Below are 49,601 nucleotides of genomic sequence, written 5' to 3' on the forward strand. Positions count from 1 at the left end.
ATATTCACTTAATGACAGCAGTTTTCTCAATGACTCAAGACGATCTTCCGGTGCCAGACATTCAATCCGCTCCTGAAAAAGGTTTACTCTTTGCTAAAAAGAACAAGGTATCGGTGTGGGCTTCACAACATCCTTATGCCGATATTCCTGATGAGTATTTTGAAGAGATCTTTTTCAAAAATAATACCCGGGCCAAAAATCGCTGGTCAGAAAATTACCTTATCCGCTATTTTGTGCCGGATAATATGGAAACCAATGGTGCCCACGAAGGCACGATTGATATCCAAACGGCGGCGGGCCAGTGTTCTTGTTCAAGCTCGTTTATGGTCAATCTGCTGAGTAAAGCGAAAAAAAATAACATGCAGCAAGTGAGCTGGGTTATTTTACTTTTTGAATACGAATACAGTGCTAAATTGAGTGGTGTCGCGCAAGATGAATACACCACTTTTCTGGGGGCCTTTAACTACGATGCCGACAGTGACAGTTTGTTGGGGGAAGCAGAGTAACTTATATCAATTCCATTAAATAAATTCTCACTGAGTGCACATTTATTTAGTGGAGTTGGTATTAATTAAGCTTGGGTATATCTTAGGCAAAATCTTAATTAACTAACTCAAAATCAGATTTTGACGCCGAACAGTCTGGGCATGTCCAGTCGTCTGGGATATCTGCAAAACGAGTTCCTGCGGGTATGCCTTCATCCGGAAAACCAAGGGCTTCATCGTAAATTAAGCCACAAGTAATACAGCAATATTGGTGATAGCTTGGTTCTGGCATGGTTTGCTTCTCACTTATCATCGGCTATTGCAATAAAATCGGGTTTTTCTGTGACAAAACAATCGGGACACGGAAAGTCCTCAGGGATCTTTGCCCACAAGGTGCCCGCAGGATAACCTTCGTGGGCTGCACCTTTATTTTCGTCATAAATATAAGCGCAGTCAGGGCACTCAAATTTTGCCATCTTTGTTCTCCATTAATCCCAGTCAATTGCACTGCGCCCTGCCTTTTATTGCGCTATACGATGATAACGTCTGAATCTGTCGTCTTTTGCTTGTGGATCCATATTGACTTTATGCATATCACCTTGCGCCCAGTCGGCTATTTTAGGATCCATGATGGAAAACCAGATGTTGGGAAATAAGGCTAAAATATACATCCATGGATAACCCGCATGTAGCTTGGGCACATTATTGTAATCACGCAGCACTTGATAGGCGCGAGTAGGGTGGGCGTGATGATCCGAATGGCGTTGTAAATGCAAGAGGAAAAGGTTGGATACCTTATGATTACTGTTCCACGAGTGCTGCGGTTTGCAGCGTTCATAACGACCACTCGCCTCTTTTTGGCGTAACAAACCATAGTGCTCAATATAGTTTGCAGAGCTTAAAGCCCAATAACCGTACGCTGCCACAATTGCCAAAAATGGGATCATCAGGGGGCCAAAAAAGGCTATCAATAAAACATAGGCGGTGAGGGTAATTAATGCAGTTTGAATAATTTCATTGTGCACTGACCATGGAGATTTACCAAGGCGTTGTAACCGTGCTGCTTCCAGTGCTCGAGCGCGACGAAAAGCACCTGGTATTTCACGTTGCGCAAATTTGTAGATGGATTCACCCATGCGTGATGACGCGGGATCCTCTGGCGTTGCTACGTCTTTATGATGGCCTTTGTTATGTTCAATCACAAAGTGGCCATAACCACTTAAGGCAAGGGCTAGTTGTGCGGCCAATTGCTGAGCGTTGTCATTTACCTTATGACCCAACTCATGGCCAAGGTTTACCCCCGTTGCTGCCATAATTCCCGCGCTTAAGGCCGCGCCTAAAAAACTAAACCACGACCACTCATAATGAGTAATTACATAGGCTAAAACGATGACGGATAGCCACAACAGTGGCACCGCGATGAACAATATAATTTTGTAATAGGCCTGATTTTTAATCTCTTCAACCATGGCTTCACTGGGATTGGACTCATCATCACCAAAAACCTTGTCGAGCAGGGTAATACCGGCATAGATAAAAATAAAAGGTAACCACAACCATAAGCCCTGGTTGTTTGTTACGGCAAAATAGGCTGACAACAAAGGCAAAAGAAGCACAACCAGTGAGAGTGCATAACAGTATTTTTTGCTGGTAAGCCAGGTTGAATTATCTGCTGGGCTATTAGCGCGGGCGGTGGCCAGCATATTGGGTTCAAACTTATTTGCCATAATGTTTCTTTGCTCACCAACAGATTGTGGTTATTGAATGAGCGCAAATCATATCCACTTTGCCATGCCAACAACATGGCCTTTAGTGCCAAGCTTTGGTCAATTAGTGTCATGCTTAAAAAGAGTTTATAAGGTGTTATTTGTGTAGGAGATTATTGTTGGTGCTGTTCGCGGTAAACACCTGGAGAGCATGTAAACCAGCGTTTGAAGGTACGGCTAAAATTGGATACATCTTCATATCCCAACTGTAAGGCAATAACCTCAATTTTTTGATTGGTTTGGATTAATAAACGACAGGCGTCACGTTTTTTTAATGCTTCGATAATATTTTTGAACGACGTGTTTTCTTGCCGCAGTTTTCGAATGAGGGTGCTTTTTGAAAGCTTGAGTTTGTGGGCAGCTTCCTCAATCGTGAGTTGGTAGCAGCGAGAGCTCTCGACCAGATGAATAATCTTCTCCTCGTTTGTATGTTGTTGAGCTAATCGCAGTAGCTCAACTTCACATTGTTCTTGTGCCATGTTCACGGAATGCGGATCTCCTGCTAAACACTTAATCGCCAGCCACGCTACTGGCAGGCGTATTCTCGCTACTGGCGCAGAAAATTGAATATTCGGCCCTAAAAATAGTGGGTATTTATCTCGCCAAGCCGGTGCTTCGTAGGGCAACTCAATTAAACACTCATTAACCAAATTGCCAATGGCAAAACGAATAAAGTTATGCAGCATCTTGATGACTCCTTCATACAAGACAACTTCTACCGGCGACCAATCACCCGAGGGAGTAATCGAAAGATAAATATAGTCACCTTGACTGCTGAGGCTAAAATCTACAATTTGTGAACGGGTGGGGTAAAACTTAACGACAAAATCGAGGCATTGCTTAAAATCTTGGGCATGAGAAAGTCCAAAACCCAAGTGCCCATGGCTAGATACCGAAATACTATCAGCCACTTCTAAACCTAAGCACCGCGGCATGCCTTGTTCAAGCATAAGAGCAATAAGTGATTTGACGTCTGCTAAAGGAATGTAATGCTCAGGCGCATCCAGTTTGGAATGGGGGCGAACGTGCTGCAAGTTTACATTGTGCTCCTGCGCATAACGTAAAAAATGGTTCCAATAGGTCACTGAAATTAAGTGTTCCGAGGGCATCAAACACTCTACTCTTTGGTTTTTTATATGGATAGCCAATCTTAATGGCCAGCTGTTTTATTAGCAATCACGCATCAATGGCAAGCGCGCTCTAGCGACAACTCATGTTTCAGGTAATGACGAATTGACAGCGTTAAGCTGTATAATTTTAATATTCAAAAACGCAAATATCAGCGCGATAAGCGGATTCATGAGGTTAAAAAAACAATAAGGTAAATACGCGACAGTTGTCACAGCAAGAGTGCCGGCCATATACACACCGCAGGCGTTCCAGGGGATCAAAGGCGAAGAGAGTGTGCCGGCATCTTCTAGGGTGCGCGACAAATTAACATTGGCGAGTTGGCGTTTGTTGTATTCTGACTTCCACATATGCCCAGGTAAGACCAAAGACATATACTGATCGCCAGTCACAATATTCACACCTAAACAAGTGGCCATGGTGGAGGCAATAAGCGAGCCGGTAGAGTGCACAGCCTTGAGCATAAGGCGCATCAGAACAGCGATGTAACCAATTTTTTCTAGCACACCTGTCATCATCATCGAGGCAATCACTAACCACACCATGGATACCATAGAGGCCATGCCGCCCCGTGATAACAAGAGGTCAACGTCGGCATTTTGAGTGCTGATGTTAAAACCATCAAATAGCACTAACCAAAACGCTTTGATGACATGACTCACTTTGCTATCACCGGCAAAGGTAAGCAAAGCGTCGTATTGAAATATCAGACTAAATACACAAGCCAACAGCGATACCCCCATGATAGCGACAAAAGCCGGCACTCTTTTAAGCGCTAGCCACAACAGTAAGGCCATAGGGATTAAATTGATGGGCGAAATTACAAAATGTTGATCTAAGGTTTGCACAAAAGCCACTATGCCAGCTTGGCTGCCAGCGCTGATGGGGGCGTTTAAGCCAATGATTAAAAAGCCCATTACGGCGAGTATAAAACTGGGGATAGAAACCCAGGCCATATGGCGGATATGCTCAAATAATTCACTACCGGCAATCGCTGGCGCTAAGTTGGTGGTTTCGGACAGTGGCGACATTTTATCGCCAAAATACGCACCCGAAATAATCGCCCCTGCAGTGATTTCGGGTGATAGATTAAAGCCATAAGATACACCAATTAAGGCCACGCCAATGGTGGCTGCGGTAGTCCACGAGCTGCCGATGCAGGTTGCCACCAAAGCACAAATTAAGCAGGTTAGGGGGTAAAAATAAGTGGGTGATAAGATGTTAAGACCATAATACAGCAGACTAGGTACAGCACCGGACAACATAAAACTGCCAATTAAGGCACCGATAGATAAAAATATCAGGATGGGACCAACGATTTTAGTTGATGAGTGGATAATGCTTTGTTCTATCTGAGCCCAGCTCAGGCCATTTTTAAGGCCCACTAAAGCGGCAAGAAAACCAATCATCATCATGGCAACTTGGGTGGCCCCCATCAGCGCATCACTGCCAAATATGCCTATCACAACACCCATTAAACTGAGCAAAATTACGCTGACCAGTATGGCATCAAAACGGCTTAGGGGCTGACTGGCGGTGCTGGCATTAACTGGCTCGATACGCTTCCCCTTTACTTTTTATAGCTTAGTTATCCTTGATGATTTCTCGCGCTGCATTATGCCCCGGAGCGCCGGTTACACCGCCACCGGGATGGGTGCCAGCACCACACATATACAATCCTTTGATGGGCGACCGATAGTTGCCATGGCCTAACATGGGCCGTGTACTAAACATCTGATCCAAGCTGATATTGCCATGCATAATGTCACCTTTAGTAAGCCCGAATACCCGTTCGAGATCAAGGGGGCTTAATACCTGGCGGCCAAGCACAGACTGTTTAAAGCCTGGTGCAAATTTATCAACCGTGTCGATGATTAAGTCGGCTGCGGTTTCGCGGTGAAGATCCCAGTCGGTATCGGCATCAAACTGCTGGCAGAATAAACTGGCGACATGCTGACCGACTGGCGCTAAGGTGTCGTCAAGGGTAGAAGGAATAAGCATTTCGACAATAGGCGCTTTAGACCAACCGTGCTCTCGTGAATCTCGATAACTTTGATCAAGGTAGGCACAAGTGGCACCCACAATAATACCGCCGGTGAGATGCGCTTGTGTGGCACGCTCTTGTGTGGCTAAACAAGTAAATTTAGGCAGTTCACTTAAAGCGACATTCATCCGAAAAGTGCCTGAGCCATTTTTATAATGTTTGATACGCCGGGCAAAATCCTGTGGCAGATCGCTATTATCGACTAAGTGATTAAACAACAGACTGGGGTTAAGATTAGAGGCGATGATCTTGGCTTCAAGGGTTTCGCCATTTTCCAGCTGTACACCATAAGCGCGGTTATCTTTAACTAATACTTTTTTGACCGCCGCATTGGTTTGGATTTCAACTCCTTTAGCCTCAGCCGATCTGGCCATGGCTTGAGTAATTGCGCCCATACCGCCAATGGCATGACCCCACACACCTTTTTCACCATTCACTTCACCAAAGGCATGGTGCATTAATACATAGGCCGAGCCCGGGGTGCGAGTATCTGCGTAGTTACCGACAATACCATCAAAGGCAAAGGCACCTTTGACGTAGGGATTTTCGAAATACAGGTCTAAAAAGTCCGAGACACTTTTGGTAAAAATATCTAATACAATGCGCTCATCTTCGATGCTTAGTTTGCGTAGGCGATTGCCAAATTTAGCGGCTTTGAAGAGGTCTTTTATACCACCACCCACGTTAGGTGGAGTCTCAAGTAAAAAATCACGAATAAGTTCCGCTACCATGCCCGTGTCGCGAAAGTAGCGTGCTAAATTATTTGCATCACTTTGTGAAAAACGCGCGATCTCGGCTTTTAGATTATCCGAACCCACGACAAATGCTAAAAAATCATCGTTATCGTGGGGCCATAAATTGTTGACCTTGCGATGCACAATGTTCAAACCATAGTCATGGAGTTTTAAGTCTTTGATGACTTTAGGGTTAAGTAAACTGACGGTGTAAGAGGCTACTGAATTACGAAAGCCGGGGTGAAATTCTTCGGTAACCGCTGCGCCACCCACCACATTACGACGCTCTAGTACCCGTACTTTTTTACCTGCCATGGCAAGATAATTGGCACAGACTAAACCATTGTGCCCGCCGCCGATGATGATCGCGTCTAACATCAATACTCCTACTTAACCCAGGTGAAGATTGACAGTATTGAACAGCCGTTCAATACTGTCAACACTCCATCTTTAGCTGGAAAATCTGAACACATGGCGCGTTTAACCTCCGATAAAATAAGGCAATTAATCAAAGCGCAGCAGGCTGGATATTCCCTTGCACAAGTCTTTTATAAAGACCCTGATATTTATCAGGCAGAGATCAATCAGATATTTTTACAACATTGGCTGTATGCCGGGCATGTATCACAAATCCCCAAAACTGGCGACTATTTTACCTTTGAGTTTGATACTGAGTCGCTGATCGTTGTGCGTACAACCAGTGGCGAAGTTAAAGCCCACATGAATGTTTGTCGTCATCGAGGTTCGCGCATTTGCCTTGAACAAACGGGTTCACAAAAACATCTGACTTGTCCCTATCATGCGTGGAACTACAACCTCGACGGTGAATTGATAGCAGCGCGTAATATGCCTGCCGATTTTGACATGTCTGAAAATGGTCTGCATAAAGTTAATGTTGCCCTGCTTGGGGGACTGATTTTTGTGTGTTTAAGTGATAATCCGCCAAGCCTAGACCACCTTAAAAATGATCTTACAGAGGTAAAGGCGTTGTTTGGTTTTGAGCGTATGAAGCTGGCAGAAAAGAAGTCTTATCGCATACCTGCCAATTGGAAATTGGCGGTTGAAAATTATCAAGAATGTTATCATTGCGCCCCTTCGCACCCAGAGTTTGCCCAGGTTCATGCCATGGCAAAACCGCCCAAGGTATTTAAAACTGCCAAGGCTGAGTTTGCCAATGCCAATCATGGCAATCCCAAGTTTAAGCAACTTAATCACTATTTTGACTTAGCCGCAGTTGGGCAAGAAGGTTATCAATACGACCGTAACCCTTTGGTACGTGGTGCGCTAAGTGGCAGCTTAGGCGGCAAAGCTGTTGCGCCCTTACTTGGCGAAGTAAGCGACTATGATGGCGGAGCATCGGAGCTGATGATTGGCCCCTTGAGTTACTTTTTGATTTATGACGATCACATGCTTTGTTATCGCTTTTTACCCGTCTCGATAGACGAATGTATCTGCGAAGTATCTTGGCTGGTGAATGATTCTGCAATTGATGGCCAGGATTATCAACTCGCCCAACTCACTTGGTTATGGGACATCACTACGCAAGCAGATAAAAAGATCATCATGAATAATCAAAAAGGTGTGGATTCACGATTTTATCAAGCTGGGCGTTTGTCGGACATGGAGTATTTTCAGCAAAGCTTTTTGAATTGGTATTTACTCACCCTAAGTAAATAAAGCCCTGCGTAGTTCGCTAAGCAGCAAATAATTGGTATTGGAATATTCTCAATCTTCATCGGGTTTAAGACTGGCCGGTAAATCCAGTATGAGTTCAAGGGCATCTTTGCTGCTTTGTGGGGGATGTTCTCAAAAGCCTGGGATTAGCCGCGATAATGCGTAGGATCCAAACAGCAGGTCGTTTTTTATGTACAGGTGGTGAGCGCTTTTAGTCCCATAAAACTCAATGTGGCATAAAAAACGGTGTGTTATTGGCGCAGTGTTATCGGCATTTGCTCAAGGAAATGATATTTTTCATAGATAGGACGTAGCTGATCTTTTTCTATCAATCGGGTCATACCTTGATCAAAGATATCTTTTAATTTTTGCCCTCGTGCATTGTCACTAAATATCATGAATAGATTTAAATGATTAATATCCACAAGCTGATATTCAGCAGCCTTGGCGTCTTGTCCGAGAGATTCTAACCAAGCTTGATGTAATGCTTTGGTATCGACAAAATAATCTGCCCGCCCAGACACTAATAATTTATAAGAGGTTTCACGATCAAGTACGGAAAAGCCTTTAATATAGGCTCTATCTGCTGTAAGGACCAATTCATCTTCATAGGGGCTAGCCCATACGGCGACATAGTTTTGTAGTGAGCTTAGGCCGGTATAAGTCATGTTCTTTTTATTAAACAAAATACTAATGGGGGCGGCCAAAATAGCATCGCGAGGAGTGAGGTAACCATCAACAGCAGTGGTTGCGCCGCTCATGTCGGCTGTGCCGTTTTTTACTTCCAGAAGTGCACGTTTCCAAGGCATATAGATTATGTCTACCTGATGCTCCGCAAACACCGCTTTTACAATGTCATTGTATAAGCCACTGCCGTCTTTGTTGGTATAATTTTGCCATGATTCCGTCACCCAACGAATGGTATCTGCATTCGCCACACGTGTACTCAACAAACACACACTTAAACACAAAGTGAGAACAGTGAGCTTCATCGCCTGATAGTTATTCATCGTTGAATAATCTGTGAGTGATTTTTACATTAATCAATTAAGTATCTACTTGGCGCCATCTATTCCCTCATTGGCTTTTTAAATATAACAATCCTGTTTAAATCTATGCGTCACGATAAACGTCATTTTATGTAATTACTAGTCTTGTTTATCCCATGCTATTTGTCTGGTGGGGATATATTTTTGCCAAAATTTGAGGTGAAATTTTTAGCTATGCATTTGTTTTTTAATATTTTTCGGTTTCTATCTGGTTGAAATTATTCTCTCTTTTATTCTTAACGATTTACGTGTTTCTCGCCGCTGTTTTTTACTCCTAACGCTAATGATTACACGCCCCATCTACCCATTGCTCACACAATAAGATGGCTTCAGTGGCATTAAATTCACTTGAATTAAACGAATCGCTGGATAAACACCATTCTAACCACAAACCATCGATGATGGCGGTGAGGCCAATGGCTGCTAGTCGGGGACAGGGTTTGACTGGCTGTAGATTATTTAACGCCATAAAACTCTGCTCTAAAAATACTCTGAATGCTTGATTAGAAATATCATGGGCAATTTTGATTTGCGGAGCTCTGTCAATCATGCTCCAGAATACCACCCAGGCACGTAAGATTTTGCGTTGTAGCACGGCATCACCAAAGGTTTCGTGGATAAAAAACGATAGTTGTTGCCGTGGGAGTTCAGTTTTGTGGGATTTTTTAATGGCTTGATCCATTAAGGTATAAGCCAAATCGAGATAGGCGGCTGCCAGTAGGTCGTTGAGTGTGCCAAAGTGATAATTGATGAGGCCAACAGCTGTGCCTGCTCGCTCACAAATTTTACGTACCGAGCAACCATCAATGCCTTCTTGCATTAATGAATCTAGGGTCGCTTGAATAAGCTTAGCTTGTGCTTTGTTATACACAGGGCGTTGGGTGTTTGAATGATTTTCTGCTGTCATAGGGCAAGCCTAAAGTAGCTGTTGATAAATGTCATCTCAAACTCCTTCTTTTGCCACTGCAGTAAATCGGGTAAATGATGGTCAACAGAAATTGTCACCAACATTCCCCGCTTTACGATTGCCATTAGACTTATTTTACTAAGGGGCTAGCCCACTCAACAATATCTTTACTTAAATCCTTTAGGCACTTTTTAGTTGCACTACAAATAGAGTAGTTAACACCCAAGTCTAATATATTGCTCGAAGGTGTTAATTCATTCAATACAGCGATGGCACAGGTATGTTTAGCGGTTTGTAGATCTTCTCCTCTGAGAATGGCCGCCGTCACCTGCACTTTAGGTAAGTTATCTTCAGTTTTAGTACCGAAGCTGAAATCTTTACCCAGCGCAAGTTGTTCAATATCAATGAGTAATACTGGAATAGTGCCATTGTTGACTTTTTCGGTGGTGTTAACCGGCTCCATCGTTAGACCTGATTTCGCACTATCTTTAACCAACAATTCAACTAAGTTTTTATCAATCTCACAAGGTAGTTCGGCCTGAGCATAGTTATAACCTGGCACATTAAAACCAAAGTTCTGATTGACATAAACTAGCGAGTTTTGTTCGCTGGCAATTAAAACGGGGGTAAATGCACTTAAGCATATTAGGGTCAGAGGCAATAGTTTATTCATAATATATTCCAATAGGTTGATGTTTGGGTTGATACTGTTGGATATTTTATAGCAGCTTTACAAAATCGTACTGAACACCACCTGACTAATGACTTACCTTTGCCTTACCTTTAAAAACCTATTTAAAAACAAGTATTTATGTAAGAGTTAAATGTTGTGTAAAGTTGTAATCTTAGTCTGTTTTACGGCAAAATAATGCCTACCCATCGAGTGTATATATTACACATTTGAACTTGAGTTGATAATTTTGATGACCTCAGAAAATAGCGACAACATTATGTTAGGTGATATTCAAATCTCGCCGCAACACAATACGATGACAAAAGGGGAGTTAGTCTGTCGCTTACAACCTAAGGTCATGGCGTTGTTGTGTTATTTGCATCAACATAATGACAGGGTGGTGGCTAATGATGAATTGCTTGAGCAAGTATGGGAAGGCAGGGTAGTTACCCATAATTCTATTCAAAAAAGTATTAATGCGTTACGTGCCGCTTTTGCTGAATTGGATACCAGCACTGAATATGTGGTGCATTTTTCTAAGCGTGGTTACCAGTTAGTTATTGCTCAGCATATTCAACAAGCAGGGCAAACACACTTTGTTGCTAAGTTTTGGGGTAAACCGCTGATTTTTCTTAGTTTGGTCGCCCTAACGATAAGCGCTTTGTTTCTGACTTTTGTTGTTCCTTCGCTGTTTCCGCCTAAAGCCACCATTGCCTCGCTACATTCTAGCCAGTTTAGCCAAGTTAAACCTTATGTATCGAATACCGGGCGCGAACGTATTATTGAGCCTTTTACCAGCAGCGACCGTGTGGCATTTATTCGCGACGAGCCAGACATAAAAGGAGACATGCAGAGTCGCCTTTATATCCAAGGAGCCAGTGGCCAAGAATGGCAAATGTCGGTGGCACGAGGTGATTTTGTTGATCTTGCATGGTCGGCCAGTGGTCGCAATTTGGTGGCGGTAGATGCCCATACATCGACAGAAGAGCTGCAAAATACTAGTGATGCACCGTATTATACTTTTCACATTTTCACTTTAGATTTTAAGGGTGAAAAACTAATTGAAAAAAACTTGTTAAGCCATTGGTTGGGCAAGGTGAGCAGTGTGTCGTGGTGGGATGAAGGCACTTTAGAGTTTGTCGCAGCACAGGGGGCGGCGACTAAATTTGCGCGTTATCGTTACAATATCGCCAATCAAAACCTGATTGAGCTGGAGTCACAACAAGAGCGTGGTCAACTGCTCGCAACACAACTTTTAGATAAATCATTGGCAGAGTTGCGCCAATTGGATTCAGGCATGCAAATTCAGTTATTTAATTCACAACAAAGCTTAGTCGCGCAAAGTGTTTTCCCTTTGCCGGTTGTGTCGATGAGTTGGCTGGTGGATGGCAGTGGATTACTCATCTTGTTTGATAATGGAAATTTATCCGTCCTTGAAGTTAGCGGACGTTTATTTCAGCTTAACTATGCGCCAAAACTAGGTGGTCGCATAACAAGAGCAAGATCAACTGACAATAACAAAAGCTTAGTATTAACAGTGGATGCTTCGTTGCTTGTACCACAAACAGTGTCCTTTAAAACACAAACCAATTTGCATGGTGACGTGTCTGCAATAAGCTTTTTGGCAAAGAGTGGTGGTTTTATTTACACAGCTACGACTAATTAGTCGCGCCCCAGTTATTGCCAAAGTAACAGCTCTTTCTGACTAAGAAATTTGACCATAAAATTAAAAAGAGTAAGTTAACATTCTATTAACCTTATGTGTTGATGACATGCTCATCTTAGCAAGTTGAATTAATGTAGCCATGCCCTATCGTATAAAGTGCAGGCTGATTTTTAAGCGATTATTTTGAACTGGACATTTGGAACTGAATATTTGGAAAGTAGAATTAATTACCTTTGTTATTTTGCGGTGCTAGCGCTAAATTTTGCAGGTTTTTTTAGTCATGCTGCTAAATTTGAAAATATTGTTATAGCCACTCATATTGAACCCCCACTTGTTGATCTAATCGATGGGAAATTTGTCGGTCAAAATGTTGATGTTGCGCTTGCTCTAGCACATTCGTTAAATATGCAAGTCAGTTTTATTCAATGTCCATTTGCAAGGTGCCTAGCCATAACTCAAGAAGGCAATGCAGATATGATGGTATCTATTCGTAAAACGCCGGAAAGGGAAGAATATCTTCATTTTTTGAGTAGACCATTTTCTAGTAACAATCTGCCAGTGCGTTTTTATCAACTTAAAACTAATCGCCATGTTATTAATGCTTATGAAGACATTAGCTCGTTAGATATTGGGGTGCTGCGTGGTGCAACGTATTTCGAACGTTTTGATCACGATTTGGCTTTACATAAAATCCCCTTAACTAATCACAATCAGTTGATTGAAATGTTATTAAAAGGGCGAATTGACACTTTTCTTGGCAGAGAAGTATCAATACAGGCGCTCACAGATAAAACCACGTATGAACAACAGATGAAAATGGCACCTTATATCTACATTAAAAGATTTGATGCTTATATTGCAGTATCTAAACGATCTCCTTTAGCACCGCGAGTGAATGAATTATCTAAGGCCTTGTCTGAATTGTTAGATAGTGGAGAGTTAGATAAATTATTGATTAAGCAGGATTAAATGTATTTTTGATATACAGCTTATCGTGTGTCAGATATATGAGGGCTAGTCTATGTCACTCGAGTTGTCAGTGACCGGACGTTAAGGTTTGGTTTTAAGGTAACTGGGTGGTGTCATTAACAGGGTCGAGGTCATGCCACAATTATTGCTCTAATTGTTGCTCTGTTTTACCTTAAATATCATGACTCATTTTTTATCTCCACTGTTTAAGCTCAGTCACCTTCTTAGTTTTGTACTGTCGAGCAATTCGCTACACTTAGCGTACAGCTTCATATTAGACTGGCCATAATATTGTTCAACACACTGCTAACCAAACACTAAGGAAAGATGCATGAAACTTTATGTCGATTCAAATTATTTATCACCTTATGCCATGTCGGTGTTTGTTGGCTTAAGAGAAAAAGGCCTTAGTTTTGACACCATTTTGATTAACCTTGATAAAGCCGAAAATTATGCCCCCCAATATACAGGATTTTCAACCTCTCTTAGGGTGCCGGCAATAAACGATAAAGGGTTTAGTTTGTGTGAGTCGTCGGCGATATGTGAGTATCTTGAAGATTGTTACTCTGGAGTGGCGCTCTATCCACAAAACCCTGCTGACAAAGCAAAAGCGCGGGAAATTCAAGCTTGGTTGCGCAGTGATTTAATGCCCATTCGCGAAGAGCGTACAACAGATTATGTATTTCGTAAGCCTAGGGTATTGGCATTGTCTGCTAAGGCAAAAGTGGCAGCTGATAAATTGTTTCTCGCCGCAGAACAACTAATTCCACTTGGTTCTAACTCTCTTTTTACACAATGGTCTATCGCTGATACCGATTTAGCCTTGATGTTAAATCGCCTGATCTTTGCTGGTGATCCTGTGCCTGCAAGATTAGTCGAGTTTGCTACGTTTCAGTGGCAGCGCCCAAGTGTGCAAGAGTGGGTTAAGCTCGCCAGTAAATATTGAGGCATTAATCTTTAAAGCCATGGATTCGCAATATTCACTGTATTTTGGAGTAAGGTGCACAGTTAAAAAATAGCCTTACGATAGGTATCGACTTGCCCCAAATTACTCTAGTATCTTTTTACATTGAGCAATCAAAAATTAAGTTTATTAATGCAAAGTAATGACAACGCAATAACAGAATTTAAGCTGGCCAACCAAAAATTGTTTTGGTTACCTTTTGGTATCTTAGTCGTCGGACTTATTGTTGCCACCATTCTAGATAATCGCAAAGCGGCGGAAAACCAGCAGCATATCCATACTATGTTGAATACAAGGCTGGCACAGATTTCTGACGCGGTAATTGAATCGGTAACCCTTTATCAGTATGGTTTAAGAGGCTTGCGCGGCGCAGTTGTGACGGCCGGCATTAATCAATTTAACTACGCCAATATGCAGGCCTATAGCGCCTCGCGCGACATCGATGTTGAGTTTCCTGGTGCTCGAGGATTTGGCATCATCCGTTATCTGTTGCCAGAGCAAGTGAGTGATTTTGTTGAGCAAGCTCGGCAAGATAGACCAGATCAAAAATTTAATATTCGCCAGTTAACAAAGCACAGTGAAAGCCAGTTTATTATTCAATACATCGAACCAGAAAACAAAAACTCTGAAGCACTGGGTTTGGATATAGGTTCTGAATCTATGCGTCGTCGCGCTGCCTTAGATGCCGCGAGATTCAACGAGGTTAGATTAACGGGGCCTATTACCCTAGTGCAAGAAAGTAAGTTGGTAAGGCATGGTTTTTTAATTTTACTGCCAATTTATAGCACTGATCCTAGCCTATTGAGCCCTGAGCAAAGACTTGAAAAAATAACGGCCTGGAGTTATGCGCCCTTACTGGTTGATGAAGTATTAGACACCATTAACGAACTACAAAACGATGTACTGTTAAGTATTAAAGATATTGACGAGGATAGGTCCACGACGTTCTATCAATATGGTCAAAACGATACAAACGTAACCACCTACAAAACCCAAACAACTGGAGTGCTGTATGGTCGTCATTGGGAGTTGGAGTTAACGGCGAAACCCGCATTTATCGACGCCTTATCTTTACCCAATAACCATCAGGTTTTTTTCATTACTTTAGGGTTAACGACTTTTTTTATGTTAGTTGTTTTTAGCATTCAACTGACTATGGCTAGACGGATGCAGGCATCCGCACACAAAATGGAATTGTCTCATGTTAAAGAGAGCGCCCTTAAACAAGCCAATATGAAACTTGAACGTGAGGTGTCGAAGAGAATAAAAGAAATATCACAGGTGAGTGCCTTACAACGCAATATTCTGGAAGGGGCTGGTTACGCCATCATTGCGACTGACGAACAAGGTCTTGTCAGCGTTTTTAACCCTGCATCTGAGAAATTGCTAGGATATTCTGCTGCAGAAATTATTAATAAACAAACTCCCGCCCTATTTCATGTCATCGATGAAGTAGTTGCTAGAGCGCAAGTTCTTTCTGCAGAACTTGGTCATAATATTGAACCTGGATTTGAAGTTTTTGTAGCTAAAGCGCGCTTAGGTGAGCCTGATATCAATCGTTGGACTTATGTGCATAAAAATGGCAAACATATTCCGGTGCGTTTAAATGTCAGTGGTTTATTAGATGATGATAATAAACTTTTTGGTTTTTTAGGTATTGCTTTTGATCAGACCGAACTATTAGAGCATGAGCGCGCATTGGCTCAAGCCAATATTTTACAGCGTAGTATTCTTGAAAGTGCTGGTTACGCCATCATAGCTACAGATGAAGTAGGTATAGTGACGACATTTAATCCAGCTGCCGAGCAACTTCTTGGTTATTCTGCCGAAGAATTAATGGGTAAAATGATCCCGGCAAAATTTCATGTTAAGGAAGAAATCATTGCCAGAGCAGACCAATTGTCGAGAGAATTAGGCTACCAAATAGAACTTGGATTTGAAGTGATAGTGGCAAAAGCCCGCTTTGGTAAACCCGATATTATCCACCTAACTTATGTGCATAAGAGTGGCCGCCATATCCCCGTACTTTTAAACGTCAGCAGCTTGTTGGACGTTCAACAAAACTTAGTGGGTTTTTTAGGTATTGCCTACGATCAGACGGAGCAGTTGAAACATGAAAGTGTCTTGGCTCAAGCGAGGGATCAAGCTGAGCAAGCCAACGCCGCTAAATCGATGTTTTTAGCTAATATGAGCCATGAAATCCGCACCCCACTTAATGGTATTTATGGCACCTTACAAATACTCGAAAAAGAAGTGAAATCAAAGCAGAGCCGAGAACTGCTGGATAAAGCGATTTATTCCACTAAGAACTTAAATGTCATCATTAACGATATTCTTGATTTTTCTAAAATAGAAGCCAACAAATTAACTTTAGAAAAGGCGGTATTTAATCTCGCTGAGTTACTTGAACATTTACGTTCAGATTTGTCGGTGATGGCGAGTCGTAAAAATATCACTTTTGATTTACTCAATCAGGTTGAGCACAATTACTGGCAAGGCGATCCTACTAGGGTACGGCAGATCCTGCTTAATATAGCCTCGAATGCCGTTAAGTTTACTGAGGTTGGCAGTGTAAGTTTTACCGTTAGTCATCAGACGTCACAAGGACTGCTCGTTTTTGTCATCAAGGATAGCGGCATTGGGATGGATAAAGAGCAGCAACGTCGTTTGTTTCAACGTTTTGAGCAAGCCGATAGCTCTACCACGCGGAAATTTGGCGGCACGGGTTTGGGTTTGTCTATTACTTATTCCTTGGTATCACTAATGGAAGGGCGCATTTCAGTAGAAAGTGAGATGGGCGAGGGTAGCACCTTCATCGTCAATTTACCCTTGCAACAGGCGGAAGCGCCGCTTGCTAAACGCACTGAATTTAGCGCTGAAGAGATTAATCTGAGCGGAAAAGTCATCCTTATTGCCGAAGACAATGAAATAAATCAGGTGATTGTGGGTGCCATGCTCGAACCAACTCAAGCGTCAGTGAAGTTTGTGTGGAACGGGCAAGAAGCTATTGATGCGTTACAGTCCACTATACCAGATTTAATTCTGATGGATATTCAGATGCCGGTGATGGATGGGATTGAAGCGTGCCGCAAAATTAAACGTTCTCATCCTCATATCCCGATTGTTGCTTTAACGGCTAATGCGATGAAAGAAGACATCGAATTATATCAACGTGAAGGTTTTGACGGACATTTGTCTAAGCCAGTTGAAATGACCATATTGTTCGAAAAGTTGCAGCAAATCTTATTAAGCTAGGACTGGGTTGCCTGTGGTTTGGGTTTATATCCAAACCACCTGAATCCTGTATCTTCACGTGGTTTGAGTTTAACTATGCTATCATGCGCGCCCTTCGAACAACGTTATCTTCTCAGGTAGTACTATGATCCCTTGGACGCATTTAGGCAGCGCACAAATCCCCAATAATGGCGGTGAATTAAAATTCTCCCAACGCGGTGATGAGTTTTCTATACGGTTGTCGGGTATTCGAGGTGAGTTGATGAATAGCCGTGTATATAATTCAGAAAAAGTCTTGTCTGAGTTAGGTTGTGCTCATGTGAAGTCAGTAGATAATGCGCAAGTATTAGTCGGTGGTTTGGGCATGGGGTATACCTTAGCTGCGGCACTTAAAGCGGTTAATAGCACCTCAACGGTGACAGTGGCTGAACTCCTTCCTGAAGTCGTGACCTGGAATCAAGGTGACTTAGGAAAATGTGCCGGCAACCCATTACAAGATAGTCGTACTAAAGTGCATGTTGGTGATGTTGCGGTATTGCTGAGTACTCAGGAGCCTACCTTTGATGCCATTTTATTGGATGTGGATAATGGCCCAGAAGGTTTAACCAAGTCAGACAATAATTGGATTTATTCCGAAGCGGGACTTAAGAGCATTTATCACACCCTTAAACCGCAAGGCATGTTGGCCATTTGGTCGGCTGGCCCAGATTATTTATTTGAAGTACGTTTGAAAAAAGTCGGTTATAAAGTCGATACACGTATTGTGCGCGCTAGGCCAGGCAAGGGTAGTAAACACACTATTTTTCTGGCTAAAAAATCTTAGCCAGATTTGTTAATCTAACTATGTGTATTGTGCAAGGCGATTAAAGTGGGGGGGAATAATCGGTTGCTTGCATAAACACCACATCAATACTTTTCACCAGTTTCCCGTCTTTAATCGAAGCTTGATAAGCTTCTACCCACTGTGGATCCTTAATAAAAGTCTGCCATTTTTGTTTGGCATCTTCTTCGCTATCATGTTCGATGATATAGATTAGCGTATTACTTGCGTTTGGCTCTTGAGTGGGAGTCCAGTAAGCAATCACTTTCATGCCTAAGCGAGTAAAAATAGCGTGAGTATGCTCGCGAAAGCGAGTTTGCAGCGCGGGTAACTTACCTTCATTAGTATGATAGGTGCGCAGTTCATAAACTTTATTCTTAATTTCATCGGCCTGAACATTAGATAGTAAAGTTAAGCTTAAACACAGCAGCGAAGTTTTTATTAGTTGGCGCATGGGCATTGTAGTTTCCTGTGATAATTAATTGTTTAATAAACTCAGATTGATTTTAGCCACTTGGTGACCTTGGGCTGTCGCTTGGCGGTAGAGGATTTTAGCCTTGGTGAGATCTTGGCTTACACCCTGACCGTTTTCATACAGTTTACCTAAATTATTTTGTGCATCTGCATCGCCTTGTTCGGCTGCTTTTTGATACCAATAGGCGGCTTGTTGATAATCCCGTCGCGTCACGTGGCCCTGAGCATAAAGATAAGCCAGGTTGTACTGTGCAAGACTCACACCTTGTTCGGCAGCTTGTTGATACCAATAGAGGGCCTGGGCATTATCCTGCTTGATGCCTAAAGCTTTAGAATAGCGATAAGCCAGTTCAAACTGCGCTTGAGCATGACCTTGCTCGGCAGCTTGTTGATACCACTTTGTGGCAAGCCGTTGATCTTGTTTTATGCCCTGCGCTAGGGCGTAAATCTGGCCAAGTTGATATTGGGCTAAAGCATCGTTCATTTGAGCCGCTTGCTCGTAATAATAACGGGCTTCACGATAGTTTTTTTGTTGGTAATAATTATCCTCAGCGAGCTTGAGCAGTTCAGTGAGTTTTTGAGTTTGCTGAGAATCTTTAAATAACAGAGTGAGTTTTTGTAAGGCACGCTGCCTAAAATCACCTGCGGGTTGTTGGTCAAGATAGTCTTGATAGGCCTCAACCGTTGCCAGCTTTATGGCGGTTTGCCAAGCTGTTTCATCATCGATTTTTACTTTAAGGGCCGCACTGGCTTGGATTAGGTATTGTCCATCTGGCCAGCGATTAAGGTAAATCTGATAGCTTTGCAAAGTATTGATTTTACTGGCTTGCTGCCAGTCGTTGTCGTCTTGTTGCTGTTTGAGAACTTGCTCGGCGACTTGTTTTTGTTCTGGCGTTTGCTCTGGTTCTAATTCTGACTCTGACTCAGGCTGGTGGTTGTTCGAGTCGGGTGACACAGCGCCATTAAAGTCATCGTAAAAACGCCAATAAATGCCAGCCATTAAGATTAAACATAAAACAACTAACCACAATAATGAGCTATTACGGCCTTGTGTGGGTTCGCTTTGTTGCGGTTTTTTTCGATAAAACAGATAAAAAACCATTAGCAGAAAAATTACAGTAAAGGCTATATAGCGGTTTAAATAGGGCATGCCACTGCGACTTAAAACAAACAATCCCTGACTTTGCTCATAGGTGATCTCGACCTGCATGCCTTGTTCATCTAAAAAATGCGCCAACATACTGCCAAGCTCAGCGCTGGATAATTCACTAATATATTGATAGTCGCGGCTGGCGATATGGTGTAACCATTGTTGTTGGGGGGCGTATTCTCGCACCAGTGTGCTGGCCACATGAGTATCTAGTGCCTGTAAATAGTCGGCCGTATGTTGCAGTTCTTGCTGAGTAAAATTAAGCAACTGGACATCGTAGTGTTGACGGCGTGGCAGGGCTTGGAGTTTTTCGCTTAATACCGCGCCAAGTTCCTGACTTAAAAAGTGCAGTGTTTGATTGAGCCAAGCATTTTTACATTCGGCAATGCAATTTTGCTTAATATCATCGACTCGTTTAGTCACTTCAAACGCATCAAGTTGCATACCACTGGCTAAATCAAGCACTCGGCCTGCCAAACTAAATTGCCAGATGGCCTCATTGTTTTGACGCAGTTTAAAGGCCTTAAATTGATAACGCAGCGCAAGATTGATGGTTTTACCGGCCCGTTGCACCGCTTGGCGCAGGTTTTGTGGATCTATAGAAACACAATTATTGAGTTTACAATCTGTTAGACCAAGCTCTTGCACACTATGTATATCAAAGTCTGCGGCACTTAATATCAAGGTTAAACCTTGAGTAATGCTGTGGTTGATATCGGGATAGAGGCTGAATTCGCTGGGCAACTCGCTGGTTTTATCGGCCAGGATCACGATTTGCCAACGCTCTGCACCAAAGCTTGTTGGTAAACCTAGCAATAACAAACTTACACACAGGCTAAAGCTTGTTAATGTTTTGCATAAACAATGTGTCATTTTAGACATAATGCCCTTAGGAAATAAATAAAGCTTACCATCCATAGTTATCAGTTTGCTGTGGCTCTCTAGCTCTGAAAGTTATGCGTTTTATCGTAAAGTTATTACCTGCAAAGTTGACGAGGGCGCGTTTATTTAGCTCTTCTAGCATCTTTTTTAAGTTGCGGTTTAACTTAGCTGTGCTGCTGCTTGAGCGATATAACAGCTCGCTACGAGTATAATGTTGTTCGGTAGGCCGTAACGAATCATAGCCAGAAAAAATCACTAAGTATTCTTCAATCTCCAGCATATCGGCGGCACTGAAACCATCGAAAGTTAGATAGTAGTCACTTAACATTGGATTGTTAGTTGAGTGTTGTGACTGAGTATTTTCCTGCTTGGTATGTGTCATCCACGCGAGTTTTTCAGCTAATACCGCACCCAAATCATTGGCCATAACACTGGCTTTATCGTTAAGAGTAGCTGCGAGACATTCACGACTACATTGCGCTGGCGCATTCCATGGTTTGCCACTATCGAGGTTAAATTCACCTAAAAATTTGCCACTCAGGGCATTTAACATCCGTCCATCAATGCGCGCCGAAATTTTAGTGCCGGTATCGAGTTGCAAGGAGCTAGCATAGATACGAAATACCAGCACAACATCGATGGGCGGGCGTTTAATCGAACGAGCTAGATCCAGCAGTTCGTTATCACTGCGCTGTTTATCATCAAAATTATCCAGCGTAATAATGCTTCTGTCATAGACATTAAAACCTCTGTCGTGCATTTGATTTTGCAAAGCACTCACTACACTTTTACTCACTCGGCTACTGTGAGGCACTGTGCCTTCACTGACATCTTCTGCCATCACCAGAATATTCGGTTTATCCGCAGAATGGGCAGTAACTATGTGGCTAAGGCTTAGTAGCAATACCAGAGTCTTAATGATTAGGTGCATGGAATTTCCTTGCTTCTTTGGGGATCAAAGGCTTCTATCATGACTATGCAAACATTTGGGCATTTATTGGCACATGTTGGATTAGTTATTGTATTAAGCAGATGGCTTGCCAGATTGACAAAAAAGGATGGAGATTACAAATAAATCAATAAGGTATGTCGTTGTAAAAACGAGCTGGAAGAAGTGGATCATCTGTTTAATGCAGATGATCCAAGTCAAAACAAAAGGTTGAAGCAGAGCTAGCTAATTACCTTGTTGAGTGACAGCCTATAATCTGCCTGCCGCTTGTTCTTTTAGCGCGTAATCCACAGCTCTTGCGGTAAATGCCATAAAACTTAAGCTTGGGTTTTGTGGTGCCGTGGAGCAAAAGCTGGCACCGTCGGTAACAAACAGGTTAGGAATATTATGACTTTGGTTAAAACTATTAAGCACTGAGGTTTTAGGATCGCGCCCCATACGTGCAGTGCCTACTTCATGAATCGCCAATCCGGGTGGTTTATCGCTAGTTTTAGCGCTGATATTGGTCACACCTACCGCCTCTAACATGACAGTCATTTGCTCTTTGGCGTCTTCCATCATCAGTTTTTCATTTTCTGAATACTCACAATGAATGTCGAGTTGTGGCATGCCCCATTTGTCTTTGAGGGTGGGATGTAAAGCCACGTGGTTTTCAAAACGCGGTAACATTTCACCCATGGCATACAGACCAAACTTCCACTTACCTGCTTGCTTAAGTTTGTTTTTAAAATCCACCCCTATGCCATCTTGATATTGGCTACTTTGCCAGTTTTCACGATAAGCACTGCCACCCAACATGTAACCTCTTAAAAATTTACGTTTAGCATCGGGTTGATAATAAAAGTTGGGGACTAAAATACCGGTTGGGCGGCGACCTCTATCAATTTCGTCTTCAAAACCTTCCACATCACCACCGGCATTGGCATTGTAATTGTGATCCATCAAATAATGGCCCAGTACACCACTGCTGTTGGCTAAACCCTTAGGTTGAGTTTTAGTTGCGCTATTTAAGAGAATTTGTGTTGAGCCAAGAGTTGAAGCACATAAAAACACCACTTTGGCAAAATATTCACGTTGGCTTAAGTCATTGTTATCAATCACTCGTACACCAACCACCCGATTTTTTTGCTCATCATAGATCAAGCTATGCACCACACTATCAGGCGCAATATGTAATAAACCGGTTTTTGCAGCCGCGGGTAGGGTAGAGCTTTGAGTCGAGAAGTAGGCGCCAAAAGAGCAACCAGCCTGACATTCATTACGCGCCTGACATTGCACTCGTCCTTGGGAATAATGTAATTCTGTGGGTTTAGTTAAATGGGCAGCACGGCCCATGATCAGATTACGCTTGGGAAACAAGGCTTCTAATTTAGCCTTAATCGCCTTTTCAGGTGAATTCATTTCAAAGGGCGGTAAAAAATCACTGTTAGGCAGCTGTGGCAAATTGTCCGCGTTGCCACTTATGCCGGCATGTTTTTCAACATAAGAATACCAATCAGCAATATCTTGATAGCGCACGGGCCAATCATTGCCATAACCATCAAGTGAATTGGCTGCAAAATCATAATCACTAAAACGATAAGATTGACGATGCCACAGTAAGGATTTGCCACCCAATTGGTTAGCGCGGATCCAACTAAAGGGTTTATCTTTTGGGGTGTTGTAAGGCAGATCACGATCATTGCCAAAAAAGTGTTTAGTGGCGTCTTTAAAGGCATAACATTGTTGCTGGATTTTATACTGTTGCTCAAGCAAGAGGTTATCAACACGAGTGCGGTATTCTTGCTGCCACGGCGCTTTGTTTTCACCGATATAGTCTTTTCGATGCTCAACAATGCGACCGCGTTCGATCATGAGAGTTTTTTGGCCTTTTTCGCACAGCTCTTTGGCCGCCCAGCCGCCTGCAACCCCTGAACCCACGACGATGGCGTCGTAAATTTCTTGGCTTTCTTTTATATACATCTGTTCATTTTGCATGTTTGATTTCTTCACTTTTATAAATTTCAGACAAGTTTGATTTAGTAATACAAACCCATCGAGCCCCAATCCGCATCGCTCTTTTTATAAGGTATTGAGCCCTTATAACCGCCAGGCACTGCCAAGTATCTTAATTCTTGCGAGGCGCCTACTTCAGAGGTGTAATAACCAAAACAGATGAGGCTTTTAAGAAATTTAAAATCACCGCGATATTGTTGTTTAAAACTCTGGCCACCCATTTCTATTTGGGTGAGTAGCTCAACTTGTTGCGTAGCAGTTAAGGCTGCAAATTGATGCTGATATTGTGCATTGGATTCTTTGTCTATATTGCTCAGCAGAGTCACAACCTTTTGTTGCTCTGCCGTTGTATGACAATGAAATAATTGATTATCGATAAAGCCATGCACATCCACTTCGGCTGCACCCAGCGTTTCGGTTTTAGGTATGACCTGAGCACAAATTGCTTTTAACTGAATTAACTGAGCTTGCGACAATAATTTGCCTGCTTTACTGGTGCTATCTTGTTGTGGTGTATAGGCCATCGCCACTGAAATCGCATTGCCGCCTAATAACGAAGTAGCAGTACCAACCCCAACCAGTAGGCCAATTTTGTTGAGAAAGTCTCGACGGGATTTATTGTGAGTTTGAGGAGATTTATCCCCTTGATTATGCGACATATTATTCACTCTACGATTTACTTAACTATTAACTAACTACTAAAAATAGGGCATCGAAAACTAATAAACATAAAACGCTTTCATCGATGACACTACAACCTGGCAATCATTTTTTTTAGACTCGGTTTAGCCAAAACCTCTATTTTCAAGGGGATTAGGCCTTGGTCAGTTTTATTGTTTTTAATTACTACCCATTAGTTACCACGATACGCAATTTTACTTTTAAGTAAAGCGCGCCTGTATTGGCTGTATTGACCTAACATGGTCAGGGTAGGGACTGTCTGGATGCCGGTGTTGTTTAGCTCCTCTGGTTTTGCAGCATTGCTAATACGTTCTTCCAATAGCAAAAATAATTTGAGATGAACCATAAAATGCAATATCGAAAAAAGATCCGCCATCTTGCCTATCTGTTTAGCCTGCTAGCCTTTGCACCTTGTGTATTCGCGGCTCCTAAATCTGCAAACGTGAGCTTTGTATAGGATACAAAATCAAAGTATTGAAGGCAGCTGCCGCTTAGAGTTTCAGGTAATAGATGAGAGACTTTAGGACTTTTTTATGATGTCTGATACTTACCACTGGTTGTTTAAAAAGAAATAATTAAATCAGAGACGATTAATTATCCTTTTTACCAAAAAAAATAATCCATGTGAGGTTTAGAATTGGTAGTTAAAACCTAGTGTTATGCGTTTATCTGTAATGTCTCCAACTTCAGATTGGCGGTCGAGATATCGAAATGCTAGATCTAATTTAGCGTTTTCACTTAGGGCTCTATTAGCTGAAAAATTGGCCGATATTGTATCAATATAATCTATTGATTCATTGGCTTCTTTGCGTAAAAAGTTAAATCCGATCCCTAAATTTGTTCTTTTACTTAACTGATAATTACTCGACAGGCTGGCACTTTTAGCTATTTGCGATCTGTCTGTTTCTAGATAGTCGGTTTCACGATAACTTAAGCCAAGTGAGATTTTTAATTTTCGTTTGCTATAACCTAAAGCATAACGTGCGGATTTTGACAGAATGACTTCATTCGTAATATCGACAGATATATCGTTATAACTTCTAAACTCTTCGCCGGGTTGTAATACATAGTCCAAGCCCTCAGGCTGAAAACAATCTATTAAATCAGTGGAGCCTATAATACAAACAAAAATACCTAGGGATTCTGTTTCAAAATTCAAACGTGAAAAAGTAGTAACATCTTCAGAGTAAGATAAGCTGCTTTTGAAATTTTTTAAGTTATGTTTGGCATTGAGTGAATAAGCGTCACCATAGAAACGTTTACCGTAATTTAAACTTATTGATGTTCTTTGACTGAAAGCCCAATTTAAATCTACACCAACATAATTTGTTGTATTATTTTCTTCTTTGAGGCGGTTATATGTAATTTGAACTCTTCGATTGTCTGAATTCGAAAGCTCAATACCCGCTCCGTAACTCTGAGTGTCTATATCACTTCGTCCTAGACCATCAACGCGGTCAAGATCATAATTAGTTTGGTTGCCGAGGACGACAAGATTGAATTGTTTGAAGAGATTAAAATGAATATTACCGTTGAGACTATCTGATTTAAAGTTGCTATAGCCTGTTCTTGTGGTATCAGTATATTGACCGCTAAAATCAAAAGTCACTAAACGCAGCTCTTTTCCGCTGCGTAAACGCGAAAAAAAACTGACATTCTCTGAATCAAGACCATTAAAATTCTCGTCAATGGATTTATCTGTTGATAAATTTGAGTATGTTGAAGACATGTCAAGGCCAATATATGAGGCGTTTGGGGTAAAATAATCTAAGCTGGCACCATATTGTTGTACTTGGCTTAAATCACCAGCAGATAATATTTTATCGCTGAAATCATTTTGTGATTGGCTGCTGGCTCTGTAATTCTGAGCGCCAAAAATACTGAGTCTTAATGCATTTTCGATTAAATTAATGCTGGAATTGAGTTTAACATCAGTATAGTTTTTATCTGCGCCTTCTTCATCATAACTTTGTTCAACTATTGTGTGGGCAATATTCACGGCAAAATCAATTTTTTTACTGTCGTAAATGCCAGTAAGATTGGGTTCAAGTACTAAAGCTTCTGTTTGCTCTTTTGGCAGTTCATCTCGTTGAGTTTGGTAAAAATAGGCAGTTGATTTCACCCCAGATTTTAAATTCAAATCACCTGCCGAGGAAAAAAAGGTTGTGAATCCCAAACCAACAAAATAAAAAAATTTAGACTTTCTATTTGAAACTGCGTCTTTACACCACACTAATTAGCTCCCCTATAGTAATATCCATAACCTACATCACTTGATACGGATTGGGATTTGTTTACTACAAAGCCAATGGCCATTTCAGGGTTCAATTGTTTAACTGCTTTATCTAAATCGGTAAGTTTTGTTTTATTTTCTTCTGTAACGACAATGGCCTGTCCAGCTAAATTAGCTAAAATTGCTGTTTCGTTAATACCCAATAGTGGGGGAGTATCTACTATTACAACACGGTCTGTGTATCGATTAGCAAATTCTTCTACGGCTTGGTACATTTTTTCACTTGCCAGCAACTCGGTAGAAAGATGATGTGATTTACCTGCTGGTATTATTCGTAAATTGCTAATATTGGTCTGATAAATAACATCAGCTATATCGGTTTTCTCGCCAAGAAGATATTCCATCAACCCTTGTTTATCGCTAAGTTCTAATGTTCTCATTACATTAGGTCGCAGTACATCGGCATCAACTAGCAGTACAGTTTTGTCTTGCTCCAAGGCAATACTCAAGGCTAAATTAATGGCGGTAAATGTTTTACCTTCACCTGGTCTAGAACTGGTAACCATAATTATGTTTGGGTTAGTCAGCGATTTTGATAGTGCTCCAAAAGCATTGTCTAGTATTTTTCGTTTTATCGCTCGATATTCTTCATTTATTAACTGTCTGCTTGAGTTACTGGAAACAAAGCCTTTTTCGTTCAACTTACTGAGGTCTATTTTGACAAATCTCGCATCAGATTGTTCTGTTTCAATCACTATAGGTTTATGTCTTACATCTGTTTTTTTCTGTACTTCTTCACTAGCAGATAGTTCGAGCGACCTTTCTATTGAATTAGTATTAGTTGATTCCGTACTTTCATTTTGAGTGTTCGATTGTTTTTTTAACAAAGCCTTTTCTATTGTATTCACGAAAAAACCCTCGCATATAGATTAATTTGTAAAATTTCCGCGCTAATTAACGAGCAATAAATAGTTAAAATGAGTCCACAGGACACGGAAAATACTATTAATCGTTTTCTGTCTGTTTTTTTAATTTCTGCTAGATTTAAATGACTAACAAAACCAAGTACAGGATAGGAAGTTAGCGAGGTTAATTGACTTCCTCTAATTAATATGGGGTTAATCTGACTAATTAAAAAAGCAACTCCGACACCGGATAATAATCCTAATACAAGTACTAAAGTGTAGCCAACAGCTCGTTTAGATCCGCTTGGTTTTATTGGCGCTAAAGGAGGGTCTATTACCCTAAATTTAACATCTTCAGAAGAAACATCCGCTTTTTTGGCCAGTTCTGCCGAATCTTTTCTTGAAAGTAATTCTTCATATTTGTTTTTGGTAATGCCGTAGTCTCGGTTTAGAGCAGTAAATTCGGCTTCAATCTGTGGGACTAAGTCAATTTTTTGCTTTAATGCCTCTATCTTGGTTTCATAATTTGTTTGGCGAACTTTTAAAGAAGAAATAAGGCTATTTAATCGACTTGCTTCAAGTTTTAGTTCGCTGGAAATAGAACCAATTAGTTCTGAACCTGAGCCATTTTTTTCGCTATTAGCAAAATATTCTTCAATCTCTTTTGTTCTTTGCTCTTTTAGTGAGTTTAACAAACTTGTGGTTTCAATAACATCGGGATGCAATTCAGTATATTTGAGCATTAACTCGTCTAATTTGCTTTCTAAGCTCTCAATGCGTGAATCAAAACGAGTGGTCAGTGAGTCTTCTGGATTACCTTGGCGAACCGAGTAGTTGTCAGATTTAGAGCCGTTCCCTGCTATCTGTTCGGTCAAAGTATTCATTTGTTGTTCGGTTTCTTTAATGGTTAATTTGGTTTGTTCTAAAGCAGATTCTAACTCACTATAATTTTGGTAAAATGATCCTTTATTTGGCAGTAAATCTGAGTATTTACGCTTAAAATCTGCGACACGCTGTTCTGCTGCAGACAATCTAGTTTCATATTCATCAATTTGTTCTTCTAAAAATTGACTGGCAGAATCTGAATCTTTGCGAGTATTCCCATGAGTTCCTTCAACAAACAAATCTAGTGTTTCTTGCACTACCGTTTTTGCCATTTGAGGGTCGCGATTAGCATAGGAAATAGTATATAAGTTATCTCTGCCTGTAGATTTCAACTTTATACCGTTGCTTAAAGAATCGATGAGATTTTCATATTGAGCAGCATTGGTTGCTTTGATATCTAAATCTGATTCTCTAGCAATGATCTCGAGGTTTGGGCGACTTAGCAGGGTTTTCACCATCATCATTATTTCAGCTTGTGGGTTTTCGCGAATGGCAAGCCCTTGCAATAAAGGTTGCAAAACAGATCTAGTGTCAACGTAAACCCTTGCTTCTGACTCATAGACATCGGGGGTAGAGGCAACATAAATAAACCCTATTGGGCATATTAACCACGAACTAATGATGACGTAACGTTTTTTTATCCACACTCCTTTTAGGTAGTCGAGAATAAGTTCTATTGTGTTTTGTATGTCCTGCATTCAAATATCCGTTTTATTGTTGTGTTTAAAACCAAGCTTCTGGAATGATAATGATGTCGCCTGGGAGAATATCCACGTTTTCTTTTATAACTCCCTCTTTTATTAAATCATCTATTTTTAAGTCGAATGTTTGCTGAACACCTGAAATAGTTCTAATTAATTTAGCTCTGTTGCCTGAAGCGAAGTTGGTTAACCCACCCACTTGAATCATCAAGTCAAGTAATGTCATTTTCTCTACATAGTTTATCGCTCTGGGGTTTGTTGCTTCCCCGATTACTCTAACTTGTTCACTTAATGGGCCATTAAAACCGTTTACACTTACGGTCACTCTTGGATTATTAATATATTTTGATAATTGTTCTTCTACTTCCCTAGCTAACATAGTTGGGGTTTTGCCCGAAACGGGAACATCTTCGACTAAGGATGTAGTTACCTTTCCGTCAGGTCTTACAATGAAAGATCCTGAAATGTCTGGGTTCCTCCACACAAATATTGATACAGTATCACCGGGGCCTATTAGATATTGATAATCATCTACAGATGTAGTTAAAGATGGGTAAGTTGAAGCCGAAGGTAGTTTAGCTTTATTTCCAGCACAGCCCCCAACAGTAAAAATCATTAAAAATATTAAATTGAACAATGCTATTTTGTTAGTCTTCATGTAAATTACGACCCCGTAAGTTTGATCTAATTGTTAGACAATGTAACAAGATTTAGACTTGCTCCACAACTATAATATATTGTTATTATATAAAAAATGAATAAGGGAATCGTGTTCAATGTATGTAATTGAACTAAAGCAGTACGCCATACTAAAGTTCATGAGGGAGAAGTAATGAGTTTAGGCAATCGTAAAGACGTTCGTCGCTCAAATTTAATTATGGTGCTTGAAGCTGTTTTTATTGGCTATATAGGCTATCTAACTTTCGAACTTATCACGCAATTTTTTGGCAATTTAACAACAAGTTTAACTGACTTATTAACATCCATTGGCGTTTTCACTTTCCTTGTAGTGTTGTCTGCTTTATCTGTTGGTTTGTATGAAACTAAATTAAGAGAAACATTTCGAGGAATTATTCGACGTATTTTTGTAAGTGTTGCGCTTGGCTACTTTGTGATGGAAATACTCAGTAGTACTGTGATGACCCATATAAAAATACATCAGTATTTTCTACCTATCTTTGCTGGTTCAACCATTATCGCATTGGTTATTCTGCGTTATTTTGTCAATCGTTTGGGCATTCTTGGCCTTGGGCAAACCAAAATAGTGGTTATCGGTGCAGGTGAACGAGCATCTATAATTGAAAAACGTATGCGTAGAGAAGTAGATCGAGTAGGTTTTGAATTACTCGGTTTTATACCTATTCCGGGAGATAACCGCGAGGAAGGTATTCAAAATGAAAAACTCATTCACGTGAAAATCGATGAAAATTTCCGCAATTTTGTGTCGGATAACGATATCGATGAGGTGGTTATCGCTTGTGATCAACGTCGTGGCACTTTACCCGTTGAAATATTATTTGATTGTCGCCTCAGGGGAATTGAGGTAACCGACTTATTGGACTTTATGGAGCGTGAAACGGGCCAAATCGTGGTCAATTTAATGTATCCTAGTTGGGTTATCTATTCTAATGGATTTAATTCTCAAAACTATTTACGCGATGCTCTCGACTACGCAGTAAATTGTATATTAGCAACGATAGTCCTAGCCCTTGCTTGGCCCTTTATGTTGCTCACGGCCATTATTATCTTTTTTGAAGATGTCAGGAATTCTAAAGCATCAATATTTTACAAACAGGAAAGGGTTGGTCTTAATGGCAAATTATTTAAGATCATTAAATTCAGAAGTATGCGGCCTGATGCAGAAAAAGATGGTGCTAAATGGGCAACGACTAATGATTCACGAGTGACAAAAATTGGCCAATTTATCCGTAAATATCGTATTGATGAGCTGCCCCAGTTGCTGAATATTTTTCGCGGAGAGATGTCGTTTATTGGTCCAAGACCTGAACGTCCACAATTTGTGGAGCAACTGATAAGAGAAATACCTTATTATAATCAGCGACATAATGTTAAACCAGGTTTAGCAGGCTGGGCTCAGCTTAATTATCCTTATGGTGCGAGTGTTGAAGATTCAATGGAAAAGTTGAAGTTTGATCTTTATTACGTCAAACACCAAAGTTTAATGCTCGACATCTTAATATTGATCCGCACAGTAGAAGTTGTGTTATTTGGTAAAGGAAGATAAAAGATGCGCGATACTGTATTAAATGCCATGACAGTGGATGTAGAGGATTTTTTTCACGTATCTGCTTTTGAGTCTATTATCAAACCAGAGCAATGGCAGGATTATCAACCGCGAGTTGATACTAATACCAAACGCTTACTGGATCTATTTGCTAAACATAATATTAAGTCGACCTTTTTTGTGCTGGGTTGGGTGGCTGAACGTTATCCGGAACTCATCAAAGAGATACATAATCAAGGCCACGAGATTGCAAGTCACGGTTATGAACATCGTCGAGCGACAGAGCAAACTCGCGCAGAGTTTCATGCCGATGTATTGCGTTCTAAAACACATCTTGAAGACCTGCTGGGTGAAAAATTGACAGGATATAGAGCACCCAGTTTTTCTATCGGTTACAATAATGAATGGGCGTTTGAGGTATTGGCAGAGTTGGGATTTGCTTATAGTTCGAGTACTTATCCAGTTAAACATGACCTGTATGGCACGCCAGATTGGCCTAGATTTGCCTATCAACGTAAAGAAGGCATTATTGAAATACCCATTCCTACTCATCGTTTTCTGGGCAGACAAACTCCCATAGGTGGTGGTGGCTATTTTAGATTGTACCCTTATGCCTTTACTAAATACTTAGTAAAAAGTTATTTGGAAAAAGAACAACAACCTTATTCTTTTTATTTCCACCCTTGGGAAATAGATGCTGAACAACCCCGCCTTACACAAGCTCCGTTGAAATCCAGATTCAGACATTACATTAATCTAGATAAAACCTATGGCAAGCTTGAGAATCTTATTCAGGATTTTTCGTGGGGGACCATGAAGGACGTTTATAATATTGCTGCAAAGTAGTGGAGTCTGAAGTGCAACATAAAACGGATTTTCAGTTCAATTTAAAATCTCAGCCACAGCAAGTGGTTTATCTTTTGGCCTTGGTGTTTATCGCATGGATAGCGGTGTTTTGGCAGGGCATTATTACTGCTATTGATATCTGGCTTATTTCCGACATATTCAATCACTGCTTATTTGTATTACCCGGCGCGTTTTATCTTATCTATTTAAAAAGATCAGAATTGTCTTTTGGTTTAGTCAAACCTGCATGGTGGGGATTATTATTCTGTGCAGGCAGCGCCTTACTTTATCTCATTGGCATAGCTGGTGATGTGCAATTGTTTATGCACATTGCAGCCTTCACTTTTTTGCCTTTTGCTATTTGGACTTGTGTTGGAAGTACCATAGCTAAAAGAATATTGTTTCCATTGTTTTTTATGCTGTTCTGCATCCCTTTTGGTGAAGAGTTTGTACCCACCTTACAAAGGATTGCCGCCGATCTTTCAGTAATGATGTTGAATTGGACCACAATACCTGTATTTAGAAGTGGCCTGTATATTGAGATCCCCCAAGGTCGTTTTTTGGTGGCAGAAGCTTGCTCAGGTATCAGTTTTTTTATTGCATCAGTAGTGATTGGTGCGTTGTATTCCTATCTCAACATATATTCAACCAAACGTCGTATCGCTTTTGTCACACTTTCTATCGTAGTACCTATCATTGCTAATGCGGTAAGGGTTTTTGGTATTATCGTTATCGCCCATTTAAGTAATATGGAACACGCTGTAGGTGCTGATCATCTTATTTATGGTTGGTTCTTTTTTGCTTTTGTGATTATTTTACTGCTGGCGATTGGTGAATTGGTACGTGAAAAACAAGCCCCAGTAACGCAAAATAAAACCACTGTTCCTACTTCGTCATTTGGCTCATCGACGCAAAAGGGCACAGTGAATGTGGCTTTGGGTTTTGTTGTCTTTTATGCCGTGGTATTTGGTTGGTTGCAGCATATTTATGCGCAACAGAACCCAATGGAAAATCCACCGGCTTTGAAAACCTCAGCTTTGCAAGGTTTGATGATTAATCAACAAACCTCTCAATGGCAGCCTAAGTTTAATGATGCTTTTGAGTCTTTCTCCGCGACCATCGAACTTGAACAACAGCCACTTGATGTTTTTATTGCTTGGTATCCTAAGGGGCATGGTGAGTTAATTAGCTCCTTGCACCGTTTTTATCAGGAAAAAGATTGGACCTTAGAATCGAGTAGCCGATATACGCTCAATTCAGAGCTCGAATTGCCCTTAAGTATTATCGTTAGTGGCAGAGGTTATAGGGCGTTGACTTACTGGTATGTCATTGATGGCATGGTTTTTACTGATAGAAAACTGGCAAAGTTGTATGAAATATATCGCTTAATGTTGGGTAAACATCAAGGTGGTCTTGTTGTCGCTGTTTCTGAAGAAATAGAGTTGGTGAGTAAAACTCAAGATCTTGAGGCATTTAAACAAAAAGTGCAGAAAACCTATACTTTATTGAACTCAAATTCGCAGTACCCATGAGCCCAGACAGTTTACACACAAGGCGCTTTGTGCGTGTTATTAATTGGGTCTTGGCTCAATTGCAACAACATGAACTGCGTGGCAAACATCGTTTGTACCAATGGTTATCGAAACACCACTCAACTAAAGTTATTAGTCATACCTTGGGTGGCAGAGAGTTTGTTGTGCCGGTAGATGAATGGTGTTTTTGGTTAGAATATGGACCACAAAACTATTATCTGGATGAGTTTATCCCTTTTTTCAATGCTATCAATCAGGTGGAAAAACCTTTCACCTTTTTTGATCTTGGCGCGGATATAGGCACTGTCAGCGCCTTAGCTAAACAATATTGTCCCAAACTACATAACATCTATGCCTTTGAACCTAATCCGAATTCATTTGAATTGTTGTCGCATAATCTAGGGCAGCTCGGAAGTAACTATGTATGTGAAAATGCGGCAGTATCTAATATTAATGGCCAGGTTGCATTTCACTCTTCGTCAGCTTCGACTATAGACCACGAAGGTTCTATTGATATTAATACGCCGGGCAATACTCAAGTTTATAGTTTGGATCATTGGTTAGCCAGTACAGCAGATTCTAAGGTACTACCTTATGTCGTACTTAAAATTGATGTCGAAGGACAAGAATTACAGGTGGTACAAGGGGCCGCTAAGCTTATCGAACAGGCAGAAGTAGTTTTAGTATTATTGGAAATTCACCCTGATGTACTGAAACAAACTAAGATCACAGCAGAGCAGCTTTTTGTCGAACTTGAAAAATTAAGAGCTTTTAAGTGGTTTGTACCTAAATTAAATAATCAAATTATCGACCGTAGTCGTGACTTTTTCGCGCAGTTTCCCTTGCAACAATTTGATATCATTGGCTGTTCCAAGCCTACTGCTTAATATCGAAACCAAATTGCTGTTGCTCATGCATCGTGAGTATACGGCTGATATCACTGCTATGTATGTTGTCTTTTAAAGTCGCTTGGCCACCATTTCTTTGGGCTATTTTTTTGTTGCTTAGATTATTTTCAATTTTGATGTTAGTGCTCTCTGCGAAGCGATATTCGATACTATTTGGGTAGCTATGAGCAAGGTAAATTCGATTATTAATCACCTGGGTTCCTTGGCTTTCTTCCAGAATGATCCCTGTGTCGGCATTGGGGTGGCCATGGTGATTATGTACAATTAAATTATTTTCAATAAGACCACCAAAATTAGGACGTTTAGGCATGCCAAAACCTATACCTCGGTCACAGTTGTAAATAATGTTATTTGTTACTGTGATGTTTTGTGTGTTGTTCCAAAAATGAATCGCATGTTCGGCAATTTTATTTTCTGGACTGGCAATGCCGCTAAAATAATTGTTTCGAACAATCCAATCTTGGCCTCCATGGGCGTCAATTCCACCAATATAATATTGAGGTCCAATGCCTGCCGTGTATACAAATTGGCAGTTTTCGACTAAACCACCATCGCTGGCAATTCCTGTATTGCGGTTATAACTCACTTTTACTAGCTGTTCGTACCCATCTTTAATGATGCAATTGCGCAATATTGGAAAATCAGCATTGGCTTCACCAGCAATCTGAATAATATGATTAGGGCTTTGTTCTAGGGTTATGCCATCTAAGGTGAAGTAGGGAGCGGCCACCCTGATGATGTTATCTACTCCTTTGGTTTTACGCATACCTTTACCAATAATCTGAGTGGTCTTGGGATCTTTATTGGCTGATATAAGTGAAATATGCGGTTTTAGTATTTGTAATGTTTGGCCTGTTTCATAACGACCATTTTGTAAGGTGATTTCCACGTGCCCACTTTTATTAGCACGTTTAATGGCGGCTAATAATTCAGCCGCAGTACTGACACTTATCTTTTGTTGGGAAGCTAAGGGAAAATTTTGAGCATATGCAATGGAACCACAAATACGGATAAAGCTAAGGCATACTATAGCTAATTTTGTACTGCCTTTAATGCCCGAAGACAGTCTATTCATTACGCATCTTAATTATTTTTGCGGGATTGCCGGCCACTATAGCAAAATCGGGAACATCATTGATCACCACGGCCCCTGCGGCGACCACACATTTTTTACCGATATTGGCCATAATCAATGCGCCATTACCAATCCAAGAATCTTCGCCGATAGTAACTTTATTAAAAACGCCACCTTGATCTTTGAGCGCGGTATTTAAGTCTGAAAAATTATGTTGACCTTTACCACTCATAATATGTACGCCACTACCTAACAAACAGTTTGCTTCAATCTTACATAAACCAATATTACATTGCGGGCCAATATAGGCTCCATCACTGAGCTCAGTGCCTTGTTGAGAAAATAAGCTAGCAAAGGAGATGACAGTGTCTTTGCCACAGGAGTCCATGGCAAATTGGTAAAAGGCTAAACGGTAATAATTACCCATTTGTCCGGGCAGCAAACTAAGACATTGTGAGGCCCCTGCAAACACATTGTCGCGGTTAAATACTAAGGTAAGTAGCCAATACAACACGAAAAAGGGCAGAGCCAAGAGTGAAAAAAACAGACGTAATAATAGTTTGAGTTTATTGGTCACGTTTTTAATTCCTCAGCGACGAGACTTTTTAAAGGGGCGAGTACACTGTTCCATGCATAATGAGCTTGAATTATTGCCAATGCATTTTCACTTATATTGGTATATTTAGAGTGATCGTCCATCAACATGGTTAAACAATTGATGTAGTCGCTCGCTGAGTTGGCAAGTAAAATATCTTGTTGATCACTGCATTTCACCCCTTCTGCACCCATAGACGTGGCAATGACCGGTAAGCCGCTGGCAAAGGCTTGCAATACCTTGTTTTGTACACCGCGAGCTAGTCTGAATGGCGCAACAAAAATATTAGCGTTGTCGAAGTAGGGTTTTATATCGTCAACAAAACCGGTTATTTCAATACCATTTTGACCGTTTAGTTTTTTGATTTTGTCCACGGGATCCATGCCCGCAATGCAAAATGTTGCTTGCGGCCATTTTTTAATAACACTTGGCCATACATGGTCTACAAACCACATTACCGCATCAATGTTGGGAGCGTAATCCATGACTCCTGCAAATAATAAGCGCGGAGATTGCATATCTCGTGGGGCGGACGGAGGGAAAAAGCTAGTGGTATCGAGGCCATTTTCAACGGCATGGATGTCAAAAGCTGGGCCATGGATCTGCTGAAATAAATCTACCTCTGCCTGAGTAATTAATAAACAATGGTCAAATGAGCTTGCGATTTTCTTTTCGAAACGGGCGATGAGTTTTGTTTCTCGTTGATATATATACTTAAGCGGCCATGACGTTTGTTTGGCATATTGCGCCCATTTATCTGAGTCAACATCCATAAAATCCATCAATAACTGCGGCTTTTTCGCAAGTTTACTGATGACCTTTGAATTAAATACGTATTCGGCCACACTTGAAGCACTGCAATAAATGACATCAATATTGTTATCAACAAGCTGTTTATCGATTTTTTTTTGTAAATCTTGGTGATAAAAATTAGCAACACTCAGGGCTTTGCCACTGAACAAACCACTTAATAAACGTAAGAACTTGGGACCAAGTTTACTGTAGCTAATTTGCTGGCAATAACGCTCAGCTAGAGTGGTAAAAAAAGGTAACTCACTATCATCCTCGTAAGGTGTTGCCAAAAAAATCTTGTGCCCTTGTTCATTTAGATATTTTAAATGATGAAAAGTCCGGATTTTTTCACCTTTGTTAGGTGGAAAAGGGCAACGTTGCGAAATAATCAATATATTCATGGAGTGTGTTGTTAAATCCTTTAAGGCTGCAGTAGCGAGATAGTACATACAGTTAAACAAATTATGCATTGTTTGGCAGTTTGTTAGGTTTTTATAATACTATTTTTTTACGCTGTTTATCTTAATAATTCTCAGGGCTTTTGTTCGCTGTTAGTGTGATTAAATTATCAATATAAAATATTTTCGAGTCTATCGGCAGCATGGTACAAGTGTTATGCTGCGATTATATAAATCGTACATAAATTGTATATAAATTAGTTTGTTAGAATCATAAACTTGCTGTGTAAAGTTGGTTCTCTGAAGGATAATAATGTTTTGAAAACTTTATTAATAACAGAAAATTTTCCGCCTAAATCAGGAGGTAGTGGCCGCTGGTTTTGGGAACTCTATTCACGGTTACCCCATACTGAATATTCGGTAGTAGCAGGGCTTTGGCAAGATACTGAATCCTTTGATGCAAATGCTAATTTAAGCATATCCCGTTACAACTTGAGCTCTACAGAGTGGGGTTTTGCCAGTATTAAAGGGGTCTTATTTTATATAAAAACCTTTTGGCATATTCGCAAGCTAATAAAACAACAAAACATTACTAACTTGCATTGTGGGCGCGTATTGCCTGAAGGTGTGATGGCTTGGCTTATCAATTTAATGACAGGTATTCCCTACTCTTGTTACGTGCACGGTGAAGATTTAGAAACGGCAGCCAGTAGTCGCGAACAACAATTTATTTGTAAACTGGTTATTAAGCGCGCGACTCAGATCATTTGTAACAGCCAGAATAGCGCAAATTTAGTGGCTAAATTTGGTGAAGCCGCGCGACTTAAGGCTGTGGTATTGCACCCTGGAGTGGATAGTAGTCGCTTTGTACCGGCAGAGCCTAATGCACAAACCCGCACCAATCTTGGCTGGCTGGACAAAAAAGTGGTGTTAACCGTTGGCAGATTGCAAGCGAGGAAAGGTCAGGACATGATGATCCGCGCTTTGCCTGCCATAAAAAAGGAAATTCCTAATATTCTCTATGCGGTAGTCGGCGACGGTGACTGTTTGCACATGTTGCAAAATCTAGCCTCTGAGCTTGGAGTAGAGGATAACGTACAATTTTTGCGGGAAATCACCGATCAGCAAATGATCCAGTGTTATCAGCAATGCGACTTATTTATTTTACCTAATCGCACTATAGGCCAAGATATTGAAGGTTTTGGCATGGTTCTGGTTGAAGCTCAATCATGTGGCAAACCCGTTATTGCAGGAGATTCTGGTGGTACTCGGGAAACGCTTGTTGAAGGTGAAACGGGTTTAATTATCGACGCGACTAAACCTGAAAGTATCGCCAGTGCAGTTGCGAATATATTTACAGATGAGCAAAATTTAAAAAAAATGGGCAGTAAAGGTAGAGAGCATGTTGTCCATCGCCTCGACTGGAAAGCCTTGGCACAAAGTGCAAAAGAGTTATTCGTTTAAGCAGGATATTGTAAGTGCCAGTAATGTCAGATTCTAATTGAATTTAACTAGTGTGGAATATAATCGACATTTACTTCTTAACTAAGTGTTTGATATTGTGGGTAAAGGTATGTTGTTTGAGCGTTTAAAACTCAGTTTTTGTTTTATTATTCTTTTAGTAGGATGTTTTCTACTAATGGTTAATTTATATGGTTTAAACAGAGACATTCGGGTCGATGATTTTAGCAATCAATATTTGAGGTTCCCCAATGACCAACCTGCTAACTTTAACGATACTTTGCTCGAATTGATAAGACATCAAAACGAAACTGATATTCAATATTCAACAAGAGTCACCCATGTTGTGGCTAGAGGGATATCCCATGTTGAGTGGTTTGATTTTCCTCCACAACAGTTCAATCAGCTTATCCCTATCTGGGAAAATTATTTTTTATACTTTATGGGGGTATTTTCAGGTATTCCTGAATACGAGAGATATCACTATGCAAACTACCATAGAAGTTTAAAACGAGGGATTGGCCTTTGTGGTGATGCCTCTATGGTTGTCTCACAGTTGTTAGATGATCAGAATATCAATAATAAAATCCTGACCTTTCCAGGGCATGTGGTTGTCGTCGCTACCTTTGAAAATGGCCGCCAGTTTATTTTAGATGCTGATTTTGGAGTTGTTGTCCCCTTTTCTGTAGCTGAACTATCCTCTCAGAGTGCTGAAATTGCTCAGCTCTACTTGGATGCAGGTTATTCTCATAGTGATTACCAATTTTTTAATAATATGTACCAACAAGCTCCAAGGGAATGGAATGGCGTGCAACATTTCATCACTAAGAAATATTATTTTGAAATATTTGCTTATTGGTTAAAGTGGCCTCTGCCAATAATAATGATGCTTTTTTCATTAGTTTGTTTAACCAAAATGAAACGAACCAAGAGTTAAGCCAATTACTTGTCAGGTAATGCAGGTCATGAGATATATAACCTAATGAATACAAACTCTTAGTAGTACAGACTGGATGCGCAGTTTACTTTATCTCATTATATTTGCGATCATTTATGGATCTTACTATCCATTTAATTTTCAATTTGCTGATACATCCGAAGTAAGGATCTTAACGTTAATCAATTTTAGCTTTTGGAAAAGCTCCGTCAGCGACCTTATAGCTAATACAGTTCTGTTTATTCCTTTTGGGTTTGTCATAAGTAAAGCGTTTCACAGCCAAATTACCATTAAATATGCAAGCCAATATCTGTTGTTTGGGTTTGTTCTCGCCTTCCTGATTCAAGTTGGTCAAGTATGGACTCCTGAGCGTATCCCGTGGGGGGGAGATGCTATTTGGAATGTAATCGGTTGTTTGTTTGGTATTTTTTTGGCTAAAGTTTTTAGCTTAAGTCACCTTCACTTCAGTCATACATTATCGCCCTATTTATCGATATGTTTATACCTAGGCCTGGCCTTAGTATTCATAAAACTTGCACCGTACTCACCTTCATTAGACTTTGGTGTATTAAAAACCAATCTGAAAAATATTATTGCTCATCCACACATCGATTGGTATTGGACATATGAATCGGTGGTGACATGGCTTATTGCCTTTTATTTACTTTCTCAGGCACAACTAAAATGGCTAACTACGGATAAGTTTGTGCTTTTGGTAGTAACCGTACTGAGTGTTAAGTTTTTAATTATTAACAATAATATTAATATTTCTCAAATTGTTGGAGCATCTATTGCTTTGGTGAGCTGGGGCAGTCTGAAGGCTTTAATCAATAAACAACTGTTATTGGTGGCATTCGGCTTTGTCATTGTCTTAAATGGTCTACATCCATTTGAGTTAAAACCCCTTCCCTCGGATTTTCATTGGCTACCTTTTACTGGCTCACTCAATGGCAATATTTTATTGAACATTATCGCCATGAGTAAAAAAACAGTTTTCTACATCAGCGCTGTTTGGTTAATGTTTTTGGTGACTAAAAAGCTACGCTTCTCGACTATTACAGTCGCCTTAGTCGTTTTTATTGGTGAATATTCTCAACGTTTTGTTACCGATTCAGTTGCTGAAATTACCGATGCTATTCTGGTCTTTTTTGGTGGCTATATTTTGTCAGTTTTTTTAATAAAATCTGACTCTGATACACCAAATAACACTCAGAGCAACCCTAATTATAATCGTGATTTTAACTCTACTCTTGCGCCAGAAAATGTAAATGTCGGTATAAAACAGCGTGATATTAGTGGCCTTGATGGGCTTAGGGCCTGCGCTGCACTGGCGGTCTTTGTTGTGCACTTTCAACAATTTACTAGTATCGGCGGGACATTAGGGCCTGTTGATTTTGAACGATGGATGGTCAACGGCAATACTGGCGTCGCCTTGTTTTTTGCCTTGAGTGGTTTTTTATTATCAATGCCTTTTTGGCAAGCCAATAAGGAGCATACATTACCCAATATAAAACATTACTTTATAAAGCGTGCTCTGCGAATTATCCCATTATTTTATGTATGTTTTATTTTGTTGATGGCTTTAAAAGGATTTAAAGGAGCTGAAGTCAATTTCAACAATATAGTGAGTCATTTATTTTTTCTACATAATTTAAAAGACGACCAAGTAATGAGCTTTAACCCGCCATTTTGGACCTTAGCGGTTGAAATGCAGTTTTATCTACTCTTACCACTATTTTTCATCTTCATTAAAAAACTTGATCGTAAAAGTGGAACCTTACTATTCATCTTTCTTGTCCCTGTCATTTACATACTTTATAGCTTGTTAATGAGCTGGCTAAGTGAGTGGCATGATTGGCCAATCAGAATTCCGCTTATTTGGCCTTTTGGAATTGAATTAGAGTCGGTTAACGGCGCGGCATTAAAATATTCAACCATGGCGCATTTGCCACACTTTTTGATCGGTGTGGTGGCGGCAAGTTTATTTCTTACCTATCGTAATTCAGAGAAACCAAAGCCAATATTATGCGAAGTACTTTTTTGGTTGGCGTCTATTAGCGTAGCAATTATTTTATCAACGTCTTTAGACGAGTTATTTCAGCTTAATTACGGGCGCTATAATTTTCCGGTGGTTCCACTTTTATTGGGCGTGATATTAGTTACTGCACCCAATTCATTTTTTGCAAAACGACTGCTAGATTTAGCCCTGTTAAAGTGGGTGGGCATCATTTCATATGGTGTTTATTTATTTCATTATCCCTTACTCAAAGCAACCAAGAGTTTCTTTGACTTGGCTGGTTTGAATGTCTCAAACCATGCGGTGCTTTATGGCTTATCATCTCTGATATTGACATTGTTATTTGCACATTTGTCATTTAAATACTTTGAAAGCCCAGTAATGCAGCAATTTACTAAGGAAAGATCTGTGATGTCAGATAAGCCAATTCAAAAACCAACGTTGCAAACTGGTGATACTAAAAAAATGCAATTCAGCATCTATAAATTGGGAGTGTTTGCTGTTTTCATGATTGGGATTGTTGGACTTTTTTATGTGGTGATGTCTCAGAAAACCACTAAACCGAATCTCATTCCGTGGGCAAGCAATAATGCAAATATCATTTTTGATCATCATACCCACACAAAATACTCTGATGGTAGCCTGACATTGGATGAGTTAACTGAATTGGCTTCTATCAGTGGTTGCGACGCATTAGCAATAACTGATCATACCGATAGTCAACGTTCGTTCAGTCCGGAAAAAATTGAAAAAATTGAAAAGTTACGAAAGCAATACCCTAACTTATTAATCCTAAATGGGGTTGAATTAGGTATGCCAGATTATGAACAAAGAGAGCACGTTAATATCATCACCACACCTGAATATGAAACGACCTTGTTACCTGAAGTATTTAAAAGATTAAAAGAAAGCAACAAATTGCCAAAATCAAGCCGCGACAGGTTTGTTTTGGATAACATTTTCAAAAATGCTGAAGAAACTAATCATTCAATCGCTATCTATAATCACCCCAGTCGAAAAGACCAAACTGAAGATGAAAATTTATCTGACATCAAAAACTGGAATACAAACAGACAAAATATTGAGGGCATCTCAGGCGCTCCTGGTCATCAAAAATCTAAAGATATAGGCAGTTATAGAGAGCACTTTAAAACTATTGATAGATGGGATCCTGCGGTAGCTGAGGTAGGTTCAACCTTAGACCAGTTATTAGATGAAGGACTGGACGTGTGGGGCGCCATTGCATCATCTGATTATCATAATGAAAAGATGGATTACCCACCTTGTGGCTTCTCCAGAATGCATGTGTCAACCCCAGCAAAAACTTACGACGGGCTAATGACAGCATTAAAAAACGGCACGTTTTGGGCAAGTCATGGCAAGTTTTTATCAGAGTTTAAATTAGTTGCTGAAATATCTGAAAAACAGCTTAGACTTTCGCCGGGAGAAGCGGCAAGTATTGACGCAGGCACAATCGCCTTGATTCAAGTCGAGTTGCAACGAGAAAAAGACTACCTTGGTTTACCTTTGGATGTTGAATTGGTTACTAATTGTGTAAGTGGAGAACCAGAATTACTGGGAGCTATTAGAGTTCCAGCATTTTCCAATACGGCTGAGGCATTTTTACCAATTAACAACAGTGGTAAAGACGCCCAAAGTTGTTATTTACGTAGTAGAGTACAAGTGGAAGCGTCTGAGGGATTAACTTATATGGCATATAGCAACCATATTCGGTTTTTACTTAATTGAGTTTAATCTGATGGGTCTATAAAAAATATACTCTTAGACCGTTTAGCCTATAAGTTTATAAAGTAGACGTTCTTTTATTATGGACAAAAATTTTATATTACAATGGAGTTTTGAATATTGAAAACTATAAAAAAAATACTCAAAAAGATGCCTTTTATTAAAGACAATAATAGTGGTAATGAACTAGGTAGTATTAGACCTACTGATAAGCCTGTTTTTAATACCTTTAACGGTAACGAAATAATTTATAATATATTCTTGCCGACAGTAAAAAAGGAATATATTTTTGGTGGAATTTATACTGCTCTTTTGTTTTTAAAAGAATTACAAGTTAACCACTGCAAAGTAAAAATAACGGCATTTGACAAGTTTTTATCTGACGAAGAAAAATTAGAAACAAGTCATTATTTAGCAAAAAAATTGAATATGTCAATTTCGTACTTGGAAATTTTAACGATAGCCGAATATAAAAAAAGTTCCCCTTCTTTAGGTGAAATATTTATTGGTACAATTTGGTATACAACCATTGTTATTCGCCAACTAATAGACAATAACGATTTTATCCATAAGTCTTATATTTATTTTATTCAGGACTTTGAACCTGGTTTTTCACAGTGGTCAGATGATTATGCAGATGCAATAACTAGTTATAAAAAAGGACGTTATATACCAGTATTTAACTCTACGTTTTTAAAAGATTATTTTGCTGAGCAAGGCTTGATCAATTTTGATACTCATTTTGTTCTTAAACCACAAATACAAACTCAACAGTTAACTTTACCAACAAAAGTGAACGCTACGCCTAAATTGTTTTTTTACGCTCGACCTAAGCGTCCTAGAAATCTGTTCAAGACAGGAATGCAAGGGCTTATCGATTGGTTGCACGAAGAGAACCCGGACATTGAAATTTATACCGCAGGCCAGCCTCACGATGACCTTATTTTTGGACGTTGGACCATAAAGAGTCTTGGTAAAATGGACGAAAGTGTATATTGGAAAACCTTAAGTCAATATGATATTGGATTGAGCTTAATGCTTTCGCCACACCCTAGTTACCCGCCATTAGAAATGGCTTTGAGTGGTGTCATGACCGTAACTAATCGATATGCGAATAAGGATTTGGCTGAATTGTCGAATAATTTTGTTTCCTGTGATCTTGATTCTTCTAGTGTCAAACAGGCGCTAAAAGAAGCTTATGGAAAATGTAAGCAGCTTGATGAGCGCATAGCAAATGCGAAATTTGATCATGACCCTATGGCTCATTCAATGGAGAAAGTCGCGCAGGAAATAGTTGAATTGTATGCAGTTAAAAATATAGGATGAATGTTAGCTATAATTAATTTGAGATCTGGATAAGCGAGCATTAAATTATTAGCATTGAACTGAACTGAACAGAACTAATTCTAGGGCTGTTCAGTTGTATTAGTCTCGACTTAATCTGACATTTCTTCTTGAAAAAGAGAGAGTTACCCGTTTTGATAAAGGTGTCGAATCTTTAAATCAAAACAAACTAAGGTAACTCTCATGTTGCATACTAACAATCCAATCATTAAACACAAAGCAGGCTTAATAAATTTAGCTGAAGAGCTGGGTAACGTATCCAGAGCCTGTAAAGTAATGGGCGTATCGCGAGATACATTTTATCGTTATCAAGAGTTAGTAGAAGACGGTGGAATTGATGCGTTAATTAACCAAAGTCGTCGTTCACCTAATTTAAAAAATAGAGTTGATGAAGTGACCGAGCAATCTGTTATTGATTCAGCAATTGAATATCCCGCCTACGGCCAACATCGCACTAGTAATGAATTACGTAAGAAAGGTGTGTTTGTATCAGGTAGTGGCGTTCGCTCAGTATGGTTGCGTCACAATTTGGAAAACTTTAAGAAAAGGCTCAAAGCGCTAGAGGAGAAGGTGACCAATGATGGCATTATCCTCAGCGACGCACAGGTAGCAGCTCTGGAGAAGAAACAACACGATGACGAAGCTTGTGGCGAGATAGAAACGCATCATCCTGGCTACCTCGGCTCTCAAGACACGTTCTACGTGGGTAATCTCAAAGGTGTGGGGCGTATCTATCAGCAAACCTTCGTTGATACCTACAGCAAGATCGCGTTCGCTAAACTCTACACGACCAAAACACCAATTACAGCGGCGGACATATTGAATGACAAAGTATTACCTTACTTCGAGCATCATGACCTCCCTATGCTGCGTATATTGACCGATAGGGGTACAGAATATTGTGGTCGAGTCGATCACCATGATTACCAGTTATATCTCGCTATCAATGATATTGACCACACCAAAACGAAGGCCATGTCGCCACAAACAAATGGGATATGTGAACGGTTCCATAAGACGATCCTAAACGAGTTTTATCAAATCACATTTAGGAAAAAGCTCTATTCGACGATGGAGGAATTACAAAAAGATCTGGACGACTGGATGGATTCCTATAACAATCATCGGACTCATCAGGGGAAAGTGTGCTGCGGACGAACTCCGTATGAAACATTGCTGGATGGGAAAACGGTTTGGGCAGAAAAGAATTTAGCTCAAATCTAAACTGACAGCACCATTTGAAAAATGGGTAACTGTCAGATCAAGTCTGAGCTACTACAGTTCAGTTCAACGACGGCTTGAACTTTTTCAAGCAGCAAGCGATTAACCGCCTAACAGATTAAGCATAAAACCGTGGGTAGTGCGTAAGATATGTGTTCTGCTCAACTCCAGCCTGACGGTTTATACATAAAGTTTTTTATAATTTTGTTCTACGTTGTATTTAATCATTAGTTTTTCAACATAATTCAAACTGTTTTGAATTCGAGTAGAACCGATTTTATTTTTCAAAATACTTGGATCGATTTCTATCCCTAAATAAGTATTTATTGTGTCTAATACGGATAATTTATTCCCAACCAGATCTTCATATTTTATCAATACACCATCTACTTCTTGGTAAACATCAACAAAATCATTAACCAACATATTCCAGTGCCGACTAAACGATAATGGGTTATAAACTCTTTGAATTGGCCAGCGTGCAAACCAAGATGTTCTAATTGCTTTGAATGAGCTATATGACTGATAAGGGTCTCTGACTAAAAAGACAAATTTTGCATTGGGATATAACCATTTTAAATATCGAGCTTCTTTCTTCCCCCAACGAACCTCTTTCACTCCCCAACGCATATTTTTTTCTTTAGTAGATAAATTAAATAAGGTGTCGAAAAAACTACGATGTGACTTTTTTAATGTTTCAAGACGGGGATATAAATTTGCTACCCATTTGTCTGATAGGTAATTTACATCTTCTTCGTTTAGGTATGATGTTTTTGGTGGCCAATAGTCTGAAAAATGAATTAAAGACTCTGACATACTCTCAACGATATTGGATTTATCAAAAGGTTCACCCCACATTAAAATATCTTCTGAAGAGAGAACCAAGCGCTGTAGCAAAGTAGAGCCTGAACGCCAACCTGCGGAAAAAATAAAAATAGGTACAATAGGATCTGAAAGTGCTTTTTCCGGATTGATATTTTTTAAATAACTTAAATCGCTATTTTTTTTAAACCACTTTTGTTCTTGTCGATAACGAAGCATTGAACGTCAAGTTCCAACAAAAATCTCTTTTTATATTTCATGACAATCTATTTTGCATCTCAATAATTTATTTAGACCATTAATACTAGGTGTTAAGATGTATGTATTGAAAATTCTATTATAAGCTAAGTGAAACTAAAATGAAAAATGATCTAATTAGTGATTTTAGTTAGTAATAGTTACCTATAAACTAACTACATTGGCCACATATGCATTAGACTAAAAATAATACATATCTTAGTCGTTCATGACACATGATATATTTAGCTAATTATGGGGAGCATAATTTCATACGCATTACTTGACCATGACATATCAGCAGTGGTTAATATAGCGAACCTCGAATATTGAAAAGTATTTAGTGCCGTATGTATACAATATTTTATTAATTTTTTTAAAAGGGTGGAAAATGACAATCAAAGTCCTGGCGATAGTCGTGACCTATAATGGGAAAGATTGGATTGATTATTGTGTTGGCAGTTTGCTAGCATCGAAGCCAGTACCAGACATTATTTGTATCGACAATAATTCTACAGATGGAACGCAGCAATATTTAATGGAGCGTTATCCAGACGTAGGGCTAATAAAGTCAACTGAAAACTTAGGGTTTGGTAAAGGCAATAATTTAGGCTTGCAAAAATGTTTAGACGAAGGTTATGACTATGCTTTTTTATTAAACCAAGACGCCCGAGTTGAGCCAGATACCATTCAAAAATTGGTTGTTGCCCACAGGCAGAATACTGAATATGGCGTTTTAAGCCCAATTCATCGTGCTTATGATAATAACATCTTAGACGGTAACTTTACGATATACCTAGGTTCATCCAATACTCCAAAGTATGTTTCAGATGTTATTTTAGGTAATAAATTGAAGGATATTTATGACACAAGTTTTGTTAATGCAGCACTATGGTTAGTTTCAAAACAGTGTTTATTGACGGTTGGTATTTTTGATCCGGTTTTCACTCATTACTGTGAAGACCAAGACTTTTTAGATCGTGTACGTGGTTCAGGCCTTAAGGTCGGAATCGTTCCTGTTGCGCTCGCTAATCATGCTCGCAATCAAGTCGGTGGCGGTCCAGCTGAAGTTAAAACAAAAAACTTAAGTTCAGTTATTAATAGAGATTATGTCGACTTGCTTTTACGATTTAAACGATGTCGAGATAAAAAAACTACAAAGATCCTATTTTTTTTAAGGGAGATGTTATTCACAATATTTTACAATACCTTAATGTTTGACGGACAGAAGTTAAAGAAGAATATAATAATTTACTTTAGATTATTTAAAGCCGTTCGAAAAAATGACGTGTGATAATTTTTATATTGTTGTTAAACACTGAAAGAAATGCCAATCGTTATAAGCTCTATGAATTAGGAAATAGTGAAGTCAATACCTGTTGCCATGAGTTTGCTAAAACATGGTCACCTGCAACAAGCTCAGCCGTATCCGCAATTATTTCGGACGGCACATATGAGTAGCTATTTAGCGTAAATTGAAGTTTATTTAATTCCATTAATTGAATGCCATTAAAGCTTTGTTTAACATAATTTGAAAACTCACTTTCTTTCATTATGATATTGCTACCAAAGGATATGGCATGATAAAAAGAACCACTAACAATCATTGCATCATCGCAATGCGGGAATATAATATATTTAGCTCTTTGGATTAGCTTTTCTAGCTCATCAATAGATAAAAATTTGTTGATGTATTCCCAACTCAGTTGTTTTTCTTGAGCGATTTATATCAATGACTTATTTAGATTTTCATCATCGCATTTGCCTGCTATTACAATTTTTTTATTACTGGGCCAAGCAGATAATAATTGTTCAATTCCTTTGTATTTTTTAATTGTACCAAAGTATATGTATTCAACATCTTTTTCTACACATATACTTGTTTTACTCACTGAATATAATGGGTGAGGTATTACTGTACTTTTAAATTGTTTAACAGGCCTATGAGTGACGATTCGATGGGATAATTTATTAAGTAAAATACTTATCCAGCGGAAAAATTTTTCACTTTTAATGTTATGAGGGCAAAAGTTATGGCGAACCCAAATAATACGGCGAAATTTAAGTTTTACGGTAAGTAGGATTATTAAAGATTTAACAAATTCAATGGTAGGAGTAGCAGAATAAGAAACCCTATCTTCAAACCAATTTAAAATAATCACATTTTTTCGAGGTGAAAACAGCTGTCGTGCTATATCTGAGAGTAACAAATCTGTAAATTCAACCTGATACCCTGCTTTTTTCCACACTCTTTCATTAGATTCGATATATCTATTTAGTTCGTTCTTATTTGGGTAACACCATATTGTATTCATAATAAACTCCGTTGCATTATGAAGGACGCCATTTTTCACCCTTGATGCATTTATAACAATTATAAGCGGATTTTAACATTTTGATTTTTATTGAACGAAAAAATAATCGAATAGAAAACTTATGTCTTATTTGCTGATATTG

Annotated in this window: 42 protein-coding genes; 17 read left to right on the forward strand and 25 right to left on the reverse strand. The window is 39.8% G+C overall.

All coding sequences use genetic code 11. From position 1 onward, the window contains the following. Positions 1-29 precede the first annotated feature (29 nt). Positions 30-506 carry an immunity 22 family protein gene (locus AX660_RS12400; RefSeq protein ID WP_068377355.1) on the forward strand — a complete coding sequence of 159 codons (477 nt, stop codon included), beginning with the start codon at positions 30-32 and terminating at the stop codon, positions 504-506. A 94-nt stretch (positions 507-600) separates the two neighbouring features. On the opposite strand, the gene AX660_RS12405 is transcribed toward AX660_RS12400, so the two are convergent. The 6 genes from AX660_RS12405 to AX660_RS12430 form a co-directional block, all read right to left on the reverse strand. After that, complete coding sequence (locus AX660_RS12405; RefSeq protein ID WP_068377897.1) at positions 601-777, reverse strand: rubredoxin; 177 nt, start codon at positions 775-777, stop codon at positions 601-603. Positions 778-787: 10 nt separating this feature from the next. Beyond that, entirely contained in the window at positions 788-961 is a 174-nt protein-coding gene (locus AX660_RS12410) for a rubredoxin (protein ID WP_068377358.1), read from the reverse strand. A 45-nt stretch (positions 962-1,006) separates the two neighbouring features. Further along, positions 1,007-2,212 carry an alkane 1-monooxygenase gene (locus AX660_RS12415; RefSeq protein WP_106404080.1) on the reverse strand — a complete coding sequence of 402 codons (1,206 nt, stop codon included), beginning with the start codon at positions 2,210-2,212 and terminating at the stop codon, positions 1,007-1,009. A gap of 152 nt (positions 2,213-2,364) precedes the next feature. After that, entirely contained in the window at positions 2,365-3,360 is a 996-nt protein-coding gene (locus tag AX660_RS12420; protein WP_068377362.1) for an AraC family transcriptional regulator, read from the reverse strand. A 102-nt stretch (positions 3,361-3,462) separates the two neighbouring features. Next, positions 3,463-4,854, reverse strand: coding sequence for a Na+/H+ antiporter NhaC (gene nhaC, locus AX660_RS12425; protein ID WP_082768890.1), 1,392 nt, complete (start codon positions 4,852-4,854; stop codon positions 3,463-3,465). A gap of 109 nt (positions 4,855-4,963) precedes the next feature. After that, on the reverse strand, positions 4,964-6,535 hold the full coding sequence (locus AX660_RS12430) for a phytoene desaturase family protein (RefSeq protein ID WP_068377369.1): 1,572 nt from the start codon (positions 6,533-6,535) through the stop codon (positions 4,964-4,966). A gap of 93 nt (positions 6,536-6,628) precedes the next feature. On the opposite strand from AX660_RS12430, the gene AX660_RS12435 reads away from it, so the two are divergent. After that, positions 6,629-7,834 carry an aromatic ring-hydroxylating oxygenase subunit alpha gene (locus AX660_RS12435; protein ID WP_068377371.1) on the forward strand — a complete coding sequence of 402 codons (1,206 nt, stop codon included), beginning with the start codon at positions 6,629-6,631 and terminating at the stop codon, positions 7,832-7,834. Between the two features lie 248 nt (positions 7,835-8,082). Here AX660_RS12435 and AX660_RS12440 read toward each other — a convergent pair whose 3' ends face one another. The 3 genes from AX660_RS12440 to AX660_RS12450 all read right to left on the reverse strand — a co-directional run bounded on the left by AX660_RS12440 (position 8,083) and on the right by AX660_RS12450 (position 10,460). Beyond that, entirely contained in the window at positions 8,083-8,841 is a 759-nt protein-coding gene (locus tag AX660_RS12440; RefSeq protein ID WP_082768891.1) for a substrate-binding periplasmic protein, read from the reverse strand. 319 nt (positions 8,842-9,160) lie between these two features. After that, positions 9,161-9,787: a TetR family transcriptional regulator C-terminal domain-containing protein gene (locus AX660_RS12445; RefSeq protein ID WP_068377376.1), complete on the reverse strand. Its 627-nt coding sequence runs from the start codon at positions 9,785-9,787 to the stop codon at positions 9,161-9,163. 130 nt (positions 9,788-9,917) lie between these two features. After that, complete coding sequence (locus AX660_RS12450) at positions 9,918-10,460, reverse strand: hypothetical protein (protein WP_068377378.1); 543 nt, start codon at positions 10,458-10,460, stop codon at positions 9,918-9,920. Positions 10,461-10,710: 250 nt separating this feature from the next. Between AX660_RS12450 and AX660_RS12455 the strand changes: the two genes are divergently transcribed. The 5 genes from AX660_RS12455 (at position 10,711) to AX660_RS12475 (ending at position 18,116) form a co-directional block, all read left to right on the forward strand. Beyond that, a complete protein-coding gene (locus tag AX660_RS12455) occupies positions 10,711-12,126 on the forward strand; it encodes a winged helix-turn-helix domain-containing protein (RefSeq protein WP_082768892.1) in 1,416 nt (471 codons plus the stop codon). 183 nt (positions 12,127-12,309) lie between these two features. Next, positions 12,310-13,095 carry a substrate-binding periplasmic protein gene (locus AX660_RS12460; RefSeq protein ID WP_157884335.1) on the forward strand — a complete coding sequence of 262 codons (786 nt, stop codon included), beginning with the start codon at positions 12,310-12,312 and terminating at the stop codon, positions 13,093-13,095. Positions 13,096-13,426: 331 nt separating this feature from the next. Next, positions 13,427-14,041 carry a glutathione transferase gene (gene yfcF / locus AX660_RS12465; protein WP_068377383.1) on the forward strand — a complete coding sequence of 205 codons (615 nt, stop codon included), beginning with the start codon at positions 13,427-13,429 and terminating at the stop codon, positions 14,039-14,041. A gap of 150 nt (positions 14,042-14,191) precedes the next feature. Beyond that, positions 14,192-17,314, forward strand: a complete 3,123-nt coding sequence (locus tag AX660_RS12470; RefSeq protein WP_068377386.1) for a CHASE domain-containing protein — start codon at positions 14,192-14,194, stop codon at positions 17,312-17,314. A 124-nt stretch (positions 17,315-17,438) separates the two neighbouring features. Beyond that, complete coding sequence (locus tag AX660_RS12475; protein WP_068377389.1) at positions 17,439-18,116, forward strand: spermine/spermidine synthase domain-containing protein; 678 nt, start codon at positions 17,439-17,441, stop codon at positions 18,114-18,116. A gap of 40 nt (positions 18,117-18,156) precedes the next feature. Here AX660_RS12475 and AX660_RS12480 read toward each other — a convergent pair whose 3' ends face one another. The 10 genes from AX660_RS12480 to AX660_RS12525 all read right to left on the reverse strand — a co-directional run bounded on the left by AX660_RS12480 (position 18,157) and on the right by AX660_RS12525 (position 29,626). Beyond that, entirely contained in the window at positions 18,157-18,567 is a 411-nt protein-coding gene (locus AX660_RS12480; protein ID WP_068377903.1) for an NIPSNAP family protein, read from the reverse strand. 24 nt (positions 18,568-18,591) lie between these two features. Beyond that, positions 18,592-20,619, reverse strand: coding sequence for a tetratricopeptide repeat protein (locus AX660_RS12485; RefSeq protein WP_162266420.1), 2,028 nt, complete (start codon positions 20,617-20,619; stop codon positions 18,592-18,594). A 25-nt stretch (positions 20,620-20,644) separates the two neighbouring features. Further along, on the reverse strand, positions 20,645-21,550 hold the full coding sequence (locus tag AX660_RS12490) for a hypothetical protein (protein ID WP_068377396.1): 906 nt from the start codon (positions 21,548-21,550) through the stop codon (positions 20,645-20,647). Between the two features lie 267 nt (positions 21,551-21,817). Continuing rightward, positions 21,818-23,545 carry a GMC oxidoreductase gene (locus tag AX660_RS12495; protein ID WP_068377408.1) on the reverse strand — a complete coding sequence of 576 codons (1,728 nt, stop codon included), beginning with the start codon at positions 23,543-23,545 and terminating at the stop codon, positions 21,818-21,820. A 41-nt stretch (positions 23,546-23,586) separates the two neighbouring features. Beyond that, positions 23,587-24,222 carry a gluconate 2-dehydrogenase subunit 3 family protein gene (locus AX660_RS12500; RefSeq protein ID WP_068377411.1) on the reverse strand — a complete coding sequence of 212 codons (636 nt, stop codon included), beginning with the start codon at positions 24,220-24,222 and terminating at the stop codon, positions 23,587-23,589. 194 nt (positions 24,223-24,416) lie between these two features. Continuing rightward, entirely contained in the window at positions 24,417-24,620 is a 204-nt protein-coding gene (locus tag AX660_RS12505) for a hypothetical protein (RefSeq protein ID WP_068377414.1), read from the reverse strand. Between the two features lie 255 nt (positions 24,621-24,875). Continuing rightward, complete coding sequence (locus AX660_RS12510; RefSeq protein WP_068377417.1) at positions 24,876-26,477, reverse strand: TIGR03016 family PEP-CTERM system-associated outer membrane protein; 1,602 nt, start codon at positions 26,475-26,477, stop codon at positions 24,876-24,878. Continuing rightward, positions 26,477-27,385, reverse strand: coding sequence for an XrtA-associated tyrosine autokinase (locus tag AX660_RS12515; protein ID WP_068377420.1), 909 nt, complete (start codon positions 27,383-27,385; stop codon positions 26,477-26,479). Before AX660_RS12515 ends, AX660_RS12510 begins: the two co-directional genes overlap by 1 nt. Beyond that, entirely contained in the window at positions 27,382-28,965 is a 1,584-nt protein-coding gene (locus tag AX660_RS12520; protein ID WP_068377422.1) for an XrtA system polysaccharide chain length determinant, read from the reverse strand. The genes AX660_RS12515 and AX660_RS12520 overlap by 4 nt, the downstream gene beginning before the upstream one ends. A gap of 25 nt (positions 28,966-28,990) precedes the next feature. Then, positions 28,991-29,626: an XrtA/PEP-CTERM system exopolysaccharide export protein gene (locus AX660_RS12525; RefSeq protein WP_068377425.1), complete on the reverse strand. Its 636-nt coding sequence runs from the start codon at positions 29,624-29,626 to the stop codon at positions 28,991-28,993. Positions 29,627-29,800: 174 nt separating this feature from the next. Between AX660_RS12525 and AX660_RS12530 the strand changes: the two genes are divergently transcribed. From AX660_RS12530 to AX660_RS12545, 4 genes are read left to right on the forward strand one after another with little or no spacing between them, the layout of a single operon-like run. Further along, positions 29,801-31,213 (forward strand): TIGR03013 family XrtA/PEP-CTERM system glycosyltransferase, encoded by a 1,413-nt coding sequence (locus AX660_RS12530; protein ID WP_068377428.1) that lies wholly within the window; start codon positions 29,801-29,803, stop codon positions 31,211-31,213. A gap of 3 nt (positions 31,214-31,216) precedes the next feature. Then, positions 31,217-32,059, forward strand: a complete 843-nt coding sequence (locus AX660_RS12535; protein WP_068377431.1) for an XrtA system polysaccharide deacetylase — start codon at positions 31,217-31,219, stop codon at positions 32,057-32,059. Between the two features lie 11 nt (positions 32,060-32,070). Then, positions 32,071-33,591, forward strand: coding sequence for an exosortase A (gene xrtA, locus AX660_RS23215; RefSeq protein WP_235594737.1), 1,521 nt, complete (start codon positions 32,071-32,073; stop codon positions 33,589-33,591). 29 nt (positions 33,592-33,620) lie between these two features. Beyond that, a complete protein-coding gene (locus AX660_RS12545; RefSeq protein WP_235594738.1) occupies positions 33,621-34,478 on the forward strand; it encodes an FkbM family methyltransferase in 858 nt (285 codons plus the stop codon). Here the strand turns inward: AX660_RS12545 and AX660_RS12550 are convergent. The 3 genes from AX660_RS12550 to AX660_RS12560 are packed head-to-tail and all read right to left on the reverse strand — an operon-like array spanning position 34,468 to position 37,362. After that, positions 34,468-35,574, reverse strand: a complete 1,107-nt coding sequence (locus AX660_RS12550; RefSeq protein WP_106404081.1) for a right-handed parallel beta-helix repeat-containing protein — start codon at positions 35,572-35,574, stop codon at positions 34,468-34,470. The two genes, AX660_RS12545 and AX660_RS12550, sit on opposite strands and share 11 nt — an antisense overlap. Beyond that, positions 35,567-36,151, reverse strand: coding sequence for an acyltransferase (locus AX660_RS12555; protein WP_068377437.1), 585 nt, complete (start codon positions 36,149-36,151; stop codon positions 35,567-35,569). The genes AX660_RS12550 and AX660_RS12555 overlap by 8 nt, the downstream gene beginning before the upstream one ends. After that, positions 36,148-37,362, reverse strand: coding sequence for a TIGR03087 family PEP-CTERM/XrtA system glycosyltransferase (locus tag AX660_RS12560; protein WP_068377440.1), 1,215 nt, complete (start codon positions 37,360-37,362; stop codon positions 36,148-36,150). Before AX660_RS12560 ends, AX660_RS12555 begins: the two co-directional genes overlap by 4 nt. A gap of 315 nt (positions 37,363-37,677) precedes the next feature. On the opposite strand from AX660_RS12560, the gene AX660_RS12565 reads away from it, so the two are divergent. The 5 genes from AX660_RS12565 to AX660_RS12585 all read left to right on the forward strand — a co-directional run bounded on the left by AX660_RS12565 (position 37,678) and on the right by AX660_RS12585 (position 46,088). Then, positions 37,678-38,823 (forward strand): glycosyltransferase family 4 protein, encoded by a 1,146-nt coding sequence (locus AX660_RS12565; RefSeq protein WP_082768894.1) that lies wholly within the window; start codon positions 37,678-37,680, stop codon positions 38,821-38,823. A gap of 109 nt (positions 38,824-38,932) precedes the next feature. Beyond that, a complete protein-coding gene (locus AX660_RS12570; protein ID WP_068377910.1) occupies positions 38,933-39,757 on the forward strand; it encodes a hypothetical protein in 825 nt (274 codons plus the stop codon). Between the two features lie 76 nt (positions 39,758-39,833). Beyond that, the gene (locus AX660_RS12575) at positions 39,834-43,523 is read left to right on the forward strand and encodes an acyltransferase family protein (RefSeq protein ID WP_068377443.1); all 3,690 of its coding nucleotides are present in this window, start codon (positions 39,834-39,836) and stop codon (positions 43,521-43,523) included. Between the two features lie 117 nt (positions 43,524-43,640). Further along, positions 43,641-44,846, forward strand: a complete 1,206-nt coding sequence (locus tag AX660_RS12580; protein WP_068377446.1) for a rhamnosyltransferase WsaF family glycosyltransferase — start codon at positions 43,641-43,643, stop codon at positions 44,844-44,846. A gap of 201 nt (positions 44,847-45,047) precedes the next feature. Further along, positions 45,048-46,088 carry an IS481 family transposase gene (locus AX660_RS12585; protein WP_068377447.1) on the forward strand — a complete coding sequence of 347 codons (1,041 nt, stop codon included), beginning with the start codon at positions 45,048-45,050 and terminating at the stop codon, positions 46,086-46,088. 177 nt (positions 46,089-46,265) lie between these two features. On the opposite strand, the gene AX660_RS12590 is transcribed toward AX660_RS12585, so the two are convergent. Then, entirely contained in the window at positions 46,266-47,126 is an 861-nt protein-coding gene (locus tag AX660_RS12590; protein ID WP_068377449.1) for a sulfotransferase family protein, read from the reverse strand. Positions 47,127-47,535: 409 nt separating this feature from the next. On the opposite strand from AX660_RS12590, the gene AX660_RS12595 reads away from it, so the two are divergent. Beyond that, positions 47,536-48,438, forward strand: a complete 903-nt coding sequence (locus AX660_RS12595) for a glycosyltransferase family 2 protein (protein WP_068377451.1) — start codon at positions 47,536-47,538, stop codon at positions 48,436-48,438. Positions 48,439-48,490: 52 nt separating this feature from the next. Here the strand turns inward: AX660_RS12595 and AX660_RS12600 are convergent, their stop codons facing one another. Next, the gene (locus AX660_RS12600) at positions 48,491-48,697 is read right to left on the reverse strand and encodes a hypothetical protein (protein WP_131811798.1); all 207 of its coding nucleotides are present in this window, start codon (positions 48,695-48,697) and stop codon (positions 48,491-48,493) included. A gap of 171 nt (positions 48,698-48,868) precedes the next feature. Further along, positions 48,869-49,459 (reverse strand): glycosyltransferase family protein, encoded by a 591-nt coding sequence (locus AX660_RS12605; RefSeq protein WP_068377459.1) that lies wholly within the window; start codon positions 49,457-49,459, stop codon positions 48,869-48,871. Positions 49,460-49,601: the final 142 nt, after the last annotated feature.

Source organism: Paraglaciecola hydrolytica (assembly GCF_001565895.1).
Taxonomy (GTDB): Bacteria; Pseudomonadota; Gammaproteobacteria; order Enterobacterales; family Alteromonadaceae; genus Paraglaciecola; species Paraglaciecola hydrolytica.

Bases quoted from the DNA above. Each gene is read 5' to 3' on its own strand.
- AX660_RS12400 (WP_068377355.1), top strand. From the start codon at position 30: ATGACTCAAGACGATCTTCCGGTGCCAGACATTCAATCCGCTCCTGAA.
- AX660_RS12405 (WP_068377897.1), bottom strand. From the start codon at position 777: ATGCCAGAACCAAGCTATCACCAATATTGCTGTATTACTTGTGGCTTA.
- AX660_RS12410 (WP_068377358.1), bottom strand. From the start codon at position 961: ATGGCAAAATTTGAGTGCCCTGACTGCGCTTATATTTATGACGAAAAT.
- AX660_RS12415 (WP_106404080.1), bottom strand. From the start codon at position 2,212: ATGGCAAATAAGTTTGAACCCAATATGCTGGCCACCGCCCGCGCTAAT.
- AX660_RS12420 (WP_068377362.1), bottom strand. From the start codon at position 3,360: ATGCCCTCGGAACACTTAATTTCAGTGACCTATTGGAACCATTTTTTA.
- nhaC (WP_082768890.1), bottom strand. From the start codon at position 4,854: ATGGGTGTTGTGATAGGCATATTTGGCAGTGATGCGCTGATGGGGGCC.
- AX660_RS12430 (WP_068377369.1), bottom strand. From the start codon at position 6,535: ATGTTAGACGCGATCATCATCGGCGGCGGGCACAATGGTTTAGTCTGT.
- AX660_RS12435 (WP_068377371.1), top strand. From the start codon at position 6,629: ATGGCGCGTTTAACCTCCGATAAAATAAGGCAATTAATCAAAGCGCAG.
- AX660_RS12440 (WP_082768891.1), bottom strand. From the start codon at position 8,841: ATGAATAACTATCAGGCGATGAAGCTCACTGTTCTCACTTTGTGTTTA.
- AX660_RS12445 (WP_068377376.1), bottom strand. From the start codon at position 9,787: ATGACAGCAGAAAATCATTCAAACACCCAACGCCCTGTGTATAACAAA.
- AX660_RS12450 (WP_068377378.1), bottom strand. From the start codon at position 10,460: ATGAATAAACTATTGCCTCTGACCCTAATATGCTTAAGTGCATTTACC.
- AX660_RS12455 (WP_082768892.1), top strand. From the start codon at position 10,711: ATGACCTCAGAAAATAGCGACAACATTATGTTAGGTGATATTCAAATC.
- yfcF (WP_068377383.1), top strand. From the start codon at position 13,427: ATGAAACTTTATGTCGATTCAAATTATTTATCACCTTATGCCATGTCG.
- AX660_RS12470 (WP_068377386.1), top strand. From the start codon at position 14,192: ATGCAAAGTAATGACAACGCAATAACAGAATTTAAGCTGGCCAACCAA.
- AX660_RS12475 (WP_068377389.1), top strand. From the start codon at position 17,439: ATGATCCCTTGGACGCATTTAGGCAGCGCACAAATCCCCAATAATGGC.
- AX660_RS12480 (WP_068377903.1), bottom strand. From the start codon at position 18,567: ATGCGCCAACTAATAAAAACTTCGCTGCTGTGTTTAAGCTTAACTTTA.
- AX660_RS12485 (WP_162266420.1), bottom strand. From the start codon at position 20,619: ATGTCTAAAATGACACATTGTTTATGCAAAACATTAACAAGCTTTAGC.
- AX660_RS12490 (WP_068377396.1), bottom strand. From the start codon at position 21,550: ATGCACCTAATCATTAAGACTCTGGTATTGCTACTAAGCCTTAGCCAC.
- AX660_RS12495 (WP_068377408.1), bottom strand. From the start codon at position 23,545: ATGCAAAATGAACAGATGTATATAAAAGAAAGCCAAGAAATTTACGAC.
- AX660_RS12500 (WP_068377411.1), bottom strand. From the start codon at position 24,222: ATGTCGCATAATCAAGGGGATAAATCTCCTCAAACTCACAATAAATCC.
- AX660_RS12505 (WP_068377414.1), bottom strand. From the start codon at position 24,620: ATGGCGGATCTTTTTTCGATATTGCATTTTATGGTTCATCTCAAATTA.
- AX660_RS12520 (WP_068377422.1), bottom strand. From the start codon at position 28,965: ATGCAGGACATACAAAACACAATAGAACTTATTCTCGACTACCTAAAA.
- AX660_RS12525 (WP_068377425.1), bottom strand. From the start codon at position 29,626: ATGAAGACTAACAAAATAGCATTGTTCAATTTAATATTTTTAATGATT.
- AX660_RS12530 (WP_068377428.1), top strand. From the start codon at position 29,801: ATGAGTTTAGGCAATCGTAAAGACGTTCGTCGCTCAAATTTAATTATG.
- AX660_RS12535 (WP_068377431.1), top strand. From the start codon at position 31,217: ATGCGCGATACTGTATTAAATGCCATGACAGTGGATGTAGAGGATTTT.
- AX660_RS12550 (WP_106404081.1), bottom strand. From the start codon at position 35,574: ATGAATAGACTGTCTTCGGGCATTAAAGGCAGTACAAAATTAGCTATA.
- AX660_RS12560 (WP_068377440.1), bottom strand. From the start codon at position 37,362: ATGAATATATTGATTATTTCGCAACGTTGCCCTTTTCCACCTAACAAA.
- AX660_RS12570 (WP_068377910.1), top strand. From the start codon at position 38,933: ATGTTGTTTGAGCGTTTAAAACTCAGTTTTTGTTTTATTATTCTTTTA.
- AX660_RS12575 (WP_068377443.1), top strand. From the start codon at position 39,834: ATGCGCAGTTTACTTTATCTCATTATATTTGCGATCATTTATGGATCT.
- AX660_RS12585 (WP_068377447.1), top strand. From the start codon at position 45,048: ATGTTGCATACTAACAATCCAATCATTAAACACAAAGCAGGCTTAATA.
- AX660_RS12590 (WP_068377449.1), bottom strand. From the start codon at position 47,126: ATGCTTCGTTATCGACAAGAACAAAAGTGGTTTAAAAAAAATAGCGAT.
- AX660_RS12595 (WP_068377451.1), top strand. From the start codon at position 47,536: ATGACAATCAAAGTCCTGGCGATAGTCGTGACCTATAATGGGAAAGAT.
- AX660_RS12600 (WP_131811798.1), bottom strand. From the start codon at position 48,697: ATGAAAGAAAGTGAGTTTTCAAATTATGTTAAACAAAGCTTTAATGGC.
- AX660_RS12605 (WP_068377459.1), bottom strand. From the start codon at position 49,459: ATGAATACAATATGGTGTTACCCAAATAAGAACGAACTAAATAGATAT.